This window comes from Collinsella sp. AF37-9, from assembly GCF_003475115.1.
GTDB lineage: Bacteria > Actinomycetota > Coriobacteriia > Coriobacteriales > Coriobacteriaceae > Collinsella.
This window is the reverse complement of the sequence record NZ_QROQ01000019.1, coordinates 1-48,144: the sequence shown is the minus strand read 5'-3', so window position 1 is coordinate 48,144 and position 48,144 is coordinate 1. Positions and strand designations below refer to the sequence as shown.

Annotated in this window: 35 protein-coding genes, 1 tRNA gene and 1 other RNA gene; 27 read left to right on the top strand and 10 right to left on the bottom strand. The window is 60.2% G+C overall.

Translation table 11 applies throughout. The annotated features are described in order from the left end of the window. The first annotated feature begins 295 nt into the window (after positions 1-295). From moaA to gatB, 13 genes are all read left to right on the top strand, one after another. Positions 296-1,351 (top strand): GTP 3',8-cyclase MoaA, encoded by a 1,056-nt coding sequence (moaA, locus tag DW024_RS06815; RefSeq protein ID WP_233541352.1) that lies wholly within the window; start codon positions 296-298, stop codon positions 1,349-1,351. 4 nt (positions 1,352-1,355) lie between these two features. Next, a complete protein-coding gene (mobB, locus tag DW024_RS10415; protein WP_118377308.1) occupies positions 1,356-2,657 on the top strand; it encodes a molybdopterin-guanine dinucleotide biosynthesis protein B in 1,302 nt (433 codons plus the stop codon). Between the two features lie 393 nt (positions 2,658-3,050). Continuing rightward, entirely contained in the window at positions 3,051-4,331 is a 1,281-nt protein-coding gene (locus DW024_RS06805) for an MFS transporter (protein WP_158572177.1), read from the top strand. Positions 4,332-4,541: 210 nt separating this feature from the next. Continuing rightward, entirely contained in the window at positions 4,542-5,363 is an 822-nt protein-coding gene (locus tag DW024_RS06800) for an HAD family hydrolase (RefSeq protein WP_118377306.1), read from the top strand. Between the two features lie 504 nt (positions 5,364-5,867). After that, the gene (locus tag DW024_RS06795; protein WP_118377305.1) at positions 5,868-6,557 is read left to right on the top strand and encodes a hypothetical protein; all 690 of its coding nucleotides are present in this window, start codon (positions 5,868-5,870) and stop codon (positions 6,555-6,557) included. 168 nt (positions 6,558-6,725) lie between these two features. Continuing rightward, positions 6,726-9,230, top strand: coding sequence for a Spy0128 family protein (locus tag DW024_RS06790; protein ID WP_118377304.1), 2,505 nt, complete (start codon positions 6,726-6,728; stop codon positions 9,228-9,230). Beyond that, a complete protein-coding gene (locus tag DW024_RS06785) occupies positions 9,223-10,893 on the top strand; it encodes a SpaA isopeptide-forming pilin-related protein (RefSeq protein WP_118377303.1) in 1,671 nt (556 codons plus the stop codon). Before DW024_RS06790 ends, DW024_RS06785 begins: the two co-directional genes overlap by 8 nt. A gap of 114 nt (positions 10,894-11,007) precedes the next feature. After that, entirely contained in the window at positions 11,008-12,753 is a 1,746-nt protein-coding gene (locus DW024_RS06780) for a SpaA isopeptide-forming pilin-related protein (RefSeq protein ID WP_158572176.1), read from the top strand. A gap of 513 nt (positions 12,754-13,266) precedes the next feature. Further along, positions 13,267-14,235: a hypothetical protein gene (locus tag DW024_RS06775; protein WP_158572175.1), complete on the top strand. Its 969-nt coding sequence runs from the start codon at positions 13,267-13,269 to the stop codon at positions 14,233-14,235. A gap of 143 nt (positions 14,236-14,378) precedes the next feature. After that, complete coding sequence (locus tag DW024_RS06770; protein ID WP_158551003.1) at positions 14,379-15,296, top strand: class C sortase; 918 nt, start codon at positions 14,379-14,381, stop codon at positions 15,294-15,296. Positions 15,297-15,641: 345 nt separating this feature from the next. Next, complete coding sequence (gatC, locus tag DW024_RS06765) at positions 15,642-15,953, top strand: Asp-tRNA(Asn)/Glu-tRNA(Gln) amidotransferase subunit GatC (protein ID WP_055250987.1); 312 nt, start codon at positions 15,642-15,644, stop codon at positions 15,951-15,953. Then, positions 15,953-17,467 (top strand): Asp-tRNA(Asn)/Glu-tRNA(Gln) amidotransferase subunit GatA, encoded by a 1,515-nt coding sequence (gene gatA / locus DW024_RS06760; protein WP_118377300.1) that lies wholly within the window; start codon positions 15,953-15,955, stop codon positions 17,465-17,467. Before gatC ends, gatA begins: the two co-directional genes overlap by 1 nt. Next, positions 17,467-19,143, top strand: a complete 1,677-nt coding sequence (gene gatB / locus DW024_RS06755) for an Asp-tRNA(Asn)/Glu-tRNA(Gln) amidotransferase subunit GatB (protein ID WP_118377299.1) — start codon at positions 17,467-17,469, stop codon at positions 19,141-19,143. Before gatA ends, gatB begins: the two co-directional genes overlap by 1 nt. A gap of 350 nt (positions 19,144-19,493) precedes the next feature. Here the strand turns inward: gatB and DW024_RS06750 are convergent, their stop codons facing one another. Together DW024_RS06750 and DW024_RS06745 are read right to left on the bottom strand one after the other, a co-directional pair. Then, the gene (locus DW024_RS06750; protein ID WP_147352062.1) at positions 19,494-20,075 is read right to left on the bottom strand and encodes a helix-turn-helix transcriptional regulator; all 582 of its coding nucleotides are present in this window, start codon (positions 20,073-20,075) and stop codon (positions 19,494-19,496) included. Between the two features lie 69 nt (positions 20,076-20,144). Further along, entirely contained in the window at positions 20,145-20,498 is a 354-nt protein-coding gene (locus tag DW024_RS06745) for a hypothetical protein (RefSeq protein ID WP_118377297.1), read from the bottom strand. A 114-nt stretch (positions 20,499-20,612) separates the two neighbouring features. On the opposite strand from DW024_RS06745, the gene DW024_RS06740 reads away from it, so the two are divergent. From DW024_RS06740 to DW024_RS06720, 5 genes are all read left to right on the top strand, one after another. Beyond that, the gene (locus DW024_RS06740; RefSeq protein ID WP_199576944.1) at positions 20,613-22,436 is read left to right on the top strand and encodes an ABC transporter ATP-binding protein; all 1,824 of its coding nucleotides are present in this window, start codon (positions 20,613-20,615) and stop codon (positions 22,434-22,436) included. After that, positions 22,437-24,194, top strand: a complete 1,758-nt coding sequence (locus tag DW024_RS06735) for an ABC transporter ATP-binding protein (RefSeq protein ID WP_118377296.1) — start codon at positions 22,437-22,439, stop codon at positions 24,192-24,194. It abuts the gene before it with no gap. Positions 24,195-24,389: 195 nt separating this feature from the next. Then, positions 24,390-24,635, top strand: a complete 246-nt coding sequence (locus tag DW024_RS06730; RefSeq protein ID WP_055250999.1) for a DUF6110 family protein — start codon at positions 24,390-24,392, stop codon at positions 24,633-24,635. A 78-nt stretch (positions 24,636-24,713) separates the two neighbouring features. Then, complete coding sequence (locus DW024_RS06725) at positions 24,714-26,729, top strand: heavy metal translocating P-type ATPase (protein WP_233541351.1); 2,016 nt, start codon at positions 24,714-24,716, stop codon at positions 26,727-26,729. Positions 26,730-26,734: 5 nt separating this feature from the next. After that, on the top strand, positions 26,735-27,292 hold the full coding sequence (locus DW024_RS06720) for a PIN domain-containing protein (protein ID WP_118377294.1): 558 nt from the start codon (positions 26,735-26,737) through the stop codon (positions 27,290-27,292). 58 nt (positions 27,293-27,350) lie between these two features. Here the strand turns inward: DW024_RS06720 and DW024_RS06715 are convergent, their stop codons facing one another. After that, positions 27,351-27,785 (bottom strand): hypothetical protein, encoded by a 435-nt coding sequence (locus DW024_RS06715; RefSeq protein ID WP_118377293.1) that lies wholly within the window; start codon positions 27,783-27,785, stop codon positions 27,351-27,353. A 239-nt stretch (positions 27,786-28,024) separates the two neighbouring features. On the opposite strand from DW024_RS06715, the gene ssrA reads away from it, so the two are divergent. The 8 genes from ssrA to DW024_RS06675 all read left to right on the top strand — a co-directional run bounded on the left by ssrA (position 28,025) and on the right by DW024_RS06675 (position 37,351). Continuing rightward, positions 28,025-28,388: a transfer-messenger RNA gene (gene ssrA / locus DW024_RS06710) on the top strand. A 608-nt stretch (positions 28,389-28,996) separates the two neighbouring features. After that, entirely contained in the window at positions 28,997-29,875 is an 879-nt protein-coding gene (locus tag DW024_RS06705; RefSeq protein ID WP_118377292.1) for a patatin family protein, read from the top strand. A 157-nt stretch (positions 29,876-30,032) separates the two neighbouring features. Beyond that, positions 30,033-30,476: a 50S ribosomal protein L13 gene (gene rplM, locus DW024_RS06700; RefSeq protein ID WP_022094635.1), complete on the top strand. Its 444-nt coding sequence runs from the start codon at positions 30,033-30,035 to the stop codon at positions 30,474-30,476. A 2-nt stretch (positions 30,477-30,478) separates the two neighbouring features. Next, positions 30,479-30,874 carry a 30S ribosomal protein S9 gene (gene rpsI / locus DW024_RS06695; protein ID WP_022094634.1) on the top strand — a complete coding sequence of 132 codons (396 nt, stop codon included), beginning with the start codon at positions 30,479-30,481 and terminating at the stop codon, positions 30,872-30,874. Between the two features lie 122 nt (positions 30,875-30,996). Further along, positions 30,997-32,334: a phosphoglucosamine mutase gene (gene glmM, locus DW024_RS06690; protein ID WP_118377291.1), complete on the top strand. Its 1,338-nt coding sequence runs from the start codon at positions 30,997-30,999 to the stop codon at positions 32,332-32,334. Positions 32,335-32,405: 71 nt separating this feature from the next. Beyond that, positions 32,406-32,903 carry a PTS glucose transporter subunit IIA gene (locus tag DW024_RS06685; protein WP_118270470.1) on the top strand — a complete coding sequence of 166 codons (498 nt, stop codon included), beginning with the start codon at positions 32,406-32,408 and terminating at the stop codon, positions 32,901-32,903. 271 nt (positions 32,904-33,174) lie between these two features. After that, positions 33,175-33,903 (top strand): glucosamine-6-phosphate deaminase, encoded by a 729-nt coding sequence (gene nagB, locus DW024_RS06680; RefSeq protein ID WP_117716776.1) that lies wholly within the window; start codon positions 33,175-33,177, stop codon positions 33,901-33,903. A 448-nt stretch (positions 33,904-34,351) separates the two neighbouring features. Further along, positions 34,352-37,351 carry a BTAD domain-containing putative transcriptional regulator gene (locus DW024_RS06675; RefSeq protein WP_118377290.1) on the top strand — a complete coding sequence of 1,000 codons (3,000 nt, stop codon included), beginning with the start codon at positions 34,352-34,354 and terminating at the stop codon, positions 37,349-37,351. A gap of 69 nt (positions 37,352-37,420) precedes the next feature. Here DW024_RS06675 and DW024_RS06670 read toward each other — a convergent pair whose 3' ends face one another. From DW024_RS06670 to DW024_RS06645, 6 genes are all read right to left on the bottom strand, one after another. After that, complete coding sequence (locus tag DW024_RS06670; RefSeq protein WP_006234690.1) at positions 37,421-37,720, bottom strand: YhbY family RNA-binding protein; 300 nt, start codon at positions 37,718-37,720, stop codon at positions 37,421-37,423. 158 nt (positions 37,721-37,878) lie between these two features. Continuing rightward, the gene (locus DW024_RS06665) at positions 37,879-38,562 is read right to left on the bottom strand and encodes a hypothetical protein (protein WP_117736251.1); all 684 of its coding nucleotides are present in this window, start codon (positions 38,560-38,562) and stop codon (positions 37,879-37,881) included. A gap of 531 nt (positions 38,563-39,093) precedes the next feature. Beyond that, positions 39,094-40,458, bottom strand: coding sequence for a PFL family protein (locus DW024_RS06660; RefSeq protein WP_118377289.1), 1,365 nt, complete (start codon positions 40,456-40,458; stop codon positions 39,094-39,096). A gap of 108 nt (positions 40,459-40,566) precedes the next feature. Continuing rightward, positions 40,567-43,125: a homocysteine S-methyltransferase family protein gene (locus DW024_RS06655; protein ID WP_199576943.1), complete on the bottom strand. Its 2,559-nt coding sequence runs from the start codon at positions 43,123-43,125 to the stop codon at positions 40,567-40,569. A gap of 9 nt (positions 43,126-43,134) precedes the next feature. After that, positions 43,135-43,923, bottom strand: a complete 789-nt coding sequence (locus tag DW024_RS06650; RefSeq protein WP_118377288.1) for a hypothetical protein — start codon at positions 43,921-43,923, stop codon at positions 43,135-43,137. Beyond that, on the bottom strand, positions 43,923-44,795 hold the full coding sequence (locus DW024_RS06645; protein WP_118377287.1) for a methylenetetrahydrofolate reductase: 873 nt from the start codon (positions 44,793-44,795) through the stop codon (positions 43,923-43,925). The genes DW024_RS06650 and DW024_RS06645 overlap by 1 nt, the downstream gene beginning before the upstream one ends. 426 nt (positions 44,796-45,221) lie before the next feature. Between DW024_RS06645 and DW024_RS06640 the strand changes: the two genes are divergently transcribed. Continuing rightward, positions 45,222-47,309, top strand: coding sequence for a glutamine synthetase III (locus DW024_RS06640; RefSeq protein ID WP_117628890.1), 2,088 nt, complete (start codon positions 45,222-45,224; stop codon positions 47,307-47,309). 637 nt (positions 47,310-47,946) lie between these two features. On the opposite strand, the gene DW024_RS06635 is transcribed toward DW024_RS06640, so the two are convergent. Further along, positions 47,947-48,023, bottom strand: a tRNA-Glu gene (locus DW024_RS06635). Between the last annotated feature and the right edge of the window lie 121 nt (positions 48,024-48,144).

The following is a 48,144-nucleotide window of genomic DNA, read 5'->3' as shown; positions in this document are numbered from 1 at the left end:
GCGACGGACCTCGGGACGCTCTTACACCACGTCTGCGCGCGCCACCGGGACGGTGGCCTTTAGGGGCGCTTTGGCCCTTCTGCGGGGTGCCGTGGGCAGGCAAACCATCACAACATTCGACGTTTTTTGCCAAAATCGGGAAAAGCATCGAATGTTGTGATGGTCTGTGTTGAGGATGGGCTTGGAAAGTCCGTTTTGCTCAAAGCAACCTGTCCTGTCGTACGGGTGTCGGCATGATTCTTCCGTGGGGTATTATGTTTTCCGAAGAATAAACGCTGCGTGAGGGGAGGGCTGCGTGGACGGGCACGTGCAACATGACGGTTTTGGTCGCGATATCAACTACCTGCGCATTGCCGTTACCGACAAGTGCAATTTCCGCTGCATTTACTGCATGCCGGCCGATGGCGTGGCGCCCCGTGCACACGACGAGCTGCTCAGCGCCGAGGAAATCGCCCGTTTTGTGCGCTTGGTAGCGGGGGAAGGCATTCGTCGCGTGCGCCTGACGGGCGGCGAGCCGCTGGTCAGCCGCCGTATCATTCCGCTCATTCGCGACATCCGCGCGATTCCGCGGATCGAGGATATCTCGCTTACCACCAATGGCGCCCTGCTGCCCAAGCTGGCGCCACAGCTCAAAGATGCCGGCCTTAACCGCGTCAACATCTCGCTCGACACGCTCAACCCTACGCTCTTTGGAAAGATCACGCGTCTGGGTCGACTCGAGCAGACCATGGCTGGCATCGACGCGGCGCTGGCTTGGGGCTTTGAGCCCGTTAAGGTCAACTGCGTTGTTGTGCGCCGGCTCAACCAGGATGTGGCGGCCCTCGCACGACTGACCGTCGACCGCCCCATCCACCTGCGCTTTATCGAATACATGCCCATCGGCGACGAGCGCACGAGCTCGCATTGCGCTGTGGACCCGCATGTGCCCGCGTTCAATCCCGAGCTGTGGGATGCGAGTGATACCGTTCCGAGCGACGAGCTGCGGGCGCGCGTCAATGCCGGGGCCGCCGCGATGGGACTGGGCGAGCTCGAACCGCTTGACATCACCGACGCTCCTGCCGGCGCGGGCCCCGCGCGCTATTGGCGCTTTCCGGGCGCGGCGGGAACGGTCGGCTTCATCAGCGCCATGTCCAACCATTTTTGTGCGAATTGCAACCGTCTGCGCCTGACGGCCGATGGCAACGTGCGTCCGTGCCTGTTCAGCGATGCCGAGTATTCGGTGCGCGAGGCGCTGCGTCGTGGTGATGATATGCAGGTACTTTCGATTTGGCGCGATGCCGTGGCCCACAAACCGCAGGAACACGCGATAATTGAGGGCACGCAACGATTTATGTCCCAAATCGGAGGATGATCATATGGCCAAGAGCAGGTACGCCGATGCCACCAAGGCCGCTCGCAGGGCCGCGATGTCTGCCCACAAAGTCACGGCTGCGGCGAATGCTGGCAACGCCGACGCGTCCGCGCAGCCGACTGCCAGCGTTGCCACCGAGTCCGCCCGTGACGCCCGTCGCGACGAGCTGACGCACGTGGACGCCAAGGGCGAGGTACGCATGGTCGACGTGTCCGACAAGGCCGAGACCCATCGTATCGCCATCGCCGAGGGTACTATCCTCATGCACCCCGAGACGCAGGCCATGGTGCTGCAGGACCGCGCCAAAAAGGGCGACGTGCTTGCCTGCGCCCGCGTGGCGGGCATTATGGCCATCAAGCGCACGAGCGACATCATCCCCATGTGCCATCCGCTGCTTATCACCAAGAGTAAGTGCGACATTGCGCCCATCGCTGCGGCGGGAACGCCGGCCGAGGACGTGCCCGAGGGCTGGGCGCCGGCGCGCACGGACGGGCAGGTTGGCTTTCACGTGCTGGTCACGGCCGGCGTGACGGGCAAGACGGGTATCGAGATGGAGGCCCTGACCGGCGCGAGTGCCGCGTGCCTTACGATCTATGACATGTGCAAGGCGGTCGATCGCGGCATGGAGATCGTCGACGTTCGCCTGCTGCACAAGGAAGGCGGCCGCTCGGGCGTGTGGGATCGTGCAGAGCGTCAGGCCGCTGCTGTTGAGGCCGTGGCCGCCGACGGTGCCACGCCCGCAAGCGCACCCGTCGCCGTCGCGCCCGCAGCTCCGGCCCCGGCCGTCCCCGCGATCGCGTTTATCGGCTACCAAAACTCGGGCAAGACCACGCTCGTCGAGAAGGTTATCGCCGAGCTCACCCGCCGCGGCCTGCGCGTGGGTTCGCTCAAGCATCATGGGCATCATGGCTTTGATATCGATGTGCCCGCTAAGGATACGTGGCGCCATCATCAAGCCGGATCCAAACACGTGGGGCTCATCTGCGCCACGCGCTGGGCGGAGTACGCCGACACGCGCGAGGAGGACGAGATGCCTGCGCGCGAGCTGCTGTCGCGCTACAACGATGTCGACGTGGTGATCATCGAGGGCTACAAGACCGAGGGCTTCGACAGCATCGTGGTCGCGCGCTCGGGTGTCGACCGTTTGCGCGGCAAGAGCTCACTCGACCTGGTCGACGGTCGTACGCTGGCCCTTGCCTGCAACGAGGCCCTGGCGCGCCAGGCCTTCGACGCCGGCTTTGCGACCCGAGCCATCAACATCAACGACGCCCGAGCCATCTGCGATCTTATCCAAGATCATCTTTAGGGGTCGACGCTGCGCCGGCCCCAAGCACCCCATCTCGCCCCTCAAGCCGTCGCTCGCGTACCAAAGTACGCGTCGCTCCTCTTTCGGGGCGACCTGGGGCACTTGGAACCGGCTCGCTGCGCTGCCATAACATGCCAAAAAGGGACAGGTTTGTTTTGGCAGGTTTTATCTGGGCAAACGTCATTTCCACCACAAAGGGGTCAGGCACCTTTGTGGTGGTTTTTGCTTTGGTAGATTATTGGGATATGCCTTACAATCTACCAAGTAGTTCATGACGGACGGAAAACGGAGAGAAGGGGCTCGATGCGTCCTTAATGTTTCATGCGGATAGATTGATTTGACAGACGGTGGCGAATACCCACCGCCCGTATTCGTATGAAACAAGGAGTCTCCATGCTCGTCTCTCTTTTCTCAAAACCTCAATCATCGCTGTCCACGCAGGCTAAACGCCTGGTGGCCATGCGCTTTCTCATTTACACCGGTTTTCAGACCAGTTATTTTATCGGCGTCATCGGAACGCTCACCTATACGGATGACGCTTCGGTCGTCGCGACATCGCTGGCCGTCCTGTTCATGAACGTCTTTGTGATCCTGGGATCCTTTGCGGGCGGCGCGGCGCTCGATGCCTGGGGTCCGCGCCGTCATTTCTTGCTGAGCATCGTCGGCACGCTTGTAACCGGCACGGCAATCATTGCCTTTGGTGGTGCGACCGGCATTGTCCTGCTCGGCGCGGTGCTCCTAGGCTTTACGATGGGATTTGCCCAACCCATCGCCACATCTTATCCGGCCTACCTCACCGACGACCCCGTCGAGCTCAAAGACATCAACTCCGCCATCGCCATGTTTTCAAACGTGAGCATCATTGTTGGCCCCATGCTGGGCGGCTTTGTCGCGGCGGCTGCGTCGTCGCGCGCGGTCTTCGTGCTCATGATGCTCTCTACCGTGTTGGCGTTCGTCGTTGGTTGGGGCTTTAGGCCGCAGACCAGCCATGTCGCCGGGGATGCGGATGCCGATTCGGCAGAGGAAGGGGAGCGTGCGGGACGAAGCTCCAACCCCAGCACGTCCGCCCGCGCTACCTTCGCAGCCAGCATCAAGACAGTCTTCACCAACAGCGTTCTCGCCCTGCTGTTTTGCATCATTTTTCTTTCGAACTTTGGCTACGGAGCCTTCGATCCGCTCGAGTCGTTCTTCTACCGCGATGTCCTGCACGTCGGCGTTGAGTGGATGGGCTGGCTCTCGTCGGCCTGCGGTGTGGGCGCGGTGCTGGGCGCCGTGGTTGCGCTTCGGATGCCGCCGCACCTGGTCAACCTTAAAACACTGCTCGTGGCGCTCATGTCCGTGGGCCTGGGAAGTCTGCTCTATGTGGGGACGCCGTACGTGGGCGTGGCCCTCGTCGGCCAGATTGCCTTGGGCATAGCCTGGGGTGTCGTCAACCCGCTCCACAACACCATCGTGCAAACGACGGCTCCGCTCGAGCAGCTCGGCCGTGTGAACTCGGTCATGGGCTTTGGCAATATGTTTGCCGGCGTGGCCCCGCTGGCGATTGCCCCGTGGCTGGCGGCGACGTTTGGCGTGCAGCAGACGCTCATCGGAGCAGGCATGGTCGTGACGGCAGTCCCCGCGGCGTTGCTGCTGTTTGGGCGCCGGCATTTTGATCGTGCCGCAAGGCAGTAAAACCCATCACAACATTCGATGAAAATCGCGATTTTGCCGAAAAACATCGAATGTTGTGATGGTTTGGCCCGCAAACGTCACTTCCACCACAAAGGGGCCAGGCACCTTTGTGGTGGTTTTTGCTTTGACGGGCCGCGCCTGCGCCTTGGTATACCATGTACGCCGTTTGCGAATACACCCCACACCGCCGCACAACCCAGAAAGGCCCCCATGGACGCCACCTTCAGCCACATCAAAGCCGTGTTCTGCGATATCGACGGCACGCTGCTCACGAGCCAGCACACGGTGTCCCCGCGCACCGTGGCGGCGATCCGCGCCCTGCGCGAGCGCGGCGTGCTCTTTGGCCTGTGCACCGGGCGCGACGCCCACGCGACCGAGGCCATGTACGAGCTCTGGGGCATCGAAGGCCTGGTAGACGTGCTGGTGGGCTGCGGTGGCGCCGAGGTCATCGACCGCGCGCACGGCATCAACGAGCTGAGCTACCCGCTGCCGGGCGAGACCATCGCGCGCATCTGCGGGCACATGGCAGACCTGCCGGCAACGCCCGTTTGCCCCCGGAACGGCGTGCTCTACGTGCCCGAGAGCAATGCGTGCGTCGAGCACCTGTCGCGTGTCGACGGCGTACCCTACCAGGTGGTCGACTTTGCCGAGTTCCTGCGTGATCCGCAGCCCAAGGTGATGTTTACCATGGCGCCCGAGGTGATGCCGCAGGTCATCGAGCGCGCATCGACGCTCGCCGACGACACCGTTAAGGCGGCTGCCCTGCAAACCACCCAGCGCCTCTACGAGTTCATGGATCCGCGCGTGTCCAAGACGCGCGGCCTTGTGCGCGTGGCGGAACTCAACGGCATGGAGCTCCAGAACATCTGCGTGTTTGGCGATGCCGATAACGACACCTGCATGGTGGCCGATGCCGGCGTGGGCGTGGCCATGGCAAACGGCAGCGACGCCACCCGTGCCGCCGCCGACTTTGTAACCGCCAGCAACGACGAAGACGGCATCGCGATCTTTATTGAGGAACATCTGCTGTAGCGCGGGGGAGAACTACCACAAAGGGGGCAGGCGCCTTTGCGCCGGCCTCAGGCGATTTGGGCGAATTGATACCTAAAATCTGCGCGCAAATTCAAATATGGTCGTCAGAACATTACGCTTCTAACCACCGATGGGTTAAAGATATTCTCATCAGTTTGGTAGGGTGTTTCTCCCGGTAAATGACCTGCCGCTCATGGTCAATTATCGACCGTTCACAGGATGTTTGCTCTTGAGCAAAATGTTGTGCAAATAAATCTAATGCCATTAAAAAATAATACGCAACTAAATTACCAGCAGAAACAAAAAATAGATAGCGAATAAACGAAGGCAAATCCGAGCAATTGTCAAGAGAATTGAGAACTCACTACAAAACTATCGGTTTTATTTGCTCAGATGTTTAAACAATCGTTATAATTGCATTACTAAACGAGCGCAATTACAGATTGCGCAGATACGTTTGATGGTGAAAGAGCAAGATCGCGGTCTCTTGGGGAGGAGACATCGATGAAAGCGAATTCGGACAAATCTAAGCAGAGTAATAAAGCGACGCGCCGTGTACTGGCAGGCGTTTTGTGCGGAGCCTCCGTGTTGAGCCTGGTGCTGTCGCTCGTCATGCCCCCGATCTCGCAGGCCATTGCCAACGATGCCCAGACGGTTTCTACCGAGAAAACTGTGATGGGGGGTTCCTCAAGTGAGTCTACTGATGTAGGCAACACCAACAACGGGGATACCAAAAAGCTGAATAGCGGCGAGACCGAGGGCGGCGCGACCGAAGACGCTGCTGCTGCGGGCTCGACTGCCGATAGCGTGGAGGCCAAGGGCGCCGCACAGCCTTCCGACGCACAGCTTGCGGATGATGAGAATAACGATGAAAACGCGAACGCTCCCGCCACCGTCAGTGCCAATGACTATACCGAGGTAAGCAACGATGTTTCTAAGAAATTCGCCGACGGCGGCAAGTTCCGACTGACGGGTTCTGCCTATTCGGATCAGCAGATTAAAATCACCAAAGACACCATCATCGATCTTAACGGCAACATGCTCTGTAACCGTTCTGGCGGCTTAGACTCCTTCTTTGTGGTCGAAAACGGAGCCACACTCACTATCGAGGATTTGAGCAAAAAAACAAATGATTTACCAAGACCGGTCGATACGGCTAATGCGTCGGCGGGTCAGCCTGCGAGTATGGAGTGAGAAAGGGGAAGCGGCTCTAATAACGGCACTCCTAAGAGGCTTACTTACTATGAGACTAAGAGCACGCCCAATACAAATAGACTTGGCACCACCGAGACTACGTACGAGCATGTCGTTACGGGCTTTGGCGCTATTGATGCAGCATCGGAAAGCGGTTCCGTAAAGTATGTGGTCAACGTTGAAGCGGGCGGCATACTCAATCTCAAGGGCGGCATGATTACCACGGCTGCCAACCTGAGTAACGACGGTCATGTGATTTTTTCTCAGGGTACGGTCAAAATCGAAGGCGGTTACGTCACCAACGGCAACGGCGGTGGCTGGGGCGGTGGTCTGTGCATAACGGGCGCGAATGCCAGCCTCGAAATGACAGGCGGCGTGGTCGCGGGAAACAAGGCAGCTGCCGGCGGCGGCGTCTTTGCTGATAATGGAGCCACTCTGAACCTTGCGGGCGGAATTATCTCTGGCAACGCAACGTATGATAAAGCTATCAATAATGGTGAAAACACACGCGATGGCGGCTACGGTGGTGGTGTTTATACCAAAGGTGCAAAAGTTACCATTAGCGGTTCTGCCTGTATAACCAACAATCGAGTCGATGCTCGCATCACAGATATTGACCACCTTGGCAACAATGGCCTGCTCGGTGGTGGTGGCATTGCATGTACGCACGATGGCACGCTTAACTTAACGGGCGGCTTCGTTACGGCCAACTATTCCTATGAGGCTGGCGGTGGCGTCTACGCTGGTTTTTATGATAAAGATAACGACGGCGAGATCGAGAAAATCACTTTTAAAATGACTGGCGGTACGATTGCCGGCAATGTTGCCGATAACGCCGAAGGCGGCGGTCTGCGTGTCGCGGGCGGCGACAGCGCCGGCACGATGGCAACAATTAACGCCAGTGATACTGGCAGGGTTTACATTACGAACAATAAGACGAATACGGGTAGCACCAAAGGTCGTGGTGGCGACTGGGGCGGCGGTGGCGTCTTTATTCAGAAGGGCGGCAAGCTTAACATCGTAAAGACGCTGATTACTGATAATGAGGCCGGCGGCTGGGGTGGTGGCATCGGTGCCTGCCCTACGGGCGAGACAATTGTTTCGCACTCAAATGGTGCCGCAATCTACAACAATACGGATTATGGCAAGCACTTCTCCGCCGGTGGTGATGGCAAGGATCAGGACAAAGATATTGAGGGTTCTGAGTACATTACCGATGACTTCAAAAATGAGGGTCACAAGGATTTCTTCCTCGTGCGCAAGAAGGGCAGCAATAAGACGGTCGCAGTCGTTCTTGGCAAGATGCTCGGCAATCGTTCTGCTGGCTGGAAAGGTACCTGCGATGGCCAGAAAATCACCATCGATCCTAATGGCGGCGCCGAGGCCAAGTACATGTTTGGCCTTGAGGCTCATCCTTCCGACCAGGCTAAAATTGATGCACAGGCAGCGGCTACGACCATCATCAGCGGTAACTACTCTTACACCCACGGCGGTGGCATCATGACCAACGGCGACCTCATCGTCGGTGAGGTTACTTCCCTGGACGTGTATCCTGCAATCAAGGTCAAGGCTAACAAGGTCCTCATGAAGGACGGCAAACCGCAAGGCCTCACGGGCCACGGCTATAAGTTCAAGCTGTTGGGTAAAGCCGCCGATTCAGCTGGGGAGCCGTATTGGAATACGGACGGCTCACTTAACGCAAACGGATGCGAGGCGACGTCCGAGGTTACCGTTAATGAAAGTGGAGAGATCGTCATTGATACGGCTGCGAACTACCAGTCGGGCAATTACGACCTCTACCTTGTTGAAGTCCCTATCAATGAGGAAGGCACGACCTTTGATAAGGCCATTTACAAAATACATATAAAGGTTGGTACGACACCATTTAATACGACCAACCTCTTGGGGATCAATATTAATCGTTATGAAGTTGATAAGAGCGCTTCCACAGTATCCGTTAAAAGGGAAGGCGAAACGGGCTTCACCGAGTGTAAATCTCCTGAGTTCTATAACTGGAGTGTAGATCCGAAAGATAATACAATCTCGACCGTAAAAATCGGCAACAGCTCCAAACCTGCGTTTACGAACGAACTTGCGCCCTACCAGACTTCAGGCACTTGGACACCTCAGGTGACCAAGAAGGTCGATGGCGGCGAGATGAAGAAGTTCAAGTTCGAGCTATATACCATGGATGGCAGCGAGAAAACGGTGCTTGATACAAAGAGTACCGCTGATGACTCGAACAACTTGCAGACGGTGACGTTCGCCGAGCAGAAGATCGGACCACTCAAAGTCAGCGACTTCAACGACGATAAGGCAACATTCACTTATTACATTTGTGAATGTGCTGCTGACGCCGGCGAAGGCACCAGCCACAAGGGCTATACCAACGACACCAAGACTTTCAAGGTCGTGGTGACGGCAACGGATGACGGCAAAGGACATCTGAACTGCACGCCGTTCTACTACGAGGTCGACGCCAGCGGTCATGAGAGCGCGAAACCGACTGACACCCCCACCTTCACCAACACCTACTCCACATCTTTGCCCCTTTCTGGTATGTCGGGCGTCACTCTGACGTACCTTGCCGGCGCGGCGGCGCTTTGCGCTGCTGCGGCCTGGATGCACATTCGTCGCAAGGCGAATGCGAAGGGAGGCGAGCGTCGTGAATAAGAAAGTTTGCTCCTTCCCGATCTTGTTTGCGCTGCTCGCCCTCTTGATCGGCACCTGCGCGGTTGTGTTCCCCGCATCCGCGCAGGCCGCGCCGAGCGCGACCGGATCCATCACGGTGACAGGCACCGTGGCGCGCAGCTACGACGCCTACCAGATCTTTGACGCCAACGTCGTCGACGGCGACAGCGACGCCAAGATCGCCACCGACCTTGTCTGGGCAAGCGATGCCGTGCGCGACGCCGCGCTGCCTGTGTTGCACAGCGCCGGCATGCCCAATTCCCAGACCACCGCACAGGAAGCTGCCGAGTGGCTCAACACCGATTCCCGCCTTACGAGCGCGCTGAGCGCACAGCTCGCTCGTTCCCTCCAGAGCTCTGGCGCCGTGTCCGTGGCCCTTAACGCGGGCACGACGGCCGAGCTGCCCTGTGGCTACTGGCTCATCGTCGCCAAAGACGACGCCATCTCCCAAAACGAGGCCGGCACCGCGCCGATCATGGCCCTGGTCGGCGGCAGCGCCGTCACCGTCAAGCCCAAGGCCGCGACGCCCAAGGTCCAAAAGCACGTGCTGGAGGACAGCACCGCCGCATGGCAGAAGGCCGCCGACGCCACGGTCGCCGACGACCTGTACTGGCGCCTCTCGGCCACGGTCCCGGCCGGGCTCACCGCCTACGACACCTATACGGTGCGGTTCGTCGACACCATGAGCGCGGGGCTCGACCCCTCCAAGGTGGCCGCGAGCATGCGTGTGTACGTGGCGGCGGGCGCGGACGGCGGCTTCGACGCCGTCTCGGCCGGCAAGGACGGACGCGCCGGCACCGAGCCCGCGAAGGGCTGGACCGACATCACGGCCCAGTGCGCCACCAAGGTAGCGGCTGACGGCAAGACCTTCACCGTGCGCACCGGCGACCTGATCGCCGCGCTCGGCGGGGCCGACGCCTTCACCGCGGGCGCTCGCGTGGTCGCCGTGTACAATGCGCCGCTCAGTAGCGCGTGCAACCACGGCATCGCGAAGGGCAACCCCAACGAGGTCTACCTGCGCTACCCGCGCTCTCCCTTTGCCGACCAGTCCGGCGACGCCGGCTTCACCCGCACGCCGAGCGACGACGCGTGCGCCTACACCTGGGATCTCGCACTCACCAAGCGCGGCAGCGACGGCGACAAGCCGCTTGCCGGGGCGGTCCTGAGCATCGCCGACGACCGCGGCCGCACACTGGCGGCCGACGGCACGTGGGATGCAGAAGGCAAGGCCACCGTCACCACGGGCGAGGACGGCCGCGTGACCGTCTCGGGCGTGGACTCGGGCAAGCTGGAGGTTCGCGAGCTCAAGGCGCCCAAGGGCTACACCGCCTTTGAGGGCACGCGTTGCGTGACGGTTAAGGCCGAGGGCCTGGACGTCGACCAGGTGGCCGCCGCCAAGCCCAAGCTCACCATCACTGCCGAGTCGCCCCTGCGCGCCGACAGCGCGGACGGGTCGACGGGCAGCCTGGAGGCGTCGCTCATCAACACGCCCACCGGCACACCCCCTAGCATTACCACCGGAGGCTTTATGCCCTCGACTGGCGATATGGCAATGTACGCCGCGGCCGCCGCAGCGGTCGCCGGAGCCGCGCTCATCGTGGTCGCGCTCCTGGTCAAGCGGGGAGGTGGCAGCCATAAAGAGTAGCTGGCAGCCCCACAGAGAGCGGGGCGAGACGTAGCGAAGTAGATGCTAAGACACAGACAGATGATGACCGATCGAATGAGAACCAAACGGAAAACGGAGGAAAAGAAGATGAGCATGAACAAGAACATCGCACGCCTGGCAGTAACCGCCGGCCTCACGGCGGCGTTGAGCTTCGGCGGTGTGATGGCCCCGGTGACCATGGCGTTTGCAGATGATCCGGTGACGGCTCCGACAAATGGCATCATCATCGAGCAGAGCCAGAGCAACAAGGACACCACTAAGACGAAATTTGTTCCGTATCAGATCTTCAAGGCAAAAGTCGTAGATGGCGCAGATGGCAAAGTCGCATCTGATGTTGATTGGGCAATAGCGAGCCAAACCGCCAAGGACGAGATTGTCGCTGCTATCCATGCTGATACTAGCAATGGCAGCAAGCTCTCCCAAAATCCTTCTGCTCAGGATGTTGCTGATTGGCTGGGCACCTACGTGTCTGAAAAAGGCAAAGGGGTCATCGTCAAGAACGGAGACTTGCTTAATAAAATAGCCGCCATTGTAAAGAAGTATGAGCAGCCGTCAGGTACGGCGTTCGATGCTGGTACTTCTTTTACAACTGAGAGCGCTGGCTACTATCTCTTCCTGACAGACGATAACTCCATCGGTACGCAGAACGACTATTCCAACAAAAAACAGACGGGCACCTCGCCGATTTTCGCCGTCGTAGGTGGTACTGGAGTAACCGTGACCGAGAAAACCGGCATCCCCAAGGTTACGAAGGAGATCAAGGACGACAAACCCAATAGCAATTGGGCCGACAAGGCAGACTCTCAGATGGGCCAGGACGTTCAGTATCGGCTGACAGGCACTGTTGCCGACAACATTGCCACGTTCGATACCTATTACTACGAGTTCCGCGACGAGCTCTCTGCCGGTCTGATTGCCGACGAAGATTCAGTAAAGGTTACGGTTTATGCGAATGATGACGATGCGACCGGAACTGAGGTTAACCTTCCCGATGGCGCGGTTAATTACAATACAACTGAAAACAATAATCTTCTGACGGTTAAGTTTGATAATCTGAAGGCTGTCACCGCCAAGGATGGCTCCTCTGCTATTGACATTACCAAGGACTCCAAAGTCGTCGTCACTTACACCGCTAAACTCAATCCCGCGAAGGCTGAGAAGGTTACCGTTGGCGGTACGGGTAACGCCAACGAAGTCAAGCTCATCTACTCCAACAACCCCATGAGCGATGGCAAGGGTGAGTCCGTGCCTGATACCGTCCGCGACTACACCTATGCGCTTAAGCTCGTCAAGGAAGACTCTGTCGATAGTAACACCAAGCTCAAGGACGTCATGTTTACCATCAAGGCCACGGGCGCTGACGAGCTTGAGTCTGGCAAAGTGGGCACGCAGTATGTTCATGAGAACGGTTCGCTTGGCGATGACGAGTACAGGTTCAAGACTAATGAGAAGGGTGAAATCAACGTAAAGGGCCTCGATGCCGGTACCTACACGGTGCACGAGGTTGAGGGCAGTAACCCTGGCTACAACACGTTGGATGACTTTACCTTCACAATCTCGACTGTCAAGGAGGACGGCACCGATAGTCTCAAACAGGGTGAGGGACAAAACGAGCTGACCGTTTCTGCCAGCAAGTCGAACATTGACCTTGTTGAAACGCCTAGCGTTAATAACGGTACTATTACTCTCACCGTCAAGAACAAGAAAGGCTCCAACCTCCCGCTAACCGGTCTCAACGGTGTGACCTTCACTTGGATTGCTGGTGGCGCGGTGCTGTGCATCGGCGTGGCGCACCTCATCCGCAGCCGTAAGCAGGCCGAGGAGTCCGAGCAGGAGTAACGCTCGCTCACCCATCCCTTTGGCGGGTGGAATGTGATGGCCATGAGACTTGCGGACACTTTTCTCGTCCATCCACGTTCTTGCTTCGCCATTCTCTTTTCGGGGTAGACTCCACACTGGAGTCTACCCCGTTCTTTTTGGACAACGCAGCCAGGCTCCATTGCCCGATGCGGGTACGTTCGCCATCGCGTTTCTTGACTCGTATGAGGTTCGGCTTAAGGTCCGTAGGCGCACGCGCGGTGCGGACGGTAGAAGGCATTTGCGCCGTAACAAGCGCAAATAAGAATGCCCGGGGTTCGGAGCCCGGGCATTTAACTAAAGCTGAAAACTAGGCCGCCCGCGCTCCAAAGTACTTACGCGGGGTGCGTCGTTTTCTATTGACATTGTATCCCGAATCGCCCCGCCGATTCTGGACATTCTGAAAACTCAAATGTTGGCCTATGCACGAAAGGAATCTCGTCAATTCCGAAAATTATGTATAATTCCAATATAAACTGGAATCAAACGAAAATGATGGAAATGAACGAAGCGCTAATCTACTTACAAGAAGCACTAGGCCTCTCCGCCAAGGCCAAAACTTGGCCTGGATCCACACGCTTGCCGCTGCATCTGCGGGCGGTTGAGGTCCGCGCTGTTGACGCAAACGGTTTTTCGTTTTTGCTTGCAAGTTTGCCTACTGGCGTCGGGCTTCCCGAGGCTAAGAGAGTCTATAGTCAGCTAGCCTTGCGCGCGGAGACTCCTGTTGTCGTTTCGTTTCCTGATGCCGATGCACGTCAGCGCAAAGCATTGGTCGCACAAGGGATTCCGTTTGTTTGCCCCGGCAGACAGGCTTTTCTTCCATTTATGGGCACGGCCTGCACGGAGAGGGGCAGTGTCCGGTTTCGCAATCACGCGACCAAGATGTCACCCAACGCGCAGGCTGCCGCAATCTGGGGAGCAGCCCAGGAGCCATATCGTCCCTATGACCTTTGTCGTGCGCTTGGGATTTCGGCAAGCCGCGCGAGTGAGGCCATAACCGAGCTTGTTTACAGGGGGCTCGCGAGGCGCGAGCGTCGCGAGCGACGTGTCGTCGTGTTCCCTGTTGCTGTTGATCTTTTGCTCAGTGAGCACATGGCAGAGCTCTCCTCGCCTGTCTCGAAGGTCTTTTTTGCAAGGAAGACGCCGCAGATCGACTATCTTGTTGACGCCGGGGAGACGGCGCTCGCTGCGCGTTCGATGCTCGCTGCGCCGGGCATGGAACAAAAGGCCGTCTTAAGAAGTACATGGCGTCAACTGAGCGACCTCGAAGTTGCAGACGGGGAGTTGCCGGATAACGAAACGGCGATGATCCAAGTGTGGCGCTATGCACCCGTGTTTGCCGACTCCTCCCGCGTCGATGACATTTCGCTTGCGCTATCTTTGGCGGCAATCGACGATGAGCGAATTCAGCTCGAAGTCGATCGCATGTTTGGAAAGGAATATCCATGGCAAGAAGCGCTGTAGAAGGTCTCCGAGAATTCGAACCGTAGGCGGCGTTTCGGTCCTAGTTGCGTTGTCCGGCGCGGAAGCTCACTAATCGGCTATTATTTGTTTAGACAACTTGAGTTGTAGAGGAGTGACTGGTGATGGTGCAGGGCGCCAAACATATGAAGAGCAATAACGCCGCGGACAACGGCGGCTCAAGCCCTCAGCCCAAACCTCAACCAAAGCCCAAGCGCCGTCGCAAGCGACTGCCGCGCTGGGCCGATCGACTCATCACCATCGTCATCATCCTTATTGGCGTGGGCCTTATGACCTGGCCGTGGATCTTGGACCGGCTCGAGGCATCGGGCGTATTCAACCAGATCAGCACGGTGTCCAGCACCGTGGACGCGCTGTCTGCCGAGGAGCGCGAGCGCATCCTGCTCCAGGCACGCTCCTTTAACGAACAGCTGGCGGGCGAGGCCACCGAGCTTCCCGCCGACCAGATCGAGCCCTACGCCCAGCAGCTTATCTTTGACCGCGACCCCATGATGAGCTGGGTCGAAATCCCCTCCATCGACGTGAGCATGCCCATCTACCACGGCACGAGCGAAGAAGTCCTTATGGCGGGCGTCGGCCACCTGGAGGGCACGAGCCTGCCGGTGGGCGGCACCTCGACGCATTGCGTGCTCACCGCGCACTCGGGCATGCGCAACCTGAGCATGTTCGACGACATTCACTCGCTGGAGCCCGGCGACCTGGTGCTGCTGCACACCATGAACAAGACGCTCGCCTACAAGATGGTGGACTCCGAGGTGGTGCTGCCCGAGGAGATGGAGTCGCTGACCATCGAGCCGGGCGCCGACAAAGTGACGCTCGTCACCTGCACGCCCTACGGCGTAAACGACCACCGTCTGCTGGTGCACTGCGTGCGCACCAAGTACAGCAAGAAGGACGTCGACAAGCAAAAGTCGCTGGCCGGTCGCCACTGGGGCAAGCGCGAGTTTGCCGTGCTCATTGTGGTCGTTGCCATTGTGCTGTTGCTGCTGGACATCGTGATCCACGCGGTCCGCAAGCGCCGAAAGGCCAAGGCCTCGGCATAAGACATTCTCCAGAACCACCGCAATGGGGACAGGCATTTTTGTGGTGGTCGGGACTTCCAAACCATCACAATATTCGATGAAAATCTCGATTTTGACGAAAAGCGTCGAATGTTGTGATGGTCTTCGTTGTGGGCGGGATGGTTATCGTTGCGGGCGCGACGGTTTTCGTTGCGGGCGAGACGGTTTTCGCTATGGACGGTGCGGTTTCGCTGCAGAACCGCCAGCCCGCTGCCTGCCAGCCGCCGCCCACGTTACGTTTTCGCTGCATTTGGGTAAAGCACCTGCTCCAAGCGGCGGTGCCTTGTATACTAGAGCGGTTTAACTGTTATGCGGAAGGGAGCGCCTATGGCACTCAGCGAGAAAGACGTGCGCGGCATCGCCGAGTACGCAAAGATCGCACTGACCGATGACGAGCTCACCCAGATGACGTCCTACATGAACGACGCCGTCCAGATGCTCGAGCCCGTCTTGCAATATGACTTGCCCGACGTGGAGCCCACGTTCCATCCCATCGGAAGCCTGTCCAACGTGATGGGCGATGACCTGCGCGAGCCCGAGCGCGATCTGCCGCTCGACGTCGCGCTCGAAAACGCCGGCAGCGCGCGCGACCGCTACTTCCGCGTGCCGTCCATTTTGGGAGAGGGGGAGAGCGAGTAATGGCGCAGAGCTTCGATTCCCTTACCGCCGCCCAGATCGCCGCGGGCGTTGCCGCCGGCGACTTTACCGCTACCGAGGTGGCCCAGGCCTCCCTTGCCGCCATCGAGGCGCGCGAGGGCGGGGTCCAGGCATTCCTGCAGGTGGCGCCCGAGCTTGCGCTCGAGGCCGCCGCGCGCGTGGATGCCGACCGTGCCGCAGGCAAGCCGCTGCCCCCGCTTGCGGGCGTGCCACTGGCCATTAAGGACAACATGAACCTCGTGGGCACGCGCACCACCTGCGCTTCCCGCATGCTCGAGGACTACCAGAGCGTCTACACCGCCACCTGCGTCCAGCGCATGCTCGACGCCGGCTGCCTGCCCATGGGCAAGGCCAACATGGACGAGTTCGCCTTTGGCAGCTCCACCGAGAGCTCGGCCTTCCACCGCACCAACAACCCCTGGGATACCGAGCGCGTGCCCGGCGGCTCCTCGGGCGGCTCCGCTGCCGCCGTCGCCGCGGGAGAGGTTGCGCTCTCGCTGGGCTCGGACACCGGTGGCTCCATCCGCCAGCCGGCGTCGCTGTGCGGCGTGGTGGGCTTTAAGCCCACGTATGGCGCCGTGAGCCGTTACGGCGTGGTTGCCTTTGGCTCGTCGCTCGACCAGGTGGGCCCCTTTGGCCGCACGGTCGAGGATGTCGCGCTGGCCATGAACGCGCTTACCGGTGCGGGCCACGATCCGTACGACTGCACCAGCCAGGATTGCGCCGTCGACTTTACCGAGCATCTCAACGACAGCATCGAGGGCAAGCGCGTGGGCATCATCCCCGCGTTTATGGAGGCCGAGGGCCTGACGCCCGAGGTCAAGGCCGCTGTTCAGCGCGCCGCCCAGGAGCTGCAGAACCAGGGCGCCGAGCTGGTCGAGGTCGACCTGCCGCACCTGGACGCCGCCATCGCCGCCTACTACGTCATCGGCCCGGCCGAGGCGTTCTCCAACCTGGCCCGCTTCGACGGCATTCGCTACGGCTACCAGGAGGAGGGCTGCGCCAACCTGTCCGACCAGAGCTCGCTTTCGCGCGCCCACGGCTTTGGTGCCGAGGCCAAGCGCCGTCAGATGCTCGGCGCCTACCTGCTGAGCTCGGGCGTGTACGACAAGTACTACTACGCTGCGCAAAAGGCCCGCACGCTCATCACGCAGGACTACGACGCCGCGTATGCCAAGGTGGACACCATCCTCATGCCCGCCTCGCCGCGCACGGCCTTTAAGTTTGGCGAGATCAGCGACCCCACGCAGATGTACCTCTCCGACCTGTACACCATTTCGCTCAACATCTGCGGCAACGGCGGTATCTCGGTGCCGCTGGGCCTGGGCGAGGATACTCAGCTGCCCGTTTCTGCCCAGCTGGTGGGTCCGGCCTTTAAGGACCGTCAGCTGCTCACGTTTGCCCGCGCCCTGGAGCGCGGCTTTGCCGATGCCGCCACGGGTGCGCCCGCGCTTTCCGTCGCGCCCGCTTTTGCCGGGAAGGGAGGCGAGCTGTAATGAAGGAGCTTTCCGAGGTCCTGCAGGATTGGGAGGCCGTGATCGGCCTGGAGATCCATACCGAGCTCACCGCACTCGATACCAAGATGTTCTGCAATTGCAAGCTCAGCCACGATGACGAGCCCAACGCCAACGTGTGCCCGGTGTGCCTGGGCCTGCCCGGCGCCCTGCCGGTGCCCAACAAGCGCGCCATCGAGAGCATCGTCAAGGCGGGTCTGGCCACCAACTGCGAGATCCAGCGCCACTCGATGTTCTACCGCAAGCACTACTTCTATCCCGATATGGCCAAGAACTTCCAGACCACGCAGGGTCCGGTCGCCTTTGCCATGTACGGTCACCTGGACCTGGACGTGACCGGTCGCGGTGCCGCCGAGCGCCCCGACTGCGCGTTTGGCGAGGCCGAGGCCCAGAGTCTGGCAAGCGCCTCGGCCAACGCCGAGGGCCTGTCCACGTCCATGACATCGACCATGCGCGAGGGCAACCAGCGCGCCGGCCATCTGGCCAGCTACGATGCGTCCAACCTGCAGATGCCCGAGCGTCGCGAGGACGGTTCCTACACGGTGCCCATCCGCATCCTGCGCATCCACATGGAGGAGGACGCCGCCAAGATGGTCCACGTGGGTGGCGCCGAGGGCCGCATTACCGCCGCGGCCGAGTCGCTCGTCGACTACAACCGCTGCGGCACGCCGCTCATCGAGCTTGTCACCGAGCCCGACTTGCGCACGCCCGAGGAAGCGCGCCTGTTTATGGAGAAGCTCCGTCGCATCTTTGTGACGCTGGGCATCTCGGACTGCTCCATGGAGAAGGGTTCCATGCGCTGCGACGGCAACGTGTCGCTGCGCCGCCGCGGCGAGACCAAGCTGGGCACCAAGACCGAGCTCAAGAACCTCAACTCGTTTAAGAGCCTGCACGACGGCCTTGCCTACGAGATCTGCCGCCAGGCCGAGGTGCTCGAGGAGGGCGGCATCATCTATCAGGAGACCCGCCACTGGGAGCCCAGCCGCAAGCGCACCGTGGTCATGCGTGTGAAGGAAACGGCAGACGACTATCGTCTGTTCCCCGATCCCGACCTGGCGCCGTTCGATTTGGACGACGAGTTTATCGACCGCTGCCGTGGCGAGATCCCCGAGCTGCCCGATGCCAAGCGCGCCCGTTTTGAGACCGACTTTGGCATTAAGACGGCCGACGCCGAGCAGATTGCTGGCGACCCCGAGTTTGCCGAGTTCTTTGAGGCGGCTGCTGCCGGTATGGCTGGCAAGGAGGCCCAGACGGTTGCAAACTTGCTGGTGAACGAGATGATCGCCTACCTTAAGGGCGCGGGCGTGTCGCTCGCCGAGTCCGGCATTGCGCCGGCTCAGGTGGCCGCTCTTGCCAAGTTGCTGGCGACCGATGCCATCAGCTCCAATCAGGCGCACGAGGTCTTTGAGGCCATGGCCCAGACCGGCGACGACCCCAACAAGATCGTTGACGAGCGCGGCATGCGTCAGGTGAGCGATGCCGGCGCACTGCAGCCGATTGTGGACGAGGTACTGGCAAACTGTGCCGATCAGGCGCAGCAGTATCGTGACGGCAACCAGAAGGTCATCGGCTTTTTGGTGGGCCAGTGCATGAAGGCGAGCCGCGGCAAGGGCAACCCGAAGCTTTTCAACGAGTTGCTGAGAACGTCGCTCTCGTAAGCGGGAACCCGGGAGCCCCGGCAGGGCGGGTGCTTCCTCAAAATTTCGAACAGTCCTGCGCAAGACGAAGGCCACATTTAGTGGCCTTCTTTGCGTGCGGAACTCATTTTGAGCAAGCACCCGCCCTGCCGGGGCTCCCGGGTTCTGCGACGACTCGGCCGTTCGGGTCAGGTGGGCTGAATGGAATAGAGTGAATGGGCGTGCCGTCGGCACGCCCATTGTTTTGAAGGGAACTCATTGAGAAGCAAGGCCCTGCGCCCGGCCCCTCGGTTCTGCAACGACTCGGCCGTTCGGGTCAGGTGGGCTGGATTGAATTTGGTGAATGAGGGCGCCGTTGGCGCCCTCATTCTCTATATATGCTGGGAGCGCCAAGCGGTGGGGGTGGTGCCGGTGTGTTGCTTGAAGGCTTGGGCGAAGGCGGCCTGCTGAGGGTAGCCTAGACGCTCTGCCACCTGCGCTATCGTCAGCGAGCTGTCGGCCAAAAGGTCCTGTGCTCGCTCCATACGGCGTCTGCGAATGTAGGCGCCCAGGGACTCGCCAGTTTGGGCCTTAAAGGTGGCGCATAGTTTGGAGCGGCTTGTGTAGAGCCTCTCGGCCACCTCGTTGATACCCACGCGTCTGCCTTTGTCGAGCGTGCGCTCAATCATTGCCGTTGCTTCTTCGGCAATGGTCACGCTGACGCGTGTGTCTGCCGCCTGCTGCGCCTGCTTGTGGGCCGCGCGCGAACAGGCGAGCTCCGCGACCATGGTCTCCACGATGCCCTGCATATAGACGTGTCCGCCTGCGGTGCGGGCGCGGTCCTCGTTAATCCGGCGCAACGTGTGGCAGATGGCAGACGTCGCCTCCTCGTGCCATGGTTCGGCAAACGCCTCAAAGACCCCTGCGAACTCGGTGGGATAGCGGTGCTCCAGCTCGTCAAAATATCCAGGCAAAAAGAGCACCGAGCGCGAGTGATAGAGCCGCCCTGCAAACAGTGGGCTTAACTCCTCGCCACAGTTATCTTAGATAAAGCTGCACACGGCATTGTTTGGCCACGGTCCATGCAGGGGTTTAAGGTTCGCAGGCGTTATGCCGGCTTCGGGCATGCACATGAGCGTGGGCGCGCTGACCTCGCTCACGCACGCGTACGGTTCGGGTGTGTATTCGGCCAGGTACATATCGTGCGTCGGGGTAATGTAATGCTCCATAACGATGCAGGCGGGGGAGAGGGGCATGATCCATGCGCGTCCGTGCGCCCGATCGTTTGCCACCTCGCCGGTAAAGACGGCGCCCTTGCCGGTAAGCTCCAGGCCAAACTGCTCAAACTGCGGTGCGTAGAGCTCGGTTATGTCGGTCGCTGCCCGCCGTATTTGCAAAAGCGTCCCTTTCCTTTGCAGAAACGTCCACGCCTGGCTCGATTGTGAGCCATGGCTAACACATCAATGATAAGTTCATTACGGTTAACTCTCAAGCCGTTAGAAAGGAATCTCATGGCAAAGGGATCAAAAAGGGAAGGTGGAGGTATCGGCGAGCTACTTGCATATGCCGGCGACCGCAAATTCCTAACATATTTGGGCATGGCCCTCTCGGCGCTCTCGCAGCTGCTGAGCTTTGGCCCGTACGTGTGCATTTGGCTTGTCGCGCGCGATCTGATCGCCGTGGCGCCTAACTGGAGCGAAGCCTGCGGCATCGCGACGTATGGCTGGTGGGCCGTGGGGTTTGCGCTGGCAAGCATCGTGGTCTATTTCGTGGGGCTCATGTGCACGCACCTGTCTGCGTTTCGCTGCGCGTCCAATATTCGCAAGACTACGAGCGAGCACCTGCTTAAGCTGCCGCTTGGCTACTTTGACACACACGCCACCGGTGAGCTGCGCCGTATCGTAGACGGATGCGCCGCCTCCACCGAGACCCTGCTCGCGCACATGCTACCCGATATCGCCGGCGCCACCGCCATGGTCGCAGGTCTGCTCGTGCTGCTTTTCGCCCTCGATTGGCGCTTGGGCGCGGCATGCCTTATCTCGGTCGCCGTTTCGCTTGGCGCCATGGCCACCATGATGAGCGGCAAGGGCGCCGAGTTCATGAAGGCCTACATGGGCGCGCTGGTCAAGATGAACAAGACCGGTACCGAATACGTACGCGGCATTCCCGTGGTCAAGGTGTTTCAGCAGACGGTCTATTCCTTTAAGGCGTTCCACGACGCGATCGCCGAATACGCCGACATGGCACAAAGCTATGCGGGCACGTTTTGCCGAGGTCCGCAGGTACTCAACCTTGCCGCGCTCAATGGTCTTGTGACATTCCTGTTGCCCGTGGCGTTGCTGTTGGCGCCGGGCGAGACGGACTTCGCGCATTTTATGGCCAACTTCACGTTTTACGCGATGTTTTCGGCCGTGGTGCCGACGGCCATGACCAAGCTCATGTTTGTGGGCGAGGCCTCTCAGATGAGTGCCGATTCGCTGGCGCGCATCCGAAGCGTTATGGATTCCAAGCAGCTCTCCGTGCCTGCCCAGCCCAAGCACCCTGCTGGCAGCGATGTGCGCTTTGAGGACGTGAGCTTTACGTACGAGGGTGCCGAAGCACCTGCCGTTAGCCATGTGAGCTTTAACGTTTCCGCGGGTAGCACCCTCGCCCTGGTGGGTCCCTCGGGCGGCGGTAAGTCAACCTGCGCCAGCCTGATCCCGCGTTTTTGGGATGTTTCTTCGGGTCGAGTGCTCGTAGGCGGTGTGGACGTTCGCGACATGGACCCGCACGAGCTTATGGACCAGGTTGCCTTCGTGTTCCAGACCAACCAGCTGTTCCGGCAAACACTTGCCGATAACGTGCGTGCCTCCAAGCCCACGGCCACTGACGACGAAGTGCGTGCGGCCCTCTCCGCAGCTCAGTGCGACGACATTGTGGCCAAGCTCCCGCAGGGTATTAACACCATGCTCGGTGCTGGAGGGGCATATCTTTCGGGCGGCGAGGTGCAGCGCGTAGCACTCGCCCGCGCGATCCTTAAAGACGCGCCTATCGTGGTGCTCGATGAGGCCACGGCGTTTGCCGACCCCGAGAACGAGGCGCTCATCCAGCGTGCCTTTAGCAAGCTGGCGGCGGGTCGCACAGTCATTATGATCGCGCACCGGCTTTCGACCGTGGTGGGGGCCGACAAGATCGTGGTGCTCAACCAAGGTAGCGTGCAGGAGACTGGCACCCATGCCGAGCTGCTGTCCCAAAACGGTCTATACGCCAAGATGTGGGCCGAATACGAACAGGCCGCGAGCTGGAAGATCACTGCTGCCGCGGATGCCGCCGTCACGAAGGGAGGCGAGGCCTAAATGTTCGCCTCATTCCAAAAGAAGTACTTCCTATCCGATAAAGGCGTCGCCGGCGTAAAACGCGGCATTTTCTGGACCGCGCTCACCAATCTCATTACCATGGCCGGCATGGGCTTATTGTTCCTGGTCATGGCCGGTTTTGTCGAACATCTCGCCACCGGTGCCGACCTGCCGGATGCCCTGCCGATTGTGGGCGGCCTCCTGGTCTTTTTCGTGTTGCTCTTTGCCTCTAACTGGCAGCAGTATTACTACACCTACTGCATCTTTTACGAGGAGTGCGGCAAGCAGCGTATGGAGATCGCCGAGCGCTTGCGCAAGCTGCCGCTGTCGTTTTTTGGCCGTCGTGATCTGGCCGATTTAACCGAGACCATTATGGGCGACGTCCAGGCCATGGAGCACGCCTACAGCCACGTGCTGGGAGAGCTTTGGGGTGCCATCATCGCAAGCGTCATTGTGTTCGTGGCGTCGCTGTTCTTTTGCTGGCAGCTGGCGATTGCGGCGTTTTGGAGCGTTCCCGTGGCCTTTGCCGTGCTGTATCTGACGCGCGGCCCCATGATCCCGGTGTTCGACCATGTGCGTGCCGAGAAGGTCAAGGTTACCGAGGCGATCCAGGAGACGCTCGACTGCGTGCGCGAGATCCGCGCCACCAACCAGGAGGCTCATTATCTTGAGGGGCTCAACGCCGTGATCGATGCCGAGGAGCGCGAGACCACCAAGGGCGAGCTCGCCAATGGGCTTTTGGTCAACTCCGCCTTTGCCATCCTGCGCCTGGGGATTGCCACCACGTTGGTCACGGGCGCTGCGATGGTCGCCTCCGGCCAGGTCGACTTTTTGATGATGTTTGCCTTCCTGCTTATGGTGAGCCGCATCTATGCGCCCTTTGATCAGGCGCTGATGCTGATGTCCGAGCTGTTTGCCGCCGAGTCGTCGGCCAAGCGCATGCGTTCCATCATGGAAGAGCCCGTGGCGCGGGGCAGCGAGCAGTTTGAGCCCGTAGGCCACGATGTGGTGTTCAATCACGTGGCATTTGGCTATGGTGCGGGCGAGGACGGCCGCGCCGGCGAGAAAGTTCTTACCGATGTGAGCTTTACCGCCAAGGAAGGCGAGGTCACGGCACTGGTCGGTCCTTCGGGCTCGGGTAAGTCCACGGTGAGCCGCCTGGCCGCACGCTTTTGGGATGCCACCGAAGGTACGGTTACCGTGGGCGGCGTAGACGTTGCGAGCGTGGACCCCGAGGTGCTGCTGCGCGACTACGCCATTGTGTTCCAAGACGTGCTGCTCTTTGACGACACGGTGATGGGTAACATTCGTCTTGGCCGACGCGATGCCACCGATGAGGAAGTGCTTGCCGCCGCGCGTGCCGCCAACTGCGACGAGTTCGTAAGCCGCATGCCGCAGGGCTATGACACTATGATTGGCGAGAACGGCTCCAAACTCTCCGGCGGTGAGCGCCAGCGTATCTCCATCGCCCGTGCGCTGCTCAAAGACGCGCCGATCGTGTTGCTGGACGAGGCGACGGCGAGCTTGGATGTGGAGAACGAGACCGTGGTGCAGCAGGCGCTCTCCCGCCTGCTTGCAGGCAAGACGGTTATCGTGATTGCCCACCGTATGCGCACGGTGGAAAATGCCGACAAGATCGTTGTGCTCAAGGATGGCGTGGTAGCCGAGCAGGGCACTCCGGCGAAGCTCAAGGCGGCAGGTGGAGAATTCGCTCGCATGGTGGCGCTGCAAAAGGAAGCAGCTACCTGGCAGTTGTAAGAAGGGGCAAAGGGACAGTCCCTTTGTCACATTGACAATCGGTTACTCCGCATCGTTAATTTTCAAAAGGTTAGCCATGGCTGACCTAGATAGTTAGATAAAATTGAGATATTTCAAAAGCGTGCTCGAGCAAACTTGTTTACTCGGGTGCTGAGGCACCATGCCGCGTCCAATGCGGCAAAAGGGAGAGACATCATGAAGAAGTCCACGTTCAACACCCTGCTTGTTGGTGGCGGTTTTCTGCTTGGTACGGCTGGCATCAAGCTGCTCACCAGCGCTCCGGTAAAGAACGCCTGCGTGCAGGGTATCGCGTGCGGCATGCGCATCAAGAACGGCTACCAGGACATGGTCGAGCAGGCCAAGGCTAATGTCGACGACATGGTTGCCGAGGCGGCCTACATCACCCAGAGCGAGGCCGCTGCTGACGAGGCAGCAGAGTAACGCTCCCAGGCACAAACTATGAGATTCTCGATTATCAGCGAGATCCCCGGCAGGACCCGTCTTCAATTGGCGGGTCCTGTGCCAGAGAGCGATCTCGATGCACTTCTTAAGCTCAGCGGCGATATCGACGGCGTGCACAAGGTACGCGTCTATGGCCGTATTGGCCAGTTAGCGCTCGAATATGACGAGCCGTGTCGCGATGCCGTGCTGGCCGCCGTCGGTGCGCTCGACGCTCAGGCCATTGCCGACGCAAAGACGGGTTACGTGATGCAGCTTGAGCCGCGCAAGCACAAGCTCGTTATGGATCTTGCCACGCTTGTCGGCGCCCACTATGCGCGCCGATGGTTTTTGCCCACGCCCCTGCGTGCGGTGTTTGTCGTGGCCGGTTACATGGCATTTTTGCGCGCTGCCCTTCATGAGCTGGCGCAGCCGCGCCTGACCGTTCCCGTGCTCGACGCTTCGGCCATCGGCATTTCGTTCGTCAAGCGTGATGTCGACACCGCGGGCCAGACAATGTTCCTGCTCAACGTGGGCGAGCTGCTCGAGGACTACACCCGCGCCATGAGCGAAAACGAGCTCATCAACTCGCTGCTCGATGTACCCGACAAGGCGCAAAAGGTCGTCGGCGATACCGAGGTAAGCGTTGCCGCCACCGAGCTTGAGCCCGGCGACTTGGTGGCCGTGCGCACTGGCATGTCCATTTGCATCGACGGTGTCGTCGAGCAGGGGAGCGCTATGGTCAACCAGGCGACACTGACCGGCGAGCCGCTGGCCGTTGAGCGCAGCGTGGGCGACGACGTGTTCGCCGGTACCGTCGTGGAAGACGGCAGCATCTTGGTGCGCGTGCGCGCCAACACGGCGCAGACCAAACTGCGCTCGATCGTCTCGCTCGTGCAGACGGCCGACTCGCTCAAGTCCGAGGGCCAGTCGCATATGGAGGACCTCGCCAACAAGATCGTCCCGTGGAACTTCCTGCTCGCGGGCCTGGTTGCGCTCACCACGCGCAGCCTTATCAAGACCTCGGCGGCGCTGATGGTCGACTACTCGTGCGCACTCAAGCTCACGGGTTCCGTCGCCGTCATGACCGCCATGAGCGATGCCGCCAAGATGGGCGTCATGGTCAAGGGCGCGAAGTACTTTGAGTCGTTTGCCAAGGCTGACACCATCGTGTTTGATAAGACCGGCACGCTTACCGAGGCGCAGCCGCGCCTGGCTTGCGTGCTGACGACAGATGGCTGGAGCAAGGACGAGGTCCTGCGCCTTTCCGCTTGCTTGGAGGAGCATTTCCCGCATCCGGTGGCGCGTGCCGTGGTCAACGCCGCCCTCGAGCGCGGGCTCGAGCACCGCGAGCGCCATGCCGCGGTCGAGTACATCGTGGCGCACGGCATCGCTTCGTCCATCGAGGGGCGTCGCGCCATTATCGGTTCGGCGCACTTTGTATTTGAGGACGAGGGTGCGCAGCTCGAGTCCGACATCAAGGAGCAAATCGAGCTCCAGATGCAAGGCCTGTCGCCGCTGTATCTGGCGGTCGACGGCAAGGTCGTCGGCGTGCTCGGCATCGAGGATCCGCTCAAGCCCGGCGTCCGTGAGGCCATCGCCGACCTACATGCGCTGGGCGTCAAGCATGTCGTTATGCTCACGGGCGATTCGGAGCGCACGGCCGAGCGCATTGCGCGCGAGGCGGGTGTCGACGAGTTTAAGGCCGAGCTGCTGCCCGAGGACAAGTACGCCTATGTGGAGCGCATTAAGGGTGAGGGGCGCCACGTTGCCATGGTGGGCGACGGCGTCAACGATTCGCCGGCACTCGGTTTGGCCGACGTGGGGCTGGCAATGGGTGGCGGAAGCGACATCGCCAAGGAGGTCGCCGATATCATCCTGACCGACACGGATCTGGCCGCGATCGTGCGTTTGCGCCGCATGAGCCAGGGCCTCATTGATCGTCTGACGAGCTCCTACTCTAAGGTGATGCTTACCAACTCAGCGCTCCTGGCGCTGGGCATTACCGGCGCGATTACCCCGCAGACGTCGTCACTGCTGCACAACGGCTCGACGATTGCCTACAGTCTGAGCAACGCGAAGGCTTACCTGCGTTAGCAGACGTGTTCGCCCACGTTATCTGGCCTGCGCCCAGACGGCATCGGTGTCGTCCGAGCGCAGGCCTTTTGCATTTGGATGCCAACGTATGGGTTGATTCGTTTTGCGCCGACCATGCCGAGTCGCTTGCCGCACGCGCGTTTATTGGGCAGACGACGGAGGCGGGGGCATTGCTGTTCTTTCCGGTGCATATCGCCAAGGACGTACTGTATGTTGTACAGCACGAACTGAAGCGCAGCGTTCTTGCCAGCGGGGGAGCGCTCGGCGAGGCTTCTGCCCGCGCGATTGGCGATGCGGCGCTGGCGTTTGTTCGGAACATGACCGAAAACGCCACGGCCGTGGGTGCAGATGCGTCGGACCTTTGGCTGGCCGACAAATACTTAGCGCTCCATCGCGATTACGAGGACAACTTGGTACTCGCCGCATGCAAACGCGCCCAGGTTGATTACTTGGTGACCAACGATCGAAAACTGCTCGAACATGCCGATCTTGCAGCAAAGACACCTCGTCAAATGATGCCGATTCTTGCTTTGGCCAAACGCGGCGGCACGGCTATCGGTTGACGCGAGCTGTTCGCGGGCCCCTTGGACGACGATGCGCCAAGGGGCCCGCGTCTGCTATTTACAAAAGCTCGGCCTTGATGGTGGGACTTTCTGCGAGCTGCTCGGCTGCCTTTTCGTTGGAGCTGTCGAGTGCTGCCAGACTGCGGTAGACCCACTCGTTGACCTGGGTGTTCTTGACGCCTGCGGTCTGCATAAGGGCGCCTACCTCGCGGATTGCTGCGAACAGATCGGCCTTGGGACCCGCGAGCTCGACCTCGATACCGTGGTAGGCGGCCACGCCGCGGTTCTCACTCACGTGGTCGATAAAGCCCTCGACGGTCTCAAGCTGCTGGGCGAGAGTTGCATCATCGTCAACGTCCAGCGCGACGAGTGCGTTCGATACCGTGAGGGCGGGATGTCCGCAGGGGACAAAGCCCTCGATGACATCCATAGCTTCGGTAATGGTTGAGCCCAGGCCTGCGAGGGCATTGACGAGTTGCTGCTTGGTATCCATAACGGTCCTTTCGACGGGTCAATTTTGCTTGGCGAAAATATACGTGACGCGATCGGTAGCAAAAGTGCGAAGTGTGGCGCACATTGGGGTCTTCACAGCTCGTGCATAGAACAGCTGTCCGCTTTCAGAACGTGGTAAGATAACACTCCACAAGCGGGGCTCGCCCCGTATGTTCCTTGAAAAGTCGACGGTTATCGGGTGTTTGCAGGCCCGATACCATCCAGACTTTCCCGACATTCGGGGGCGACTGGTTTCGACACGATAGCTCTGAGAGAGGAAGCAAGCCGAGGTCTCCTCGCCTCGTTAAACAGGGGTACCGTCAAATTGAATTGACAACAACTCTTCTTTTGAGCCTATGGCTCTCGCTGCTTAATTTATGGCGGCGCGTCAACCCGGTGATTTCCCCGACACCGGCGCGACGTCATCTTAGGGGAATGCTCCTGCGCACGTAATCGGTATGGCGCGGGCTAAGACCGAACCGGTTAGGACGTCGCGAGCGTGTCGCTGCGCGCAAGGCGTCCGAGACTAAACCAGCGACTGAGCTTGGAGATGCCAATCAGGGGGCTTTCGTGGACCGGAGTTCGATTCTCCGCGCCTCCACCATAAGTAACAGGCAGGTAGATATTCGTATCTACCTGTCTTTTTATTTCTAGTCCGTACCGCGGAGAATCGAACTCTGTGCAGGGCGCGGGCGTTAAGCAAACGCGAAGCGTTTGTAGCCCGCGGGCGAGGGCGGCGGCAGCCGGCCGAAGCCGGTGCAGCAAATACGCGGATTCTTCGCGCAAAGCTTCAGCCCAATATAGATGCGATGTTTATCGAATTTCAGCTGGCCTCGCCCAGCATCAACGGATCCCCCGTACCGCGGAGAATCGAACTCTATGCAGGGCGCGGGCGTAAAGAAAACGCCTCAGTGACGCAGAGTGGGACGCGTTTTCCCAATGACTGCCCAGGCGGAAACCGCATCCCGGAATCTAAGCTCGGAATGGGATACATTTTCCGGATGACGCCTCAAGTGGAAGCTGCGACCCGGAATCGAGCCGTAGAGTGGAACATGCTTTCCCCATGGCAACCCAGGTGGAAAGCGCATCCCGGAATCGCCCCTCAGAACGGGACGTGCTTTCCGCCAGCCGCCCCCTCAACTCCAAAACCCATGCGCCCTCCATCCCAAAACTGGGTAGAAGAAAGTCAAAACGCAATCGCAGGAGGTCAATATGACTGCAGAAGATAAGGCAAAGAACGCCGGCAAGGTCGCGCTCGTCTTGGAGGGCGGCAGTTTTCGTGGGCAGTTTACCGCCGGCGTGCTCGACGTTCTCATGGAGGCCGGTGTCGAAATTCCGGCGGTGTACGGCGTCTCGGCCGGTGCGCTCAACGGCGTCAACTACAAGTCGCACCAGATCGGCCGCACCAACCGAGTCAATTTGACCTTCTGCAACGACAGCCGCTACATGGGCGCCGCGTCGTTTGCGTCCACGGGTTCCATCGTGGGTTACGACTTTATCTTCAACGACGTCCAGGACCGCCTGGATCCTTTTGATAACGAGACGTTCGACGCCAGCCCTATCGAGATGTACGCCGTCGCGACGGACATGCTGTTTGGAACCGCTGCCTACCTGCCGGTCAAAAGCGCCGTGCTCGACCTCGACGCCGTGCGCGCCTCGACGTCGCTGCCGCTGGTGACGCCGCCGGTCGAGATTGACGGGCACAAATACGTCGACGGCGGCGTGGCCGATTCGGTTCCTATCGAGCATGTGCTCGAGGAGGCGGGCTTCGACCGTGCGGTCGTCATCGTCACCCAGGACCGCTCGTATGAGAAAAAGCCCTACGAGTTTTTGCCGGCGGCGCGCGCCCGTTATGCTGACTACCCCTATCTGCTCGAGGCTATCGAGACGCGCCACGACCGCTATAACCTCCAGCGCATGCACCTGTGGAAGTATGAGCGCGATGGCCGCGCGTTGGTCGTCGCTCCGCAAAAGACGGTCGAGGTCGGCCATGTCGAGCATGATCCAGTAAAGCTGCTCGATCTGTATATTCAGGGTCGCCAGGAGGCAAAGCGTTTGCTCGCGGAGATCCAGGAGTTTGTTGAGCGCTAGCGCTGCAACGTCACGGCTCGTGGATGACATGTGCAGAAACTCTGGTCGGAGCCAAAATACCTGTTGACTCGTACGGCGAGCGGGGTAATATGGACGGGTTACTTGCAGAGCCCCGTGAATCTCTGTAACAACACGTACTGTACATGGAGGAGTCTAAGTGATTTCGAAATCGACTCACTACGCCAAGCAGGGCGAGGTCCAGCGCAACTGGGTTCTCGTCGACGCCGATGGTGCTGTCCTGGGCCGTCTTGCCACCCAGATCGCAATGATCCTGCGCGGTAAGAACAAGCCTCAGTTCACGCCCAACAGCGACTGCGGCGACTTCGTTGTCGTCATCAACGCCGATAAGGTCCAGCTTACCGGTAACAAGGCCGACACGAAGACCTATTATCGCCACAGCGGCTACAACGGCGGCCTCAAGGCTGAGAGCTTCCGCCAGGCTATGGAGAAGCACCCGGAGAAGGTCATCGAGCGCGCCGTTCGCGGTATGCTGCCCAAGACCACCCTCGGCCGTGCCCAGATGACCAAGCTTAAGGTCTACGCTGGTGCCGAGCATCCGCACGCTGCCCAGAACCCCACGAAGATTGAGCTGGAGGCTTAAAGATGGCTGAGAACACCGTTGTCTACCAGGGTACCGGTCGTCGTAAGAACGCCGTCGCCCGCGTCCGTCTCGTCCCCGGCACCGGCAAGGTGACCATCAACAAGCGTGACGCCGAGCAGTATTTCGGCCGTCATCAGCTCGTTGAGAACGCCCTTGCTCCCTTCAAGGTGACCGACACCGCCGGTCAGTTCGACGTTATCGCTCTGTGCGATGGCGGCGGCATCTCCGGTCAGTCCGGCGCTCTGCGCCTGGGCATCGCTCGCGCTCTTCTGAACGCTGGCGATTACCGTGCTGACCTCAAGAAGGCCGGTTTCCTTACGCGCGATGCTCGCGTGGTCGAGCGCAAGAAGTACGGCCTCAAGAAGGCCCGCCGCGCTCCCCAGTTCTCCAAGCGCTAAGGTTTTATCTCCTTACGAGATACAATGTACAAGCGGGGCCTACCGACTGCTCGGTGGGTCCCGCTTTTCTTTTCGACTAGGGTGGGCGGCTTCGTTTTGCCCACTTGGGAAGGAGCGATCCTATGCCCCAGAACATCTTCGGTACCGATGGCGTCCGTGGCGTCGCCAACGCCGACCTCTCGTGCGACCTCGCGTTTCGCCTAGGTCGCGCGGCGACCAAGTTTCTTGGCCCGGACATCTGCATCGGTCGCGATACGCGTCTTTCGGGCACCATGCTTGAGAGTGCTCTGACCGCCGGTATCATGGCAGAGGGCGGCCGCCCGCATTGCTGCGGCGTTATCCCTACGCCGGCCGTGGCACTGCTCACCGTCCAAAATGAGCTCGACGGCGGCATCGTCATCTCCGCTTCGCACAATCCGCCGGAGTTCAACGGCATCAAGTTCTTTAGCCGCAAGGGCATGAAGCTTCCCGATGCTGTCGAGGAAGAGATCAGCGCCTGGGTCATGTCCGAGGAGGCCATAGCTGCCGACACGCTGCCGACCGGCGCCGGTGTGGGTCATATCATCAAGATGAAGGACGCTCGCAAGGCATACGTCGACCACGCCATCGATACGCTTGATGGCCTGAGGCTCGATGGCCTGGTCGTTGCCGTCGACTGCGGTCACGGTGCTTCCTGCCAGACTACGCCCGCCGCGCTGCAGCGCCTGGGTGCCACGGTCCATGCCATCAACACCGATTACTGCGGCACCGACATTAACGTTGAGTGCGGCTCCACTCACCTTGAGCCCCTGCGCGAGCTCGTGCTGCGCACCCATGCTGACATCGGCCTGGCCCACGACGGCGACGCCGATCGCGTGCTCTTTGTGGACAGCGAGGGCAATGAGATCGACGGTGACTACATCCTGGCTATCTGCGGTTCTGACCTCGCCGCCCGCGGCAAGCTCGCCAACTCCGAGATCGTCTCGACCGTCATGTGCAACCTGGGCTTCTCCATCGCTATGAAGGAGCAGGGCTTCGAGATGGTTCAGACCGCTGTGGGCGACCGTTATGTTCTTGAGCGTATGCTCGCGGACGGTGCCGTCATCGGCGGCGAACAGTCCGGCCACATCATCTTCCTGGAGCACAACACCACCGGTGACGGCCTGGTGACGGCTCTGCAGCTGCTGGCCGTGCTCAAGCGCACCGGTCGTACCCTCACCGATCTTGCCGGCATCATGAAGAAGTACCCGCAGGTACTCGTCAACGTGCATTCCGACAACAAGGCTGGTCTGGATGATTGCCAGCCCATCTGGGATGCCGTCGCTGCTGCCGAGAAGGAGCTTGACGGCCGTGGCCGCATTCTGGTGCGTCCGAGCGGTACCGAGCCGCTGGTCCGCGTTATGGCCGAGGCCGAGACGCACGAGCTGACCCAGCGCGTTGTCGACGACATCGTCGAGGTTGTCAAGCGCGAACTTCCCTAATGGTCAAAAATGGGTGCCAAGTGGTAAACTGTTAAAGCTATTTTGGTTGATTGGTATGTCCGAGGGGGATCATGTTCACTAAAGTCCTAAGGTCTTTTGGTATGCGTGGTCGAGTCCTTACGCTGGATGCTCCCATCTCGGGCGACGTCATTCCGTTGTCCGAGGTCAATGACCAGACATTTGCCACCGGCCTTTTGGGCCAGGGCGTGGCGATTCAGCCTACCGGCACGCGTGTGATTGCACCGGCTGATGCCAAGGTCGAGGCCATTTTTCCCACGGGACACGCTGTTGCGCTTAACACGGTCGATGGCTTGGACGTGCTCATCCACGTTGGTTTGGACACTGTTCAGCTTGAGGGCAAGCACTTTACCGTATATGCGCAAGTGGGTGACATCGTCCATAAGGGCGATGTACTCATTGAGTTCGATCGCGAGGCAATTGCTGCCGAGGGCTACGATGTGACGGTTCCCATCTTGGTATGCAACTCCGTTGAGTTCTCGAGCATCAAGGGCTCCGTTGGCGCGCATGTCGAAGAGATGGACCAGCTCATCGTTGCTCGCGAGCGCTAACAAGTGCACGTGGCCATTAGCCTACAATTCAAACACGTTTACGGAGGGCGCCCTTGAAAGAGGACGCCCTCCGTGGCAAGATGGGATTTGTCCGAAGCTAAAAGGCTTTGGGTCACCGTGGACGGGCAGGGGCCTCGACGCGGTTAGACACGAGACACATACATTACGCGACCTCGCCCTGGTGGCCGCACACGTTGGTTGCGGCCGACGCGGGCCGCGGGCAAGTGCTTGTAAGGGAGCCTTGCCTCTCTTGTACGAGAAAGGACGCGTAATGAAGATCATTAAAGCTAAAGACTACGAGGATATGAGCCGCAAGGCCGCCAATATTATCTCGGCGCAGGTTATCCTCAAGCCCGACTGCGTGTTGGGTCTTGCCACCGGCTCCACCCCGATCGGTGCCTACAAGCAGCTCGCTGCTTGGTACGAGAAGGGCGACGTCGACTTTGCCGAGGTCAGCACCTACAACCTGGACGAGTATCGCGGCCTTTCGCACGACGATCCCCAGAGCTATCACTACTTCATGCGTGAGAACTTCTTCGATCACATCAACATCGACCTGAACAACACGCATGTGCCCGACGGTTCCAACCCCGACGCCGCCGCTGCCTGCTCTGAGTACGATAAGGTCGTCGCTGCCGCCGGCTATCCCGATCTGCAGCTGCTCGGCATTGGCAACAACGGCCACATCGGCTTCAACGAGCCCGATGACCACTTCTCCAAGGGCACGCACTGCGTCGACCTTACCGAGAGCACCATTCAGGCCAACAGCCGCCTGTTCGACAGCATCGACGATGTTCCCCGTCAGGCCTACACCATGGGTACTCAGACCATCATGTATGCCCGCATGATCCTGGTCGTCGCCAACGGCGAGGCCAAGGCTCAGGCCGTGCACGATATGTGCTATGGTCCGGTTACGCCCGAGTGCCCGGCTTCGATCCTGCAGCTGCACACCAACTGCGTTGTCGTTGCCGACGAGGCCGCCCTTTCGCTCTGCGAGTAGCGCGAATCCTGCACCTCGACATAGCCTTGCCTAAGGCCTCCGCTTTGCGGGGGCCTTTTTGCTATCCCTTTCTGTCCACTTGACCAAAATCTTGCCGCAAGCTTGACGAATGCCGGATGCCCAACAGCTTGATTCATTCCATATCAGATTCTATGCAAAAATGCCACTAAAAGGTCGTAGACGGTAGCGGGTGCTAGGCGAGTTGAATGACATAGCTGAACCTTGTTCATTTGCGTTACACTGCCGCTTAGATGGGACAAGCTGACAAGCTCATTTACCTGCTTAAAGACCGATTAGTCGGGGGATTAATTACAATCGGCCCTCGCTGTACAAAAACTTGCCGCTTGCGTACCAAAAGACAACCTAAAACACAAGGTCGCTCTATTCATAGCGCGGCTTGTATGGTCTTGCGGCTACAGTGTCCATACGGTCGAGTTGAGGAGCGGGCATGGTAAACGATTTGAGCGGTATAGACGACCTCGAGCTGATGCCGCTGGGCGGAGGCTATATGGTGCGACGCGAACGCTTGATGAATGAGCTTATCGCCAAGGGCCGAAAGGCCGGCATCGTGGTTCTTTATGCGCCCGACGGGTTTGGGAAGACCTCGGTGCTGCTGCAGTACACCCATGAGGTTAAATGCGACCCGACGCGAGGCCCCGTGCGGATTATCGAGGCCGATCGCGCCATTGGGCGCGAGGTGTTTATGCAGCTCGAGGTGGTTACCGAAGAACTCAAAGACAAACCGCACTCCCTTATCGCGATTGATAATGTGCCAAACCTCGATCAGCACGATACCGAAGACCTCATCGACAGGATTCGCGGCCTGCGCGCTATGGGGATAGGGGTCTTTATCTCCTGTCGTCCTTCAAATCGTCAGCTGATTCATGGGCTGGGCGATTCGGTTAAGATCAATGCGCAGATGCTCAAGGTGCATGCCTATGAGTATTCGGCGTGGGCATCGGCGTTTTCGATCAGCACATCGCTCGACTTTTATCAGCTCACGCAGGGCGTGCCCGAGCTCGTTTCGGCATTGCAGACGGGTCTGTATGGCCAAGGCGACGTAGCCGGTCTGCTCGAAAACGAGATTGTCAACGTATATGGCGCGGCACTTGTCGATCTGGCTTCGCTCGACAATAATGCGCTGTTTTGCGTGGCATGTCTCATGGTTTTGATGGGCGAGGGCAATATCGCGGAACTCGAGGCTTGCGGGGTGAGGCTGTCGATGGTCGACCAGTCCTACTTTGTACGCGACTACCCGATCTTTGGCTTGGATCCCGCCGAGCGGAGTTTTACGTGTCTGGGCACGGAGGATAACGGACGCTTGCGTTTGCGTAAGTTGGTGGCCGAGGTTCGCCCCGAACTTGTTCCGAGGGCGGCCCGGATTTTGCTTAAGGCGGGCCGATGCGATGCGGCGATGGGCCTGGCGGATGCCTTTTTGGACCGTGGGGCGGTCCTTGAACTTGCTGGGCAGTATGGGGTCGATCTGGCTCTGACGGGGCACGGGGCCGATATCTGCCGAGCGGCGCTGGGCACGATCGATGCCGACGATTCGGCTCCAGAGCCAACGCCTGCCGAGGCGCTTGGCGTATATCTGGCAGCGGTCAGCGTGTCCAATACAAAGCTCGCTCGCTATATGGCATCGGTCATCGAGCGCGGGGGCGAACGGGCGGCCTGCGAAATAGACCCTGTTTCATGGAGGGTGGCCCAGACACTGACGGCTGTTTGCTATGGGGACAACGGGCTTGGGCTCCCTACGAACCTGGCCGTGCCAGAAATCGAGACATCCCATACCGCACTCGATATGTTGTCTGCGCATATCGAGGTCAAGCGATGCCTGACCGAACGGGGAGATGACGGCGGCGTTCTACAGCAGCTCAAAACGAGCAAGGCCTACGACTGCGAGCTCGACATCGCGGGGATTGTTATACGGGCCGATAGCATGCTGGTGGAGCTCTTTGACGGGTCGTTTGCGGGAACCGACAAGCGCGACGACGAGATGACGGTGGTGCGGGAGGCGCTCGACGTACGTGGGCTTAAGGCGATGGCTATCTGGGTGCGCATGGTGTTGGCGGCACGGCGGCTCCTTTCCGGCTTGCCGGTAACCGACGACGCGGCATTCAACGAGCTCGATCGTTTTGCCGTGCGCATGCGCGACAACCAGATTCAGCTGTTTGGCCTGTTGCTAGAAGGCTGGCAGTCGCTGGCAGAGGGACGGCCGGTTAATGCAAAGTTCCGTGCGGTCCAAGTGCTCAAACTTGCCGAGGAGTCGATTGCGTACATGCGCGATAACGCATTGCTGTTGGAGCGCGCGGCGTATCTGCGTAACACCTCGATGGTTTCGGTGCGCGAGGAAGCGGAGCTACTCGATATAAGCCAGACGCAGGTTGGTGGAGCGGAGGCCTGGATGGTGGCGCTGCATTTGGCCTGTGCGGGCCGAGACAGCGATCTTGCGGCCTGGATGTCCATGAATCGTGCGGGGATTCTGGAGCCATCGTATCGGCTCTTTGCGCGCCTTGCCATGCATTGTCTGGGCGAGCCGGCGACCAGGATTCGCAAGAAGCTTCCCGTGCGCGAGCTGTCGCGGTACTCGCTGCGCGATGATCTGGAAGGGGAGGGCGAGCGCCTGTTCCAGGCCGGCGAGGTTGAAGCCGTTGATACCATCGACCATATCGAGATTCGCATGTTTGGTGCGTTCCGCGCCGAGCGCGACGGGTTTCCCATCACGGACAAAATGTGGCGCCGCAAGAAGGCGGCGACACTTGCCGAGCGGCTTGCGCTGGGCATGGATGCGCTCGTCGATCGTGAGACGCTGGCCATGGAGTTGTGGCCCCATGCCGAGTTCAATAGCGCCCGCAACAACCTGTACTCGACGATATCGCGCTTGCGGTCGGCTTTGGGACCGACGCCGGATGGCAAGTCGTGTGTGCTCATCCAAAATGAATGCATCGGACTCAACGGCGACTACGTCAAGACCGATGTACGGCTGTTTGACCAGATAAGCCGCGAGGTTTTGGGAAATCGCACGGGTGCGCGCGGGCCCCATTTAGTTGAGCTGTGCCTTAAGATTGAGCAGCTTTATGCCGGACCGCTGTATGTTCCCAATGGCTGTAATCCCACCTACTTTTTGCGTATGCGACGCATTATGCAGTCAAAGTACATCGATTGCATGATTAAGGGAGCAAATGCCGCTCTAGAAGAAAACGATCTGCAGTCGGCGATTTGGCTGGCGGAGTCGGGGCTTCGGCAGGAAACGGCGCGTGAGGATATGGTGCGCTGCGCCATGCGCGTCTACAGTGCGGCGGGGCGGCGGCGCGATATCGTCGAGCTGTACAGCGGGCATATGCACCATCTGAGGGAGCAGGTCAATGGCGTGCCCGAGCCCGAGACGCGGCGTCTATACGAGCGCTTGGTGGAGGGACGGCTCAATCGCGTGCTGGTCGAGCGATAAAAAACGGGCGCCCGAAGTACTTGGGCACCCGTAAGCTTGCTATGTGTTGGCTCGCCGGATCATTGGCTCTTAGACGAGCTTGATCTTCTCGATGTCCTTGCGCGAGGACTCGCGATACAGCGAGAACTTGCGGCCGATGACCTGGACGACCTCGGCGTGGCAGCGCTCAGCGAGCTCTTCGGCGGCCTCGCGGGCGGAAAGACTGGAGCCATCGAGCACGGAGCACTTAACGAGCTCGTGCTTCTCCAGGTAGGCGACCGTCTGCTCGACGGTGCCCTCGTTGACATCGGACTTACCGATGATGATGGCGGGGTTGAGGTGATGGGCCATGCTGCGAAGCTGCTTGACCTGGGCTCCTGTCAGTGCCATGGGTTCTCGCTTTCTATGTATGGGGCGCCCCGCGACGGGGCCTTAATCTACGTGAGCTGTCCCACGATAGCGCAGGAACGGCGCGGTGTGGGGCGCGTTTGCCCAGTTCGCAAAGAATGCGGATGCCGAGGTGATGGGCAGCTCGGGCTGTGAACGGGCTACGAGCGGGATTCAGAGACCGGTTCCCATGCAATAAACGCCCAGCGAACCTTACGGATATGGTCGAGCATATAGCACCCCTGCGGCACGCCCTTGGAGCCCGGCTCACCGGCGTGGGGATTCTCGATCATGTGTTGGGCGATGTAGTCGCGCAGACGGTCGACCTTATCCTCGTTGCCATGCTCAAGCATGCGGGAAAAGTCCGCCACGCCTGCCTCAAGGCTATCGAAGGTATCGCGACGAGGCGATTCAAAGTACGTGACCTGCGGCAGGGCACCCATCTGAATGAGAATGTTAAAGGCGTACACAAAGCCATTGCTGCAGGTAACCGAGGCGCCGATGGCGTTCATCAAGTGCAGATCATAGCGCGGGCTGGAGTTGGCGACCATCGTGACAGCACAACGCCGACGAGCCGTTCGATTAAGCTTGGCAAGCGCATCTTTTAGATTGGTCGTCGTAACCGACCGACTGGCAAAGGCAACATCCACCGCTTTCGCGACCGGTCCAACCAAATCCCAATCATCATCCCAAGCAAGCTCAAGCGGCGTTATGCGCCCCTCGAGCCCGTAATACTCAATGCCGGCATCAAGGGTGCCCAACATAGCGGGGGAGAAGTCGGCTGCAATCACAGGATGCCCAGCCTGAGCAAGCGGAATAGCAATCGACCCAGCCCCACACCCCATATCAAGCACCGATTCACCAGGCTTTAACGCCAACAGCTTCATAAAGTCCCGGGCATACGGGGCAGTCTCCAACGGCCGAAAATGCCGAGCCCGCTTATCCCATTCAAAAGAATCATCAGCCCGCCGCCGATCAGCTTGCATCTGCATCCACTCCAGATTCCAATCTGTGGAAAGCAGCTCAGAACGATTCTCCCCATCAGCCACGGGCCAACCTCCTAGCAACAAAAAAGCGACTCCTCCCAAAAGAAGAGCCGCAACCAGCATATATCAGAAAAAGAACCGTTCCAACGCCAAACCGCCACACCAACCAAGGCGGGCAGAAGCGAAGCGACTGCCACTGAGCCAGAACCCAGCCAAGGTTGAGATGTGCGGGAGCCCCGCCGCCGGGCGGCAGACATATAAGGTCGATCGCGAGTTCCGCACGAGCCGGAGAGCACTTAATGTGCTCTCCGTGCGAGTCAGGACTGTCCGAGCAGGCGACCTTATATGTCTGCCGTCCGGCGGCGGGGCTCCTCGCCTCGTATCCCTAGGCTAGTTCTTCAGCGAGTTCAGCGGCGCCGGGAATCGACCACCGCGGTGGGCAAGCACGGTGCCGGCGTTGGGGTTCACCGGCATGATGGGCGCACGGCCGAACAGGCCGCCGTACTCGACGCAGTCGCCCACGCCCTTGCCAATGGCGGGAATCACGCGGACGGCCGTGGTCTTGTTGTTGATGACGCCGATGGCCATCTCGTCGGCGATAATGCCGGCGATGGTCTCGACCGGGGTGTCGCCGGGGATGGCGATCATGTCCAGGCCAACGGAGCACACGCAGGTCATGGCCTCGAGCTTCTCGAGCGAAAGCGCGCCGGCCTCGACGGCGGCGATCATGCCGGCGTCCTCGGACACGGGGATAAAAGCACCCGAGAGACCGCCCACGCTGGAGCTGGCCATGACGCCGCCCTTCTTGACGGCATCGTTGAGCATGGCGAGCGCGCAGGTCGTGCCGGGACCACCGCAGGTGCCCACGCCGATGATCTCGAGGATGCGAGCGACGGAGTCGCCGATGGCGGGCGTGGGAGCCAGCGACAGGTCGACAATGCCCTTCTCGACACCCAGGCGATGGGCGGCCTCGCGGCTCATGAGCTCGCCGGCACGGGTGATCTTAAAGGCGGTCTGCTTAATCTTCTCGGCGACTTCCATTATCGATGCAGAGTCGGGCAGCGTCTCCAGGGCTGCGGCCATAACGCCGGGGCCCGAGACGCCTACGTTGATGACGGCGTCGGCCTCGCCACCGCCGTGGACGGCGCCCGCCATAAACGGGGAGTCCTCGACCATGTTAGCAAAGCAGACAAACTTGGAAGCGCCGACGGAATCCTGGTCGGCCGTGAGTTTAGCGGCATCGATGATGGTCTGGGCGGCCATAAGCACGGCGTCCATGTTGATGCCGGCACGCAGGCTGGCGACGTTGACGCTGGAGCAGACACGGCTCGTGGTGGCGAGCGCCTGGGGGATGGACTGGATGACGCGGCGGTCGGCGTCGCCGATGCCCTTCTGGACGAGTGCGGAGAAGCCGCCCAGGTAATCGATGCCGAGCGTCTCGGCCGCGCGGTCGAGGGCATGCGCGATGGGGGTGAGGTCCTCATCCTTGCAGCACGCGGCGATCTGCGCCACCGGGGTGACGGAAACGCGCTTGTTGACAATGGGGATACCGTACTCGCGCTCGAGGTTCTCGGCGGTCTCGACCAGATGCTCAGCCGTGTGCGTCACATGGTCGTAGATCTTCGTGCACATGCGGTCGAGGTTCTCGTCACCGCAACCCATGAGCGAAACACCCATGGTGATGGTCCTGATGTCGAGGTTCTGTTCCTCAACCATGCCGCGGGTTTCCGCGATTTCTGCGGGCGTGATCGCCATCCTTGCGCTCCTATCTGCCAAAACGAGCATAGTCTTATCTATTCTAACGTGCCGCACGTGCCAAGTGGCGCGTGCGGCACGTTTTGGTGCTCGGTTGTTTCCGTTGTGTTACTTCCCAAAGACCTCTTCGGCGATACGAGCGCTCTCGGCGGCGTCCTTGGCGTAGTAGTCCGCGCCGATTTGCTTGGCGTATTCGGGGGTGAGCACGGCGCCGCCCACGATGATCTTGACGCCCGGAACCTCGGCATGGAGCAACTTGATGGTCTCTTCCATGGCGACGACCGTGGTGGTCATAAGCGCCGAGAGGCCGACGAGCTTGATGTCACGCTCCTGCACGGTCTTGAGCACCTCTTGCGGGTCGACATCGCGGCCTAGGTCAAAGACGGTGTAGCCGTAGTTGTCGAGCAGCATCTTGACGATGTTCTTGCCGATATCGTGGATGTCGCCCTTGACGGTGGCCACGCAGATCTTGCCCTTGTCGGCGATCTCGCCGGCGGGCATCAGGCGCTTGATGGTGTCGAAGCCCACGCGTGCGGCTTCGGCCGAGGCCATGAGTTGCGGCAAGAAGAACTTGCCCTGGTCAAAGAGGACGCCCACCTCGTCGAGGGCGGGGATAAAGTGGTTGTTGATAAGGTCCATGGCGTCGTGGTCTGCCAGCAGACGCTCGGTCTCGGCAGCGATCTCGCCTTTGCGGCCCGAGACGACCATGCGACGAATCGGGTCGTCGTTGCCGTCGGTGCCGGCGGTGCCGGCAGCGGGCACGGTGTCGGTCGATGCGGCCTGAGCTGCTGCCGGGTTGGCGGCGATCTTATACGGATCGGTCCAGCCGGCATAGCGCTCGATGTATCCGGTCGAGCCCTCGTCCTCAACGCTCAGGACGCGATAGCTGTAGACGGTGTCCATAAAGCGCTTGGAGCCCGGGTTCATGATGGGGGCGTCCAGGCCCGCGCCGAAGGCGGCAGCCAAAAAGACCGAGCCCAGCAGCGGGCGGGCAGGCAGGCCAAAGCTGATGTTCGATACGCCGAGCGCGCATTTGACGCCCAGGCGCTCCTTGCACAGGGACATGGCGCGCAGGATCTGCTCAGCCTGGCGCTGGTTGGTCGAGGCGGTCATGACCAGGCAGTCGATGAGGATGCGGTTCGGGCCGATGCCGTAGCGGGCAGCCTCGGCCACGATGCGCTCGGCGATGGCGAAGCGAGCCTCGGCGGTATCGGGAATGCCGCCTTCGTCGAGTGTGAGGCCGACGACGTTGGTGCCGTAGTGGGCGACCAGCGGAAAGATCTCATCCATGATCTGCTGCTTGCCGTTGACCGAGTTGATGATGGGCTTGCCGGCGTAGCGGCGCACGGCGGCCTCGACAGCGGCGGGATCGGTGGAGTCGATCTGCAGCGGCAGCAAGGTGGAGCCCTGGAGCAGCTCGGTTGTCTGTTGGATGATCTTGACCTCGTCGATCTCGGGCAGGCCCACATTGACGTCCAGGATATCGGCGCCCTGTTCCTGCTGGCTGATGCCCTGGCTCACGACGTAGTCCAGGTTGCCGTCACGCAGGGCCTGCTGCAGGCGCTTTTTGCCGGTGGGATTGATGCGCTCGCCGATGACGGCAATCTTGTGGCCGTCGCAGGGAAGGTCCACGACCGTCTGGGCGCTTGTGACCGACATGCTGGGCTTGCGGCGGCGCGGGCTGGGCGTGTGATTGTCGATAAGCGTCCGCAGGGCGGCCATGTGCGCCGGTGTGGTTCCGCAGCAGCCGCCTACAACACTTACGCCGTCGGCGATCATGCCGGCGACGGCCTCGGCGTATTCGGGGGCTTGGATATCAAAGACGGTGTTGCCGTCGTCGTCCACATGGGGAAGTCCCGCGTTGGCCTGCACCATAACGGGCTTGTCGGTAACGGTGAGCATACGTGCGGCGAGTCCCCGGAGCTCAGCCGGTCCTTGGCTGCAGTTGATGCCCAGGACGTCGGCGCCGATAGCGTCGAGCGTGATGGCTGCAACCTCGGGGCTCGTGCCCAGGAAGGTGCGCCCGTCTTCCTCAAAGGTCATGGTGGCAAAGACGGGCAGGTCGGAGTTCTCGCGGCAGGCGAGGACGGCCGCCTTGATCTCGGCTAGGTCGGTCATGGTTTCGATAATAAAGAGGTCCACGCCCGCATCGACGCCGGCGCGAACTTCCTCGGCAAAGAGGTCATAGGCCTCGTCAAAGCTGAGGGTGCCTAAGGGACGAAGCAACGCGCCGATGGGGCCGATGTCACCGGCGACGTAGCGGGCGCCGGCCTCGCGGGCACAGGCGACGGCCGCGGCAAAGACGTCTGCCACGGTGGCGGCACCGTCGAGCTTGTGGGCGTTGGCGCCAAAGGTGTTGGCGGTGATCACGTCACAGCCGGCCTCGACATATTGACGTTGGATATCGGTGATAACCTGGGGCTCCTCAAAGTTGAGCAGCTCGGGCAGGGCGCCTGCCTTCATGCCGGCCGCCTGCAGCATGGTGCCCATGCCGCCGTCAAACAACAGGTGTCCCGTGCCCTCGATGGCCGCACGCAGGCGATCGTCCTTAATGCGAAGGTCATCAATTGTGCGCGTCTTGTACGCGGCACCATTACGACGGGCAGCATCAACGGGCGCCGCTAGCGCGGCGCCGTCCAGATCATGAGTGATAAGCGGAGTAAACATCGAAGGCTCCTAATGGCTGGAATAGCAGGTGGTGTGGGCGGCGCGGAAGCGGCAGTGCTCACGCATGCGGCATATAGTGCAGGTGGGGCGGCTCTGGGCGTCGTGGACCTCGCCATCGAACAGACCGATCACCGCGGTCACGCTCTTGGTGGGCATGAGCAGGCTGGTAGGCGTGACGGTAAGTCCGATGAGCCGCGTGGCGTTGAGTGCAGCCACGATCGAGCGCTGGGCCGTAAGCGGGCAGTCGCCGTAGCCGGGGCTAAAGCGCCAGTTACCGGCGAGTCCGTGTGCGGCGGCCGCAGCCTTGACCTGCTGGTCCATCTGCTCGACGGCGGCTTCTACATAGGCAGAGCATGCGGCGTCGAGTACGGCTCCCTCCAGGGGCTGCTGGGCTCCCGTGGTACGCAGGCGACGCTCGGCGTCCATGCCGAGGGTGCATGCCATGAGCGCGGCAAGGCGGGCATCTTTGAGATGTCGATAGATGTCGCGACCCCGCAGCTCAACGTTGGTGCCAACCAAGCGGATGCAGGGCTCGCCCTGCTCGTCCACGCCCGTGGCATCGATGGCAAATACACGGCGCACGCCACGGGGCTCAATGTCTAGCTCCAGACGCTCAACGACAAGCTCAATACGCTGCGACAGCTCGGGCTCAATTTGCTGACCGCTGTAGCCCAGATAGCGCAGCATCTCGGCACGATCGACGCGGGGGTGGTGGGCATCATCGATACGATAAAGCGCCGGCGACGCAAGGTCGGCCGGCACTTCGACAGCGGTTGTATCGATGTGCGGTTTTTCCATTACCCCAGGCGCTCCATAATGGTTGCGGCGATTGCAGGACGATTCATAGTGTACAGGTGCAGACCGTCGGCGCCGTGCTCCTTAAGGTCGCAAAGCTGACGGGCGGCATAATCTACACCGGCTGCCTGCAGGCTCTCGGGGTCGTTCTCGTACTTGGCGAGAATCTTGATGACGGGGGAGGGCAGCGACGCGCCGCACATAAAGACCATGCGGCTGATCTGCGACTTGCCCATAAACGGCATGATGCCCGCGGTAATGGGCACGGTGATACCTGCCTTGTTGGCAAGCTCGCGGAAACGGTAGAAGCACTCGTTGTCAAAGAAGAGCTGCGTCACAAAGAAGCTCGCGCCGGCGTCCTGTTTTTGCTTGAGGTATTCGACCGAAGCGTTGAGGTCCTCACAGGCAATGTGGCCCTCGGGGTAGGCTGCGGCGCCCACGCAAAAGCCGGCGTCGACGAGCTCAGGGATGAGGTCGCGGGCGTAGGCGTAGTCCGACGCGGGCTTGTCGTCCTCAGTCGCGCCGACGGGAAGATCGCCGCGCAGGGCCAGTACATTTTCTACGCCGGCAGAGCGGTATTCATCAATCTTGGCAGCGATATCGGCATGCGTGCGGCCAACGCAGGTGAGGTGCGCCACCGAGGGCGTATTGAATTCGCTCGTAATCATTTGCGCGATGGGGGCGGTGGTGGCGCCGTTGCCCGAGCCGCCGGCAGAGCAGGTGACCGAGACAAAGCTCGGCGAAAGCTTGCACAGATTGCCTGCCACCTCGCGAGCCGTGTTGAGGGTAAGCTCGCCCTTGGGCGGGAACATCTCAAACGAAACGGGTGCGGTGCCCTGGGATGCTGCCTGCTTAAAAACCTCGTCGACGCGCATATCGTGCTCCTTTAGATACGTAATAGCGTGATGTGTTGTAAGGATTCTACAGCACCACTGTGTCACGGTGGAGTTTCACTCGCTATTCGGGGATACCAATCAAAGATGCCTTGCTATCGACATTCCCTATAGCAGAGCGGTCAATCTAGGATGGGGCTATAAAGACTGGTATCTGATGCGAAATACCAGTTAATAGAGCCCCATCCCAAATTGACTACCCTTAAACCATGGGGAGAGGTCTGCAATTTATACAGTTGATTGGCTGTTGAGGGCGGCAACGCCGCCGCGATGCGGTAACCTCATTGATTGGTTTCGTGACAGCAACATAACGGTAATGTTGCGGAAACACGACGAGCCTAATCTATGACTCGTTCGTTAGTAATCAACACCGCTTCTCACGCGGTGCCGATACGAAGGGAGTTCCGTATGGCCGAACTTACTGACCGCTTCGGGACCATGGTGTTCTCTGAGGAAGTCATGAAGGACTACCTCCCCAAGGACATTTGGAAGCGCCTTGCTGCAACCCTCGAGGACGGTGAGCCGCTCGACCTGGATGTGGCCAACGCCGTTGCCCACGCCATGAAGGTCTGGGCCATCTCCAAGGGCGCGACGCACTACGCGCACTGGTTCCAGCCGCTTTCGGGCATTACTTCCGAGAAGCACGACAGCTTCCTCGAGCCCAACCACGACGGCACCGCCATTACCAAGTTTACGGGCAAGAACCTCATCCAGGGCGAGCCGGACGCCTCCAGCTTCCCCAACGGCGGCCTGCGTGCCACCTTCGAGGCCCGTGGCTACACCGCTTGGGATCCCACCAGCCCCGCATTCATTAAGGACGATGTCCTGTGCATCCCCACGGCTTTTTGCTCCTACACGGGCGAGGCCCTGGACAAGAAGACCCCGCTGCTGCGCTCCATGACCGCACTCTCGCGTGAGTCCAAGCGCGTTTTGGCGCTGTTTGGTAAGACCCCCAAGAAGGTCGTTCCTTCCGTGGGCGATGAGCAGGAGTACTTCCTGATCAAGAAGGACGCTTACCGCAAGCGCAGGGACCTGGTCATCACCGGGCGCACCCTCTTTGGTGCTGCTCCCTGCAAGGGCCAGGAGCTCGAGGAGCACTACTTTGGCGCTATCCGCCCCACCGTCTCGTCCTATATGAAGGACCTGGACGATGAACTGTGGGCGCTTGGCATTCCTGCCAAGACCAAGCACAACGAGGTCGCTCCCTGCCAGCATGAGCTCGCCCCTGTCTACGGCGAGGTCAACGAGGCCATCGACCAGAATCTGGTCATGATGGAGAAGATGAAGCTCATCGCCTCCCGCCACGACTTGGTCTGCCTGCTGCACGAGAAGCCCTTCGAGGGCATCAACGGTTCGGGCAAGCACAACAACTGGTCGCTTGGCACCGAGTCCGAGAACCTGCTCGACCCGGGCGACACCCCGCTCGACAACCTGCAGTTCATCGTCTTCCTCACCGCGGTGATCGAGGCCGTCGATAACTATCAGGAGCTCCTGCGTGCCTCCGTTGCCTCGGCCGGCAACGATCATCGTCTGGGCGCCAACGAGGCTCCTCCGGCGATTATGTCCATCTTCCTGGGCGACCAGCTTACCGAGGTCGTCGAGAAGATCATCGATGGCAAGGCTTCCGTCCATGCCACGCGCGGCGTGCTCGACCTGGGCGCCGATACCCTGCCCAAGCTGATGCAGGACAACACCGACCGCAACCGTACCTCCCCGTTCGCCTTCACCGGCAACAAGTTCGAGTTCCGTGCCTGCGGCTCCGAGCAGAACGTCTCCGACTCCAACCTGGTGCTCGATGCTGCCGTGGCCAAGTCGCTCAAGTCTTTCGCCGACGCACTCGAGGGTACGCCCGAGGATAAGTTCCAGGACGCCGCGCTCGAGTACTGCAAGAAGGTGCTGACCGATCACCAGCGCATCCTGTTCTCCGGCGACGGTTACTCTGACGAGTGGCCCATCGAGGCCGAGAAGCGCGGCCTTGCCAACAACAAGACCACGGCCGACGCTCTTCCCGCCTTTGTTTCCGATAAGGCCATTGCGCTCTTTGAGGAGACGGGCGTCCTGACCAAGGCCGAGGCTCAGTGCCGCTATGACTGCAAGCTCGAGAAGTACAACAAGCTCATGAACATCGAGGCTACCACGATGGTTCGCGAGGCGCGTCGTACCTATCGCCCGGTCATTACCGCCTATGCTACCAAGGTCGCTAAGGGCCTTGAGACTATTCGTGCCGCCGGTGCTGAGGCCGCCATGCAGTGCGAGCAGAACACGCTCAACAAGCTCTGCAACGGTATCACCGCCATCAACGACTCCATCAAGGCGCTCGACGCCGTACATCAGAAGGCCGAGGCTCTCGATGGCCAGGAGCAGGCCAACGTGTACGCGCACGAGGTCGTTCCCGCTATGGATACGCTGCGTGCTGCCGTGGACGCCATGGAGGAGATCGTGGCCGCCGACTACTGGCCGGTCCCGACCTACGACGACATCCTGTTCTACGTGTAGAGCGTAACTGACATATCGTCACGGTGTTGAGCCGGGGTCCGCATCGCGCGGGCCCCGGCTATTTGTTTGCGAAGGACGCTTTGGATCCCGCTTTGCAACTGATTCGCCCACACAATAAGGGGTCGTGGGCAAAAAACGTCAAATATGAGTACTGTCACAAGCCCTGTAGCATTATCTTTTTGCAAAATATGCAGTGTTACGCAACATATGTCCAAGTACTTAGCTGATAAATGCCTGCAATTCCTCCGCCGTAGGACGCCTTGTGTCCAAATCGCCTTCTGATGGCATGAAATCGCTGTTACTAAATTGGTAACAGTACTCATATTTGCTATTTTTTGTCCACGGGCCCTTGGATGACAGTGTGATTTTATGCCTTCGGGGTTCGAATCCCGGCGTATGGGTAGCAAAAAGCCCGTCACCGAATTGGTAACGGGCTTCTCAGATTCTGTGGTGCCCCCAGCGGGATGTCCGCGTGCGGCTGGCGCCGCCCGCATTCGCTGTGTCGCTCCGCTCCTTGCGTGCTGCGCTGGAAAACGCTTGCGCGTTTCCTCAGCTCCGCACCCTGTCGGGTTCGAATCCCGGCGTTGGGGTAGCAAAAAGCCCGTCACCGCGGGGGTAACGGGCTTCTCGTTTCAAATGGTGCCCCCAGCGGGATTCGAACCCGCGATATCCACCTTGAAAGGGTGGCGTCCTTGGCCGCTAGACGATGGGGACAGCGGGAAAGAGTATAGCAGACTTTTTTGCCGGCGCGTATATCGTTGGCAAACTGGAAAACCACCACAAAGGTACCTTGATTATCGACTTTATCCGAACACCTCCCACATTCATCCGTACA

Coding starts and splice junctions, on each gene's coding strand:
- mobB (WP_118377308.1), top strand. CDS start 1,356: ATGGCCAAGAGCAGGTACGCCGATGCCACCAAGGCCGCTCGCAGGGCC.
- DW024_RS06805 (WP_158572177.1), top strand. CDS start 3,051: ATGCTCGTCTCTCTTTTCTCAAAACCTCAATCATCGCTGTCCACGCAG.
- DW024_RS06800 (WP_118377306.1), top strand. CDS start 4,542: ATGGACGCCACCTTCAGCCACATCAAAGCCGTGTTCTGCGATATCGAC.
- DW024_RS06795 (WP_118377305.1), top strand. CDS start 5,868: ATGAAAGCGAATTCGGACAAATCTAAGCAGAGTAATAAAGCGACGCGC.
- DW024_RS06780 (WP_158572176.1), top strand. CDS start 11,008: ATGAACAAGAACATCGCACGCCTGGCAGTAACCGCCGGCCTCACGGCG.
- DW024_RS06775 (WP_158572175.1), top strand. CDS start 13,267: ATGGAAATGAACGAAGCGCTAATCTACTTACAAGAAGCACTAGGCCTC.
- DW024_RS06770 (WP_158551003.1), top strand. CDS start 14,379: ATGAAGAGCAATAACGCCGCGGACAACGGCGGCTCAAGCCCTCAGCCC.
- gatC (WP_055250987.1), top strand. CDS start 15,642: ATGGCACTCAGCGAGAAAGACGTGCGCGGCATCGCCGAGTACGCAAAG.
- gatA (WP_118377300.1), top strand. CDS start 15,953: ATGGCGCAGAGCTTCGATTCCCTTACCGCCGCCCAGATCGCCGCGGGC.
- gatB (WP_118377299.1), top strand. CDS start 17,467: ATGAAGGAGCTTTCCGAGGTCCTGCAGGATTGGGAGGCCGTGATCGGC.
- DW024_RS06740 (WP_199576944.1), top strand. CDS start 20,613: ATGGCAAAGGGATCAAAAAGGGAAGGTGGAGGTATCGGCGAGCTACTT.
- DW024_RS06735 (WP_118377296.1), top strand. CDS start 22,437: ATGTTCGCCTCATTCCAAAAGAAGTACTTCCTATCCGATAAAGGCGTC.
- DW024_RS06730 (WP_055250999.1), top strand. CDS start 24,390: ATGAAGAAGTCCACGTTCAACACCCTGCTTGTTGGTGGCGGTTTTCTG.
- DW024_RS06715 (WP_118377293.1), bottom strand. CDS start 27,785: ATGGATACCAAGCAGCAACTCGTCAATGCCCTCGCAGGCCTGGGCTCA.
- DW024_RS06705 (WP_118377292.1), top strand. CDS start 28,997: ATGACTGCAGAAGATAAGGCAAAGAACGCCGGCAAGGTCGCGCTCGTC.
- rpsI (WP_022094634.1), top strand. CDS start 30,479: ATGGCTGAGAACACCGTTGTCTACCAGGGTACCGGTCGTCGTAAGAAC.
- glmM (WP_118377291.1), top strand. CDS start 30,997: ATGCCCCAGAACATCTTCGGTACCGATGGCGTCCGTGGCGTCGCCAAC.
- DW024_RS06685 (WP_118270470.1), top strand. CDS start 32,406: ATGTTCACTAAAGTCCTAAGGTCTTTTGGTATGCGTGGTCGAGTCCTT.
- nagB (WP_117716776.1), top strand. CDS start 33,175: ATGAAGATCATTAAAGCTAAAGACTACGAGGATATGAGCCGCAAGGCC.
- DW024_RS06675 (WP_118377290.1), top strand. CDS start 34,352: ATGGTAAACGATTTGAGCGGTATAGACGACCTCGAGCTGATGCCGCTG.
- DW024_RS06670 (WP_006234690.1), bottom strand. CDS start 37,720: ATGGCACTGACAGGAGCCCAGGTCAAGCAGCTTCGCAGCATGGCCCAT.
- DW024_RS06665 (WP_117736251.1), bottom strand. CDS start 38,562: ATGGGGTGTGGGGCTGGGTCGATTGCTATTCCGCTTGCTCAGGCTGGG.
- DW024_RS06660 (WP_118377289.1), bottom strand. CDS start 40,458: ATGGCGATCACGCCCGCAGAAATCGCGGAAACCCGCGGCATGGTTGAG.
- DW024_RS06655 (WP_199576943.1), bottom strand. CDS start 43,125: ATGTTTACTCCGCTTATCACTCATGATCTGGACGGCGCCGCGCTAGCG.
- DW024_RS06650 (WP_118377288.1), bottom strand. CDS start 43,923: ATGGAAAAACCGCACATCGATACAACCGCTGTCGAAGTGCCGGCCGAC.
- DW024_RS06645 (WP_118377287.1), bottom strand. CDS start 44,795: ATGCGCGTCGACGAGGTTTTTAAGCAGGCAGCATCCCAGGGCACCGCA.
- DW024_RS06640 (WP_117628890.1), top strand. CDS start 45,222: ATGGCCGAACTTACTGACCGCTTCGGGACCATGGTGTTCTCTGAGGAA.